The sequence below is a fragment of the Rhodoferax ferrireducens genome (assembly GCF_003347515.1).
Lineage (GTDB): Bacteria > Pseudomonadota > Gammaproteobacteria > Burkholderiales > Burkholderiaceae_C > Rhodoferax.
This window is the reverse complement of record NZ_QEII01000304.1, coordinates 1-56479: the sequence shown is the minus strand read 5'-3', so window position 1 is coordinate 56479 and position 56479 is coordinate 1. Positions and strand designations below refer to the sequence as shown.

The following is a 56479-nucleotide window of genomic DNA, read 5'->3' as shown; positions in this document are numbered from 1 at the left end:
GGCCAAAAAGTAGATGTTGCCGCCCGCCGCAATACAGCGGTTGAGGTCGCGCGCCAGCACCGCCAGCGTCTGCTCTTCCGTCATCGGCCATTCATCCAGGTAGGCCCGCTCGTTGGCCTTGAAGCGCTCGCGGTTGGCCGCCTTCATGAGTGACATGCAGAACTGGTTCAGGTGGTAACCCTTGCGGCTTTGTTCGGCATCAAAAATGGTGGTGCCGGGCACGTCGAGGTATGGTTTGTCGAGTGACATGATCAGGCTCCCCAGTACAGGCGGGTCGGGTTGTCGACCAGCAGTTTTTGCTGCAGTTCGGGCGTGGTCGCGATGTGCGGAATGAAGTCCACCAGAAGGCCGTCGTCAGGCATGTGGTCCTTCAGGTTGGGATGCGGCCAGTCGGTGCCCCACAACACGCGATCCGGGAAGGTTTCCACCAGGCGTTTGGCAAAAGGCACGACATCGGCATAGGCGCCATTTTCCAGGTTGGGTTCGCCGTTCAGGGCTTTCGGGCCGCTTATTGAGAGGCGTTCGGGACAGCTCACCTTGCTCCAGATGTTCGTGTGCTCGCGCATCATCTTCACGAACAGTTCGAACTCGGGGCCATCCACCGGCTTGCTCACGTCGGGGCGACCCATGTGGTCCACCACCACCGTGGTGGGCAAGGCGGTGAAGAAGTCGTACAGCTCGGGCAGGTCTTGTGCTTCGAAATAGACCACCACATGCCAGCCCAAAGGCGCGATGCGGTTGGCGATCTCCAGCAACACCTCGCGCGGCGTGAAGTCGGCCAGGCGTTTGACGAAGTTGAAGCGCGTGCCGCGCACACCGGCGGCATGCATGTCCTGCAGCTCGGCATCGGTCACATCGCGCTTGACGGTGGCGACACCGCGCGCCTTGTTGTTGGACGCTTTCAGCGCATCGACCAGGGCGCGGTTGTCAGAACCATGGCATGTGGCCTGCACGATGACGTTCTTGTCAAAGCCCAGGTGGTCGCGCAGGGCGAACAGCTGCTCTTTGGAGGCATCGCACGGCGTGTACTTGCGCTCGGGCGCGTAGGGAAATAGCGCGCCGGGGCCGAACACGTGGCAGTGCGCATCGACTGCACCTGCAGGCAGCTTGAAGCGCGGTTTGCTCGGGCCGGCGTACCAGTCGAGCCAGCCGGGGGTTTTGGTGAAGCCTTCGGTTTGGGTGGATTCCATGCGATTCCTTTAATTTTGCTAGTAATTAAATAGCTTCTTGCGCACTATCTATAAGGGCTAGAGGTCGATTTGATATAAATATCAGTCAATATAGCGCAGACCGGCTTTTTCCAGCGGTTCGCGCATCTTGTACATGTCCAGACCCAGCACGCCAGCGGCCAGCTTGGCGCGTTTTTCGCCTTCAAAGCTCTCGCGCTTTTCGGCGGCATCGGCCACCTGTTCGGCAATGGCGGCAGGCACCACGACCACGCCGTCCACATCGGCAATCACCACGTCGCCGGGGTTGACGATTGCGCCCGCGCACACGATCTGGATATTGACCGAGCCCAGTGTTGCCTTGATCGTACCCTTGGAGTTGATGGCCTTGCTGTACACGGGAAAGCCCATCTTCTCCAGATCAGCCACGTCGCGCACGCCGCCGTCGATGATGAGGCCCACGGCGCCACGCGCCTGAAAGGAGGTGGCGAGCAGGTCGCCGAAGAAACCGTCTTCGTTGTCCGTGGTGCAAGCCGCTACGGCCACGTCGCCGGGCTGCAACTGCTCGGCAGCAACGTGCATCATCCAGTTGTCGCCGGGCTGCAGCAACACGGTCACGGCCGTGCCGCAGATTTTGGCGCCGTTGTAGATGGGGCGCATGTAGGGCTTCATCAGGCCCACGCGGCCCATCGCTTCGTGGATGGTGGCCACGCCGAGTTTGGACAGGCGCGCAACCGCAGCTTGGTCGGCACGCACGATGTTGCGCTTGACGATACCGAGTTGATTCATGGCTTGAGTCATGAGGGTCTCCTTGAATTAATCGGGTTTACTGGTTTTTGGCCTTGAGGACAGCATCCAGACGCGGGAACACGCGTCGCGCATTGCCTTCATAGATCTGGAAGCGGTCGGCGTCGCTCAGAATTTTGGACGCTTCAATATAGCGCTTGGTGTCATCGTAGTAATGGCCGGTTTCCGGATCGATGCCGCGCACCGCACCGATCATCTCGCTGGCAAACAACACGTTTTTCACGGGGATCACGGTGTTGAGCAAGTCGATGCCGGGCTGGTGGTAGACGCAGGTGTCGAAGAAGATGTTGTTCAGCAAGTGGTCCTGCAAAAGTGGTTTTTTCAGCTCTTGCGCCAGGCCACGGAAACGGCCCCAGTGGTAAGGCACGGCGCCGCCGCCGTGGGGAATCAGGAACTTCAGCGTCGGGAATTCCTTGAACAAATCACTGGTCAGGCACTGCATGAAGGCGGTGGTGTCGGCGTTCAAATAGTGGGCGCCGGTGGTGTGAAAACAGGCGTTGCAGCTGGTGCTGACGTGGATCATGGCCGGGATGTCGTACTCCACCATCTTCTCGTAAATCGGGTACCACGATTTGTCGCTCAAAGGGGGCGAGGTCCAGTGCCCGCCGCTGGGATCGGGGTTCAGGTTGATACCGACATTGCCATATTGCTTGACGCACTTTTCCAGCTCGGGGATGCAGGTGGCCGGGTCCACGCCAGGGCTTTGCGGCAGCATGGCGGCGGGCACAAAGTTGTCGGGAAAGAGCTGACTCACGCGGTAGCACAGCTCGTTGCAGATGGCGGCCCAGGTGCTGGACACATTGAAGTCGCCGATGTGATGCGCCATGAAACTGGCACGGGGCGAGAAGATGGTGAGGTCGCTGCCACGCTCTTTCATCAGGCGCAGCTGGTTCTGCTCGATGGTCTCGATCAACTCGTCGTCGCTGATCTTGAGGTCCGCCACTTTGGGCATGACGGACGCGTCCTTGATGCCGGCAATTTGCTGGTTGCGCCAGTTTTCCAGCGCCTTGGGCGCCGTGGTGTAGTGGCCGTGGCAATCGATGATCATGGGGTTCTCCTGGTATTGTTGAAATCTGTACGGGTGTCTGCAGAATCACGCTGGCACGCTCAGGCCGGCTGCATGCCCTGGCGCCGCTTGGCATCGGCCGTTGGCACCGAGGCCATGAATGCAAGCAAGTCATGTGCGGCAGACACTTGCGTCGAGCCGGTGCAGATGCCGGCAGAAAAGGTAGTCGTGATTTGGATCTCTGGCGGCAAGGGCCCCACCACGGTGATGCCTTGAACGTGGATCAATTCGCTGAGTTGCTGAAAGCCCAATTCGACCTCACCCCGGGCAACCAGCGTGCCCACCGGTACACCGGGCGGCGCCTGGACAATGCGCTCGCGGAGGGTGTCGGCAATGCCCCAGCGCTCGAACAGCTTGACCAGGGCCACGCCGCTGGGCCCAGTGGAATAACTGATGCTGCGCGCCGCCAGCACGGCTTGGCGTACGGCGTCTTCTGAACCGATATCGGGCAGCTTCGCGCCGGCGCGCACCGCCACCGCGACGCCGGAGTGGACCAAATCGACCTTGCTGCGCGCGTCGATGTGACCCGACGCAATCAGCTTGTCGATCGCCTCGGAGGCCACCACCACCACATCAAACGGCTCACCGGCTTGTACCCGTTTGGCCGCATCCACGCCGCCCACCGACTCGATAGTTATCGCGCAATCCGAGCGCTGTGCATACGCCGCCACCAGATCGGCCAGCAACTGGCGGGTGGCCATGGACGAGATACCCCGCAGGGCGGGTTGTGGCGTAGAGATAGAGCTTTGCATAGGCCGTATTTTGGCGGGGAAGGCCATGCTTGTTAAGCCAGTGGTGCTACTAACAGTTATTGCAAATCGGCATAATCAAAGATCAGCTATTCACCAAAGAGATTTAATGGACCTCAAGCAACTTGAATATTTTGTGCGCGTCGCCGAGCTGGGCAGCTTCACCCGCGCGGCCATTGCGCTGGACGTGGCACAGCCCGCGCTCAGTCGTCAGGTGCGCCTGCTGGAGGTGGAATTGCACCAAAACCTGTTGACGCGCAACGGACGCGGCGCCCTGCCCACCGAGGCCGGCAAACTGCTGCTGGCGCATGGCCGCGGCATTTTGCACCAGGTGGAGCGGGCAAAGGAAGAGCTGGGCCGGGTGCGTGGTTCGCTGGCCGGTCGCGTGGCGGTGGGCTTGCCCACCAGCTTGGCACGGGTGCTGACGGTGCCGCTGACACGCGCTTTTCGTCAGCAAATGCCGGACGCCACCATTTCCATCAGCGAAGGCCTGTCGGTGGCGATGCAAGAATCGCTGGTGAACGGACGGCTGGACATTGCCGTGCTCTACAACGCACAGCCAGGCGCTGAGATTGAAATCACCCCCTTACTGGAAGAGGACCTGTTGCTGGTGCAACCCCGCCCGCCGGGCCTGCAGGAAGACCCCGCGCCCGGCCCCATCACACTGAAGGCAGTGTCGCAATTGCCCTTGGTGATTCCGAGTCGGCCCAACGCGATCCGCATGCACGTGGAATCGGAAATGGCCAACATTGGTTGCCGGCTGAAAATTGCCCTCGAAATTGACGGTGTCTCGGCCATCCTCGATTTGGTGGCGGACGGTGCGGGGTACGCCGTACTGTCGCGCAACGCGGTTGCCAACTCCGTCAGGCCCTCGGCGTTTTCAGTGCGCACCATTCACGAGCCGGTGCTGCGCACCAAGGTGTCACTGGCCACCAGTTCGCTGCGCCCGACCACGCTGACCCAACAGGCGACACTGGCACTGATACGTCAGACCGTGGAGCAGATCATCAAACCCGACTAAGGGGTGCTCACTGCCGCCCCCACCACCGCCTCCAGCTCGGCGCGCAGCCAGCGGTGGGCCGGATCGTGCTGGTGGCGCATGTGCCAGATCATGTACATGGGCATGGTCGGACACGGCACGGGCACCTTGGCACTGGCCAGGTCGCGCAGCAGATGCGACTGCAACAGCCCGGGCGCGGTGGCCAGCAGTTGGCTGCCACGGATGAACGGCGGCAGACCGGCAAAACCCGGCACCATCACCGAGAAGCGCCGCTGCACGCCCCGTGTGGCCAGCCATTGGTCCAGATCCAAGGCGCGGCGTGGCTCATAGACCACGGTGATGTGCTCGGCCGCCAGGTACGCGGCCTTGGTCTGCGGGGCCTCGCGTTGGGCGGGGTCATAAAACACACGGTAGTCGTCTTCAAACAGCCGCTTTTGCAGGATGTCCGCCCCATCCGGCGGGCGCGGGCTGATGACGAGCTGGCAGTGTTCGTGGCGCAGCATCTCCAGGCTGGGAATGCCGGAGGAGATGACGCGCAACACCAGGCCCGGCGCCTGGCTGCGCAGCCGCGCCATGAGCGGGGGCAGCAGCAAGTCGCGCTGAAAGTCGTTGGCCGCCACGGTGAAGGTGGTCTGCCAGCGCGCCGGATCGAACTCGCCTGACAGGCAGAAGCGCTCCATCGTGGCCAGCAACTCACGCGCCTGCAGCGCCAGGCTTTCAGCCCGCGCCGTGGCGACGATGCCGCGGCCGGACTTGACGAACAGCGGGTCGCCGGTGATGCCGCGCAGCTTGTCCAGCAGATGGCTGACCGCCGACTGCGTCACGCCCAGGCGCTGCGCCGCGCCGGTGACGGAGCCGGCCTCCACCACCGCCACCAGCAGTTGCAGCAGGCGGCCATCCAAGTCTGAATAATCGAATTTTCTCATGCGTTCCATCATGATTCATGTGTTTATCTTTGGCAATGGATGCGAAATACTTCCACCTGACGACGATCAATAACAGGAGATAAATCGTGGCTACATCCCATCCCTTACCAAAAATTCCGGGCACAACACCGTTTGACGGCGAGCAGGCGCAAAAAGGCTATGCGCTCAACAAGATGTGCTTTTCGTTTAATTCGGCCGAGAACCGGGCCGCGTTCAAACAAGACGAAGAGGCCTACATGCGCCAGTACGGCCTGAACGAACAACAGGCTGCTGCCATTCGCGCCCGCAACGTGCTGCAACTCATCGCTGCGGGCGGCAATGCTTACTACCTGGCCAAATTCGCCGGCATCTTTGGCCTGGACATGCAGGACATCGGCGCCCAGCAGACCGGCCTGAGCAAAGACGAATTCAAAGCCAAGCTGCGCGCGGCCAACAACCAATAATTTAGAGGACAGACATCATGGCAAAACTCATCGGCTGCATCGGCACCTCCCACATTCCCGCCATCGGCGGCGCGATTCACAAGGGTCTGCAGCAAGACCCGTACTGGAAGCCCTTCTTTGACGGCTTTCCGCCCATCCGCGATTGGCTCGGCCAGGTCAAGCCTGACGTGGTAGTGATGTTCTACAACGACCACGGCCTGAACTTCTTCCTCGACAAAATGCCGACTTTCGCCGTTGGCGCCGCGGCGCAATACAACAACGCCGACGAAGGCTGGGGCATTCCCACCCTGCCCCCCTTCAAGGGCGAGCTGGGCCTGTCATGGCAAATCATCAACACGCTGGTGGAGAAAGAGTTCGACATCGTCACCTGCCAGGAAATGCTGGTCGACCATGCCTGCACCCTGCCCCTGAAGCTGCTGTGGCCGCAGGGCGATTGCCCGGTGACGGTCGTGCCGATCTGCATCAACACGGTGCAGTTCCCCCTGCCCAAAGCCAGTCGCGTTTATGCCATGGGCAAGGCGGTGGGCGAAGCGATCGCGGCCTGGGACAGCGATAAGAAGGTGGCGGTGATTGGGTCCGGTGGCCTGAGCCATCAGCTCGACGGCGAACGTGCCGGCCACATCAACAAGGCCTTTGACCTGCAATTCATGGAAAGCCTGCTGAGCAACCCCGAGTGGGCCACGCAATTCAGCATCCACGAACTGGTGGAGAAAACCGGCACCCAAGGGGTGGAACTGCTGATGTGGCTGGCGATGCGCGCCGCCCTGACCACGGGTACCGGTTCTGGCGTGCGCAAGGTGCACAGCAATTACCACATTCCGATCTCCAACACGGCTACTGGCCTGCTGGCACTGGAAAAAGTGGATTAAGAAAAGTACGTCAAACCAGTCGAAAATGAAAAAACCCCAAGTGATAAATCACTTGGGGTTTTTATTTGGCGGAATCGGAGAGATTCGAACTCTCGATGAGGCTCTACACCCCATACTCCCTTAGCAGGGGAGCACCTTCGGCCACTCGGTCACGATTCCTGAAAACAGAAGCTGGATTATGTCACGACTTGGAGTCGATTTCAGGCCGGAGGCTGGTCCAGATCAAAAGCTTTGTGCAATGCACGCACCGCCAGCTCCATGTACTTCTCGTCAATAACCACGGAAGTCTTGATTTCGGAGGTGGAAATCATCTGGATATTGATGCCTTCTTCGCTCAACACCCGGAACATTTTGCTGGCCACACCGACATGGCTGCGCATGCCGATACCGACGATGGACACCTTGCAGATCTTGGTGTCGCCCACCACCTCTTGCGCGCCCAGACTGGGCAAAACTTTTTCCCGCAACAAGTCCACCGCTTTGGCGTAATCGCCACGGTTGACGGTGAAGCTGAAATCGGTCTTGCCGTCTTTGCTGATGTTCTGGATGATCACATCGACTTCGATGTTGGCATCGGCCACGGCGCCCAGAATCTGGTAGGCAATACCGGGCTTGTCGGGCACGCCCAACACGGAGATTTTGGCTTCATCGCGGTTGAATGCAATGCCGGAAACAATGGCTTGCTCCATGTGTTCGTCTTCCTCAAAAGTAATCAGGGTGCCGGAAGCGGCCTCCTCGTTGATGTCAATGTCCCAAGGGGTGAAACTGCTCAAAACGCGCAGTTTCACCTTGTATTTGCCGGCAAATTCGACCGAGCGAATCTGCAGGACTTTAGAGCCCATGGAGGCCATCTCCAGCATCTCTTCAAAACTCACCGTTTTCAGGCGGCGGGCCTCGGGCACGACGCGCGGGTCGGTGGTGTAGACGCCATCCACATCGGTAAAGATCAGGCATTCTTCGGCCTTCATGGCCGCAGCTACCGCGACCGCCGAGGTATCCGAGCCACCGCGCCCCAAGGTGGTGATATTGCCCAGATCGTCGAGTCCCTGAAAGCCGGTGACGATGACCACTTTGCCCGCCTCCAGATCGATGCGCACCTTGGTGTCGTCAATCGACTCGATACGGGCCTTGGTATGGGCGCTGTTGGTGCGAATCGGCACTTGCCAACCTGCGTAACTAACCGACTCCACGCCTTCAGCCTGCAGCGCAATCGCCAGCAACGCGCTGGAGGCCTGCTCGCCGGTGGAAGCCAGCATGTCGAGCTCACGGCTGTAGGCGTCAGTGGCTTTGTTGGGGGCCAGTTCTTTGGCCAGACCCAGCAGACGGTTGGTTTCACCGCTCATGGCGGAGGGCACGACCACCATCTGGTGGCCGGCGCGCGCCCATTTGGCGACGCGTTTAGCGACATTGCGGATGCGTTCGGTAGAACCCATCGACGTGCCGCCGTATTTGTGAACAATCAAGGCCATTGGAAGAATTTTTTAGAGCAAATTCTAGGGATTGTACCAATGCAGCACAACGCCTCTGCGCTCGCAGAAACCGACGCCGACCTTGATGCGGATCTGATGTCCGCGCGTGGTGCAGGCGGCAATCTGGTCCAGCAGCTCTGCCAGCTGCGCTGCGCTGGGCACGGCATTGAACGTGGTGTGAAGCCAATGGCGCAGCACATTGGCCTGGCGCGGCCGGCTCAGGCGCTGGAGGTGCTTGATAACCGGCGGCGAGCCAATCAGCGCGAGATCTTGCACGGCAAGCTCCTGCAACAGGATCTGGGCCTGGGCGGCATGGGCCGCACTGCGGGCGAAAGTATCGCGAAAGTGCGGAAAGGTAGCCTCCAGCGCTGGCAACAGCCGGGCACGGATGCGGTTGCGGGTAAAGCGCTCATCGATATTGGTAGGGTCTTCAACAAAGCCCACGCCACGGCTGACGAGCCAGGCCCGGATATCGGAGGCACGCACTTGCAACAAGGGACGGTGGTAGCTGATGCCGGCGCGCACCCAGCTTGCTGGCATGGCGCTCAAACCCGGCAGACCGCTGCCCCGGCTCAGGGCCAGCAACAAGGTCTCGATCTGGTCATCGGCATGCTGTGCAATCGCTATATTTTTAGTAGCTATCTGCGCATATTCCGAGAGGGCTACAGCCTCAAAAGCCATATAACGAGCACGACGCGCCGCGTCTTCCGGGCTTTGGCCTGGGGCGTGGCGGCCATCCACCCGCTTGACCACCAAGGGCACGTCCAACTGCGCGCAAAACGCCCGGCAATGCTGCTCGAAATCGTCGGCTGCGGCTTGCACCCCATGGTGAATGTGGATGGCATGGACCTGCCCTGGCCATTTCTCGGCACACGCGAGCAGCAAGGCGGTGGAATCAGCCCCGCCGCTGAACCCCACGGCCAGCGGCAAGGCAGGCGAGAAGTTGGAAACTGCGTCCGCCAGCGTCGTTGTCACGCGCTACCTGCCAACGCGTCAATCAAGCACACGCTACTTGGATGCTGCCTTGGTGTCGGTGAAACGGCCATAGCTTTGCAAACGATCGTAGCGGCGATCCAGCAGCTCTTTGACCTTGAGATCGCTGACCTGCCGGAAAGCGTCGTTCAGGGCCCGCTTGAGGAAAGCGGCCATCTGCTTGTAATCACGGTGCGCGCCGCCGACCGGCTCATTGACAATCTTGTCGATCACGCCCAATGCTTTGAGCCGGTGCGCGGTAATGCCCAGCGCATCCGCGGCTTCCTGGGCCTTTTCCGATGTCTTCCAGAGGATGGAGGCGCAGCCTTCCGGGCTGATCACCGAATAAATCGAATACTGCAGCATCAGCACCTGGTCGCCAATGGAAATCGCCAGCGCGCCGCCGGAGCCGCCCTCACCGATGATGGTGGTGATGATGGGGACTTCGAGCTGCGCCATCTCGAAGATATTGCGGCCGATGGCCTCGGACTGACCGCGTTCTTCGGCATCAATGCCGGGGTAAGCGCCGGGCGTGTCGACAAAGGTGAAGACGGGGAGCTTGAATTTCTCGGCCGTTTTCATGAGGCGCAAGGCCTTGCGGTAACCCTCGGGTTTGCTCATGCCGAAGTTGCGCAGACCCCGCTCTTTGGTATCGCGCCCTTTTTGCTGGCCCAGCACCATGCAAGGTGTGCCATTGAAGCGCGCCAACCCACCCACAATGCTCAGGTCGTCGGCAAAATGCCGGTCACCATGCAACTCCACGAAATGGGTGAAGATTTCCTTGATGTAGTCCAGCGTGTAGGGACGCTCGGCATGGCGGGCAATCTTGGTGATTTGCCAGGGCGTCAAATCGCTGTAGATGTCTTTGGTGAGCTGCTGGCTTTTCTTCGCCAGCTGGTCGATCTCGGAAGAAATATCAACAGCCGACTCTGTCTGCACGTAGCGCAGCTCTTCAATCTTGTTTTCGAGATCGGCAATGGGTTGCTCGAAATCGAGGAATGTTTTCTTGGCCACAGAATGTCCTATAAGGTTTAAGACAGAACTTGCGCCATTGGCGCTGCGGTCTGTCCCGCAAAGTTTCAGTACGCCACCGGCAGCGGATCCAGCGAGCGCCAAATATACCAAGTCGCCACGCTGCAATATGGCGCCCAAGCGGCGGCAACTTCGCGGGCATCACTGCGGCTGACCACGTCGCCCGAAAAATAACTCTTGCTGATGCCACTGATCAGGCCTACATCGTCCAAGGGCAGGATGTTGGGACGCATCAGGTGAAAAATCAAGAACATCTCGGCGGTCCAGCGGCCAATGCCCCGAATGGCCGTCAACTCGGCAATGATAGTCTCATCGTCCATCGCCTCCCAGCCCTTGACGTGCACCTGGCCATTGTCAAAGTGCAAAGCCAGATCCACCAGGTATTCGACCTTGCGCACGCTCAAACCGGCGGCGCGCATATCGTCCACCTTGAGCTTGAGCACGTTGCCGGCCGTGACTTTCTTCGGCAGCAGCGCAAAGCGGTCCCACACGGTCTGGGCCGCCTTGACCGAAATTTGTTGCCCCACAATGCTGCGCGCCAGCGTGACGAAGGCATCCCCGCGGGTTTGCAGGCAAGCGTCACCAAACTGGGGAATGAGCCGCTTCATCACCCGGTCTTTTTTCATCAGGTGCTTGCAGGCGTCTTCCCAGTAGACAGGGGTTGCGACCAGAGGTACTATTATTTTTGTAGCTGCCATCGCTTTACCTTCGGGGGCTGGAGGCCAAAATGACTGTTAACAAGATCACTGGGCGGACTCCCAGGTGGTGCCGCTGGGGGAATCCTTGAGGACGATGCCTTGGGCCAGCAGCTCCTGGCGAATCCGGTCAGCCTCGGCAAAGTTTTTGCCCGCCTTGGCCGCCGCACGTTGTGCGATCAAGGCGCTGATGGCCGCCTCGTCCAGCGTGGCGCCCGCCTGCAAATACGCTTTGGGATCACTCTGCAACAGGCCCAGGCAAGCACCCAGCGCCTTTAGCAGCCCCGCCAATTCGGCAGATCGGGTCTTGTTGACTTCGGTGGCCAGGTCAAACAGCACGGCCACCGCCTCCGGCGTACCAAAGTCTTCATCCATCGCCGCCTTGAAGCGTGCGGCGAAGGGCTCGTTCCAGTCGATATTGACCGGCGCCGGCGTCACCAATTCGAGTGCCGTGTACAAACGCTTGAGCGCGTTGCGGGCATCGTCAAGATGCACATCGCTGTAATTCAGGGCGGTTCGATAGTGGGTACGAACCAGGAAAAATCGCACGGTCTCGGCGTCGTATTTGGCCAGTACCTCGCGGATGGTGAAGAAATTGCCCAGGCTCTTGGACATTTTTTCGTTGTCCACGCGCACAAACCCGTTGTGAATCCAGATGCTGGCCAAAGGCTTGCCCGAGGCGCCCTCGCTTTGCGCAATCTCGTTTTCGTGATGCGGAAACTGCAGGTCGGCGCCCCCGCCATGAATGTCAAAACTGTCGCCCAGGGTCTGGCAACTCATGGCTGAGCACTCAATGTGCCAGCCGGGACGGCCTTGACCGTAGTCGTGCCCCAAAGCAGCGCTATCCCATTTGGCGTCGTCCGGCTCGGTTGCCTTGGAGGACTTCCACAACACAAAATCCAGCGGATCGTCTTTGCCATCGAGCACCGCGACGCGTTCACCCGCACGCAACTCGTCCAAGGACTTGCCTGACAACTTGCCGTAACCGGGGAATTTGCGCACCGCAAAGTTCACGTCACCACTGGAGGCCTTGTAGGCCAGCCCCTTGGCTTCAAGCTGACTGATCAAACTCAACATCTGAGGCACATATTCCGTGGCACGCGGCTCCAGGGTGGGTGGCTCGATGCCCAGCTTGGCAACATCGAGATGCATGGCCTCAATCATCTCGTCCGTCAAGGCGCGAATGGTGATGCCGCGCTCCACGGCCCGCTTGATGATCTTGTCATCGATATCGGTGATGTTGCGCACATAGGTCACCCGGTAACCACTGCTTTTCAGCCAGCGCTGGACCACATCAAAAGCCATCATCATGCGGGCGTGGCCGATGTGACAGAGGTCATAAATCGTCATGCCGCAGACGTACATCCGTACGTGACCGGGCTCCAGGGGTGACAGGGATTCCATTGCACGCGACAGCGTGCTGTAAATACGTAAACTCATGGTCGTTTAAACGGCGTCGTCGGGGTATTCAACCGGGTGATGGCCTCGGCAATAAGGGCTGGTGGGTGGGTAAGTGTGGAAGCGCTGAAAAGCACCCCCTGGGCTACAATTCAGCCCAGTATATAGCCCTGCCAGCCAGCCATCTACGGCAGGCGCTCACCCGGTATAAATCAAAAGGCTTCATGAAGCACACCCGTTCTACCCTTTTCGCCACCCTTCGCCTGTTGACTCTGGCAGCCGCCTGCGCAACGCTTACGGCCCACGCCGACGAGTATGGCGACGTCAGCCAACTGCTGCGCTCCGGCAAGCTGAGCGAGGCCATGGCCAAGGCCGACGCTCACCTTGGCACGAAGCCAAACGACCCGCAAATGCGTTTTCTCAAGGGCGTGATCCAGCGCAACTCGGGCAAGCAAGCGGAGGCCATCGCGACCTTCACCAAGCTGACCGAAGACTACCCCGAGCTGCCCGAGCCCTACAACAACCTGGCCGTGCTCTATGCCGGGCAGAACCAGTTTGACAAGGCGCGCGCGGCGCTGGAAATGGCCATCCGCACCAACCCCAGCTACGCCACGGCGCATGAAAACCTGGGCGACGTGTATGCCAGGCTCGCCAGCCAGGCCTATAACAAGGCGCTGCAACTCGATGGCGCCAATGCGGCCGTGCCGCCCAAGCTGGCAATCATTCGCGAAGTGTTCAAACCCAACCTCAAGGGTCAGCCGTCTGCCCTGGCACTGCCGGTAGCGGCACCGGCAGCTTCATCGACCCCAGCAAGCGTCGCCACCAAACCCCCAGTTCCTGCGCCAGCGCCTGCCACGGTGCCTGCAGCACCCGCTATCACACCGGCGGTACCTGCTGCGCCGGCCGCTGCCAAGCCCGCCAGTGCAGCCCGCCCCAGCGTGGCAGCCGCGAAACCAGCGGTCAGCGACAGCCCTGCCAAAGAGAGCAAAGACGTTGAAGGGGCCGTGCAAGCCTGGGCCAAAGCCTGGGCCACCAAAGACATGTCGGCCTATCTGGGTGCCTACGGCAAAGAATTTGACCCACCCGGCAAACTGTCACGCAGCGCGTGGGAACAAGAACGGCGCAATCGCATTGTTGGCAAGTCCAACATCAGCGTGAAGCTGGAAAACCTGGGCGTTACGGTCAACGGCAACAAGGCTGTCGCCAAATTCCGGCAAGACTACCGGGCAGACTCGCTGGCGGTATCCAGTCGCAAAACGCTCGACCTCCACAAAATCGGCAATCAATGGCTGATCGTCAGGGAATCCACTGGAAACTGATGGCCGCGTGGCGGAAACAGCGGGCGATGGCGCTTTCAGCCTTGCCTAGTGGCTATATGAAGCGGCATTTTTTCATGCTGACTATGGCGGCCCTTGTCGGTGTAACGATGGCTGGCCATGCGCTTGCTGGCAACAAAGGCAGTGCCAAGACCGCCCGTGTCACCCCGGTCAAGCCCAGGAACGTAATCCAAGCCGGCTTGGCGGAGGCCCGCCTGATTGAGGTCTACCAACTCGTGGCCAGCGCGCAGGGTCGTGACGCCCTGTCGAAAGCTGAAAGCCTGGTGCGTGACTACCCTCACTTTCAACTGGCCCAGCTGGTCTATGGCGACCTGCTGGCAGCGCGCACGCGACCGGTTCGCATCGTGGGTGATGTGCCTGAATCCATGCTCAAAGATGGGGCACCGATCCTGGCCGAACTCCGTGATGAGTCCCAGATGCGCTTGAAGGCGCTACGTGAACGCCCGCCGCCGGGTGCTATCCCCTCGCAATTCCTGGCACTGTCACCGCGCAACAAGCACGCCATTGCCGTCGACGCCTCCCGCTCGCGCCTCTACCTTTTTGAAAACCGGCCGACCGGACTGGCGCTGGTTGCCGACTATTACATCTCGATCGGGAAATCCGGCATGGAGAAGAACATCGAAGGTGATTTGCGCACCCCGATGGGCGTGTATTTCATCACCAGCAATCTCGACCCCAAGTCGCTGAAGGACTTTTACGGCTCGGGCGCCCTGCCCATCAACTACCCCAACGTGCTCGACAGCAAGCGCGGCAAAACAGGCAGCGGCATCTGGCTGCACGGCACGCCGCCCGGTCAGTTTTCGCGTCCGCCGCAGGCGACTGACGGCTGCGTCGTGCTGGCCAATCCCGACCTGGATCGGATCATCCGGACCGTCGAGGTCAGAACCACGCCAGTGGTGATCTCGCAGCGCCTGAACTGGGTGACGCCAAACAGTGCCCGCTCCGCCAACAAACCCTTCGAGGACGCTTTGACAGCCTGGCAAAGCGCCAAATCCAGCGGCAATATGGACCGGGTGCTGAGTTTTTACAGTCTGGATTTCAATAGCAATGGCAAGACGCTGACGGAGTGGACGCCGGCCTTGCGCACGGAGCTGAACAAGGGACGGGGGCGTGCCATCCAGCTCAAGGACCTGTCCCTGCTGCGCTGGACGGATGCCACCGACACCATGGTCGTCACATTTGGCGAGGTGACGGATGGCACACGCACCGGCCCGACCAAACGCCAGTACTGGGCGCGGCAGGGTAATCAATGGAAAATATTTTTTGAAGGAGTCATTGGATGATTTTTAGACGTTTTAGGGCTCTAGCCCCCGCAGCTATTGCGGTAGCAGCTATGTTCTCAGTAGCGCAAGGTGCTTGGGCACAGGAGTCGGCCCGGGTCAAGTTTGCCACCACCGCCGGTGATTTCGTGGTCGAGGTTTATCCTGACAAGACACCCAAGACCGTTGAAAATTTCTTGCAATACGTCAAGGACAAGCACTACGACGGCACCATCTTCCACCGCGTCATCGAAAACTTCATGGTGCAGGGCGGCGGTTTTGACACCCAATACAGCCAGAAGAAAACCCGTGCGCCGGTCGTCCACGAAGGGCGCGAGGCGCTGGCCAAAGGCGGCCTGAGGAATGTTGTCGGTACACTGGCCATGGCCCGCACCAACGACCCCCAGTCAGCGACCGCGCAGTTTTTCATCAACGTCAAGGACAATGCGTTTCTGGACCCCAGCGCCCAGTCGTTTGGCTACACGGTATTTGGCAAAGTCGTCAGCGGCATGGAGGTGATCGAGAAAATCAAGACCACACCGACTGGCGCCGGCGGCCCCTTCCCGTCCGATGTTCCCAAGACCCCCATTCTTATCAACTCAGCAACCCTGGTGAAATAAATCATGAGCAACCCCCAAGTCGAACTCCACATTGCCAACTACGGCGTCATCACCCTCGAACTCGATCAGGACAAGGCGCCTAAAACAGTCGCCAATTTCCTGAGCTACGTGAACAAGGGCCATTACAACAACACCATTTTTCACCGCGTCATTCCCGGGTTCATGGTGCAGGGCGGCGGCATGGAGCCGGGCATGAAAGAAAAACGCGGCGACAAAGCCATCGACAACGAAGCCAACAACGGCCTGAAAAACCTGAACTACACCGTGGCCATGGCCCGCACTGGCGACCCGCATTCGGCCACCGCCCAGTTTTTCATCAACGTGGCCGACAACGGCTTCCTGAACCACACCGCGATTTCAGCCTCCGGCTGGGGCTATGCGGTGTTTGGCAAAGTGGTGTCGGGTACCGACGTGGTCGACAAGATCAAGGCCGTCAAGACCGCTCGCAAAGGTCACCATGATGATGTGCCCGTTGTCGACGTGATCATCGAAAAGGCCGTGGCCCTCTGATATGAATCCGGCAGTACCCCGGATCACGGCGCCCACCGCGGCGTCGCCCTGGCCGGTACTGCAGGCGCCCTCCTCTTGGCGCCAGGTTGATTTCATCTCCGATTTGCATCTGCAGGCCAGCGAGGCCGCCACCGTCCGGGCGTGGCGGGACTATATGCAGAGCACACGCGCCGACGCCGTGTTCATCCTGGGTGACCTGTTTGAAGTCTGGGTCGGTGATGACGTGATCGACGCTGCACCGGGTCCTGAGCAAGCATCGGGCTTTGAAGCCGATTGCGCCCAGGTTCTCAAAGCCGCATCCCGGCGTCTCGCTATCTTCTTCATGCACGGCAACCGCGACTTTCTATTGGGTCCGGCGTTCGCCAAGACCAGCGGCATGACCCTGCTGGACGATCCTACCGTGCTGAACTTTGCGGGACAGCGCTGGCTGCTCTCGCATGGCGACGCCCTGTGCCTGGCCGATACGGACTACCTGCAGTTTCGCTCGAAAGTACGCAGCGCAGCATGGCAGCAAGAGTTTCTGGCCAAACCGCTGGCCGAACGTCAGGCCATCGCACGCGAACTGCGCGCGCAAAGTGAAACACGCAAACGCAATACGGTGATCTATGCCGATGTCGACACCGAGGCGAGCTGCGACTGGCTACAGACGGCACACGCCAATACCTTGATTCACGGCCACACGCATAAACCTGCCGACCATGTTCTGGTCAAGGGGTTGCGCCGTGTCGTGCTAAGCGACTGGGACGCCGCCGCCACACCCCCACGCGCCGAAGTCCTGCGCCTGAGTGTGGCCTCGCCCCCCTGCCGAATCAAGGTTTAAGCAACACCTTCAGCACGTTTTGCAGCCGACGTGCCACGCCGGCCTCAAAGGCGCTGGCCAACACGGTGGCGGCATCCTGCCCCCAGGTCTGTGCCGGTGCCGGATCATTGCGTTTGGTCAGCAACTGCAACTGCAACATGCGCCGTGCACTCAAGTGCTCCGCCGGTGTCGGCATCTCGGACGCCATCTCCAAACGCAGCAATGCCACGCTGGCATCGCCTGCAGGCGCTTGCGCCAGGGCTTTGGTCCAGGCGCTGCGGGTGGCGGCCGTGACGCGGTTACCCAGATCCTGCGCCGACGGCACCTGGGCTGCATCGCGCTGCTCCCACGCGCCCAGCAATTGGGTCAATGCCTCGCCATGCGCCTGCGCCGCCAGCTTGCGCAAGGCAAACTGGGCGTGTTCCAAGGCGTCACGTTGAGCGCGAAACGCGGTGTCGCCCAAACGGGGCGCTTCTTGCCAGACGCCTGATCCGCCATCGCGGCCATCGCGACGCGGTCCCCGATCATCCGGGCGACCGGAAAAACTGGCGTCACGCGGGCCTCGGCTGCCGTCTCTTGAACCGTCCCTGCCACCTTCCTTACGGTCACCAAACTTGCCACCACGCCCCATGGGCGCGGGTTCGGTCTTCTTCATGCCTGGACGGTCATCACCGCGCACGGCCACCACTGGCTTGGGCGCGGGCTTGGGTGGCGCCACGGGTTCGGCTAGTGCCGCCGCTTCTGTCGCATCTACCGACGCGCCCTCTTCCACTGACTCGGCTGTTTCGGATTTTGCTACAGTTTCAATAGCTTCTTGCGCTGATTCAACGGGGGCTGCAGCCTCGTTTACCTCCAAAGCAGCGACCTGGACTGCCGCCTTGGCCTGCGCCTGTCCACGCAAAGCCGCTTCCAGCGCATTCATGGCGTTGCGAATACCTTGGGCATCACCCGTCGCATTGGCCGCTTCCAGCGCCTTAGCGGCATCCAGCACGGTGCGGTCACGCTCACCCAAAGCGGCATCGGCTTTCTCGCGTTCCGCCGTCTTGCGGTTAAAGGCTTCATCAATCGGCTTGCGAAACGCGTCCCACAACTTTTGTTCCTGACGTCGATCCATCGGCACCACATGCGTCTCGGCCTGCCAGCGTTGCTGCAGGGCCTTGACCGCATCAATGCGCAACTCAGGCTGCGCGCCCAGCACTTTCGCTTCCTCAATCATGGCCTGGCGCGTGGCGAGGCTGCGCTTTTGCAGCGCCTCCAGCGGTGCGGCGGCGGCATTGATGGCCGCCTTCCACAAGGGTTGCAGCTCGGCAAACGCCTTTTCACCGACATGGCCGCCATCACGCCACCGGTCACCAAACTGGTGCAGGATCCGGTTGAAGCCCTTCCAGTCGTCGTCCAGCGCCACGGGGTTGGCGGCGGCCCAGGCATTGACTTCTTCAATCAATGCCAGACGCTGCGCCCGATGCTCCGCCGACTCGGTCTTGACTTTTTCGAGCCAGGCTTCGACCACTTTGTGCGCTTCGTTACAGGCATCGTCAAAGCGCTTCCACAAACCGTGATTGGGCACACCGCCCTGGTCGGTCTGCTTCCACTGATCGCGCAAGGTGCGCAGGCTTTCCTGCATCTTGCGTCCGCCGATGGCCTGGCCTTCGGGCCGCTTGAGCAGGCCCTCTGCCTTGGCGACCAACTCTTCGCGCAGCTGGTCGGCACGCCAGCGCTGCCAGCCCTCCAGCTCACCCGCCGCAGCCAGCGCCGCGTGGGCTTGATTCTCCAGCTTGTCGTCGATAACCTTGCCAAATTCTTTGAGTGCATTGCGCAGGGCGCTGGCGGCACCGGCACTGGCTTTACCATGTCCTTCGGCGACCTCTTGCTCCAATTTCAATAGCGACTCTCGCACTATCGATGTGGCCTGGGCCCTGATTTCAGGGTCAATCTTGGGTTTTTGCGGCTTGTTGATCACTTCTGCCGGCACGCCCCGCGCCAGACGCAGTTCATCAGCCCACACGGGCACCGGCGGCAGAGCGGCAGCGGGGTCATCGGCGGCAACCACGGCCTGCGCCAATGCGCCCTTGAAAGCATCCCACACGACCAGCAGCTGAGCGCGCGAGGCGTCGAGCAGTGGCGGATACTTGGCGTCGACGCTGGCCCAATTGGCATCATCCAACAGGGACGTCGCCTGCGCCTGCCAGTGATCGACGTCGGCGTGCAAAGCCTCCACAACCGCCTGCGCATCGCGCCACGACTTGGTGGACAGCACTTCAATGCGCTGGGCCAGCAAGACAGCCGCTTCGCGCTGCACTTGCACCCGGTGCTGCAAGTCTTCAATCACCTTGACGCGGTCGCTGAGCTGGCCCTTAAGCGTGGCCAGAGGCTCCTTGCTTAACGGTGCACCTGCTTTGGCGGCATCCCGCTGCCAAGCCATGGCATCGGCAATATTGAGCTTGGCCACGGCCAGCAAGGCCTGCGCCTTGTCAGCCCACTCTTGCGCGATGGACTCCTGGCCCTTGCTGCGCTTGATTTCATCGAGCTTTTCGCGCAGCAGTTTGGCTGCGCCTTTGTCTTTGCCACTGATGTCCTTGAACACCGCCTGCATTTGTTCTGCGCTTGGCGCGCCAGCCAGCCAGTCACGGATTCGCGCGGTGCGCTCAGTCGAGGTATGGGCAGAAAATGCCCCGCCCGTCAGTGCGTCCAAGGGATGGGGTTCGTTCGTTTTGGCTGGAATTTGTATCACTTCAGGGGCTACAGCAGTTTTATTGAGGACAGAAAAAGGGAACATGAGGCGCGCAAACAAAGAGAAGGACCCCCGCCGTATTGCGGACAGGGCAGAACCGCTATTTTCGCCGTTATTTAGTGATCCGGCAAAAAGTATATGGAACGGTCTCTGAATGGGGCGAATTCGACGTCGCGCGGGAATTCCAACTTGCCTTGTCCGAACTGCATCGGTGGCGAATCACATATAGATACATAAAAAAGAAAGCCCGGTCGAATGGCTCCTAGCCAGTTCGCCGGGCTTGACGGCTGACACAAGGTCCATGCCGTCAGGACTCGCACAACGGGAGGGTAAAGTCCCAAAGTGCTGGGAGGCAAAAGATTGCCCCCACAGTTTGCCGGGGCCGCTTCATCTCAGCTACCCGAAGGTAGGGACTGGCTACTGCCGACTTGATGCTTGTCATAAGACATGCAGGCTCAGTCTAGGCCAACGGCAACGTAAATTCAAATTTGATTTTCAATCACAGACTGTGCACTGATTGCGAGAATTCACGCAAAAAACGAAGCAGTTTTGTTGACAAAAGATCCAACAAGGCGCTTGTTGGCGTCGCAATTGAATAATTCATTGAATTAAATTCGACATAACAAATAATTTCCATATTGTTGACTTGATATATAAAGTGCACCTAGAATCCGCCCATCCCAGCCAAGTCTAGGGATAACCCGAACCGCTGCCGATCCCGGCATATTCAAATCTCTGCACCACATACGATTGACAACGCAGGATATTGATAGCGTACCAACCTAACGAGGTGCCACCCGTGTTACCCCTGCATGCAGTGCAACACAGTAGCCCGCGCGAACGAAGGAAGAGCTATGAACGCGTCAGAAAAAATCACCCGGGGCCTGCGAACCTTCGCATCCGATATTGCCCAGGGCTTCTTTGAAATCACCCACAACAGTTTTGCCCTCATCGGGCTGGCTGTCATATTTGCCGTCATCACATTAACGGCCCGCCCAGAACTGCGTCAGGTCGGAGAACTCCAGCTCTTCAGCTGGCTTCAAACCCGCCAGCTTCCGGTGATAACCGAACCTGCCGGCGAAATAGGCGCCATTGATCGCGCCACCGCCAGTAACCCGCAGGACTTGCCCAAGCAACAGGCCGCCGTCGCCTATTGGCTGAGCAAAAAATACAAGGTTGCGCCCGAGCCGCTCAGCGCCTTGGTGGCGGAAGCCTATGAGATTGGCATCCGCACCAAGCTGGACCCCACGCTTATTTTGGCGGTCATGGCTATCGAATCCGGATTTAACCCATTTGCCCAAAGCCCGGTCGGCGCACAAGGCCTGATGCAGGTCATGACCAAGGTCCACAGCGACAAATATGAGAACTTCGGTGGCAAGCTGGCGGCCTTTGATCCGCTGACCAACCTGCGGGTGGGCGTCAAGGTGTTGCAGGAATGCATCTCCCGCGCCGGCTCCATGGAGGGCGGCCTGCGCTATTACGTAGGTGCGGCGAATATTGAAGATGATGGCGGCTATGCGGGCAAGGTGATGGCCGAACATGCCCGCCTGCAATCGGTCGCCAAAGGCCGCTCTATGCAGCTCACGGCCCCCCAAACAGTGACTGCGCCTGCGCCTATCAAGGGCAACGAAGACTCTGGCAAAGTAGCCATGCTGTCCAACTCCTGATTTCCTGGGCTTGGCAGCGGGCTTGCCTCGTCAGTTAAACTCAAGAGGTACGCGACTGGCGATAGGCGATCACCCCTTGAGGGCGTGAAGCGCTGAAGTGGGAATACCACGGGGGAGCGTACCGCATGGCCAGCATGGCTCATGTGTTTAGCCGTTCGCCTGGGCAGCCCTGGGGTCAAGCACATGACCCCCAGGCCCAATGTCTTCAAGGACTGCCATGTACGACCGCAACATTCTCATTGAGCAAACAGATCCCGAGATCTTTGCCGCCATCCAGGCTGAAAACGCCCGCCAGGAACAGCACATCGAGCTGATCGCCAGCGAAAACTACGCCTCGCCCGCCGTCATGGCCGCGCAGGGTACGCAGCTCACCAATAAATACGCCGAAGGCTACCCCGGCCGCCGCTACTACGGCGGCTGTGAATACGTGGACATTGCCGAACAACTGGCAATCGACCGCGTCAAGCAGATCTTCGGCGCCGAAGCCGCCAACGTGCAGCCGCATTGCGGCGCGTCCGCCAACGAGGCTGTATTTCTGGCCTTTCTAAAACCAGGCGACACCATCATGGGCATGAGCTTGGCCGAAGGCGGTCACCTGACCCACGGCATGGCGCTGAACATGAGCGGCAAGTGGTTCAACGTCGTCAGCTACGGCCTGAACGACAAGGAAGAGATCGACTACGACGCCATGGAGCGCAAAGCCCATGAGTCCAAGCCCAAACTGATCATTGCTGGTGCCTCGGCCTACAGCCTGCGCATCGACTTTGAGCGCTTTGCCAAAGTGGCAAAAGACGTAGGCGCCATCTTCATGGTGGACATGGCCCACTATGCCGGCCTGATTGCCGCCGGCATCTACCCCAACCCCGTGCCACACGCCGACGTGGTGACCTCTACCACCCACAAGAGCCTGCGCGGCCCACGGGGCGGCATTATTCTGATGAAAGCGCAGCACGAAAAAGCTCTTAACAGCGCCATCTTCCCCGGTCTGCAAGGCGGCCCTCTGATGCATGTGATTGCGGCCAAGGCAGTTGCTTTCAAAGAAGCACTGGCGCCTGAGTTCAAGATTTATCAGCAACAGGTGCTGAAAAACGCCCAGATCGTGGCCGAGACTCTTACCAGTCGCGGTCTGCGCATTGTCAGCGGCCGCACCGAAAGTCACGTCATGCTGGTTGACTTGCGTGCCAAGGGCATCACCGGCAAAGAAGCTGAGGCAGTGCTGGGCTCCGCCCACATGACCATCAACAAAAACGCCATCCCCAACGACCCCGAAAAGCCCATGGTCACCAGTGGCGTGCGCATTGGCACCCCGGCTCTGACCACCCGTGGCTTCAAGGACGAGGAAGCCCGCATGACGGCCAATTTAATAGCAGACGTGCTGGACAATCCAAGGGATGCAGCCAACATTGATGCTGTACGCGCCAAGGTCAACGCGCTGACCGCACGCTTCCCGGTTTACAAATAGGCAATGTGCGATGAAGTGCCCCTTCTGCAGTCATTCCGAAACCCAGGTGGTGGAAACCCGGATTTCTGAAGACGGGGACTCCATCCGCCGCAGGCGCCAGTGCGCGTCCTGCGAAAAACGTTTTACCACCTACGAACGCCCAGACGTCACCTTCCCGGCCATCGTCAAAAAAGATGGCCGGCGCATTGAGTACGAGCGAGCCAAGTTGTTGGCCTCCATGAAACTGGCGCTACGCAAGCGGCCAGTGAGCACCGAGCAGGTGGACAGCGCGGTTGAGCGGATTGAAGAAAAATTGCTGACCTTGGGGGTGCGCGAGCTGCCGTCAGCCCGCATTGGTGAACTGGTCATGCGCGAGCTTAAGAAGCTCGACAAAGTGGCGTATGTGCGCTTTGCCAGTGTGTATCGGAGCTTTGAAGATATTGACGAGTTCAAGACGTTGGTGGATGAGGTGAGGCGGTAAAAATACCGAATGGGTTCGTTCAAAATGCATTTCACTTGTGCGAACTGCTTGCATTTCTCAACTTTTTGCTCAATGTGTCAATCGGCAGTACAAGTTTCCCGCTGCGGGTCACAGATTCTGGCCCGACCCGAGTTGCTGACAACAATTTGCTTCTCTCGACTGGTTTCAGTCGCCTGGAACACCATGCGCCCATTCATGGCACCACTGTAGTAAGGACTGGCACACGATGTCACCGGAAATCCAACGGGTGAATAAGTAAAAGATGGGTTGGTTGAAACGAATGATTTGTTGGTTACGCCGGTCGACACAGCATTGGTGGTTGCCTTTATGGTGATCATAGAATTCAGTGCTTCGCGATTTCCAAAAGCCGTGCCGGTTGGTGCACAACTGTTGTTGGCCACGGATAAATACCACCCACTATCCCAACTGGTACCATTCGTGGGCAAGATCGACACCGGCAAACCCCGTCGCATCGCTTCAGACCTGGCTTGCAGCATGGATGCCAGGAAATCACTGCTGGCGGATGTGAGTTGCTGGTTGACCATGAAAGATCGGTAGGACGGGGTCGCCAGACTCGCAAGAATCGCCACCAAAGCCAGCACAACCATCAACTCAATGAGGGTAAAGCCTCGACCCCGAGTGAGAATTGAAGTTTGTGACATCAATTCTTCCAACATTTAGCCTGGTCTGACCCGGAGCAACCCTTGGTACCGTCGCTTTGCATCGTGATATTTGCAACGACCGTGTCGGTATAACGAGGTGTTCCTGTGGCCACCACACAGGCACTTACTGTGGATCCCGAACATGCAGCAGATGCTATCGTGCAAGCACTGTTAGCAAGACTATCACCGGAAAACTGGAGCATGGGAATACTGGTCGCGCTGCTGGTGTAGGCCAAATATGAGTTTTGCTGAGTGAAATAACGCTCTTGCTGCTGCATGACCTGCATGATGGCCGCACGGCACTCGGTGCGCTTGCTGCGGATCACATAACTGGAGTAAGACGGCAAGGCAACCGCGGCAAGAATTCCCAAAACCGCCACAACAATCATCAATTCAATCAGCGTGAACCCCTTGTTTTTCATAAATATCCTGTTGGTTTTGCGAATGTATTCCAAGATGGCATGGTGACACTACTGAAAGTTAGTGATCTCGCGCCAGTTGATCCGCCCAGCGATTGTGGTCACTGTGCTTTCCTGCGTATTCAGCCCGCCACCCACACCGGGGCTGATGGAGTTGATCTTGCGCGTCACCACATATCGTCCCGCTGCATTTCGCGTTGACCAGGCAGTGTCACCGACTTCCAGCAAGGACGCACTCCCCAGATAACCCGTTGTTGTGTTGGGGGAACCCGTTGTCACAAAAGTAATTCCAGTGGACGGGTTATAGCGATATTGATTCGACGACCCCGTCGACACACAAGGGTCACCCCCCGGAATGGTTGAATTGATCGCCATCAGCCCACTGTCAACCGTGGGGTCAACCACCACTCGTTCCATGGTTGTCGATAAATCGGCAACCCAGCCCCGGTATTGACCAGACCCGGTGGTTGTAGACGTGCCGTAAACAAATGCTGGCCCGGTGATGGAAACGGTCGATGTCCCGATGGTCGTCACTGTAAGGGTCCGGGTAATAAGGCCGTTAACGGAGGTTGATCCGCTGCCGGTAGCAATTCGTTCAAACTTCTTGTCGTCCTGCGCATCCCAGATGCCATAGATGGACTGTTGTAGGGTAGAAGCCGTCAGGGCATCCGGCGGCTCGATGAACTTGCCAGTGCCAAAGCCTATCTGGTAACCGCCCACAACGCTCAGTGTCACGGCAGGAACCACCGTAATGGGTTGGGTTGCGGTGCCGGACGGCGTGCGCGCTGTGAATAAAACAGAGGCTTTGGACGAGCCAGTCCAGGTTGTTGAAGCACCCGACAAGTCGAACTTCCACAGATTGCCCTGTAAATCGCCGGCGTACGCATAGACCGTGTTCCCTGCAATGCCTGTGGCGACCCCCGGCATTCCCATTCCAGTTGCCGCGCTGGTATCAGCAGCAGCGAATGTTCCGTTGTCAGCATAGATCTTGAAGTAGTTTGTACCCAGAGCCCATGCGGCACCGGGTGCCTTTTCAAGCGACAACAAAAATAAAGCTTGTTTGTCGGCTGAACCACCCGTGGTGTAGTTGTTGTAACCACTGGTCACCATGGCAAACCATTTGTAATTGGGCGTTGCCGCGCTGTTGCCCGCCATCGCGAGCTTGACAATTTTGGGTTCACTCAGCAAATGCCCCATGTCAGCGTCGTCTGCGTTCGTGAACTCCCACAGCACATTGCCCGGACCAAAACCCGCCGGTGTTGTCACATCAAGTGCAAACAGACCTTTGGCACCGCCGCCCATGCCGGACACCAGCACCGTTGCCCAGTTGACAGAACTGCTGGCCGCCTTGTAGGCGCGCGCTTCACTCACAGTAATGGCCCCATCGACATAAGCCTCCTTGACGTATCCCGGGCTGGTTAGCGCGTTGAGCTTGGTGGAAATTGCCCTGGGCACATAGGCAAACTGCTCCTTGCCGTTGCCAGTGTTCGTGGCAGATTCCGCCGCATAAAAGGCGTGCAACATGCCATCATTGCTGCCAATATAAACCGTCGGCGTTCGTGCCGCATGCGTTGAGTAAAACGACTGGTAGCTGGCGTCAACAATGGCGGTGCTTGGCTTGCCCTTAAGAACCGGTGCCGAATTGATGCTGTCGCCCATTATGCCGTTGCGCGCCCTGTAATTCAGGTTGGCGTCCGACTCGGCGCCGCGCACACCGCGAATGTAATCGAGCCGGGACTGTCCGTCTGCATCAGTCTCCACGATGGAGGTGGCGGGGTCCGTCTTCAGCGAAGTTTGCACTGCGGTATCAATATTGGCCCAAGTAAAGGTAACCCCTGACAAGGAGGTATTGTTGTAACTAAATATCTTCCGGTCAGCCGGCAAGGGGAAGGGGCTCAAGGTGGTGGTACCTGCCTGAACACCGGTCAGAATGTTGCCAGCGTCCCAGACCGGGGTGGCGCTGGCCTCCAGAGCTAGCGTCGTGGTGTTGTAGGTAATTTCTGTGCGCACAACCGTGCCAGACCAGTCAGAAGAATCCAGTTGTGCCTGATAAAACGCCCCGGTTTGCTGCGCCCGGCTTAGTCGACTGACGCTCAAGGAACCACCCGCCAGATTACCTGAAGGTTTGCTGGCCTGCGCAAAAATCTGCCTGATGGCCAAAATCAGACGATCGGGTTGACTGGCCAGGAAATACCCAGAAGGAAGCGTAGAGCCATCGGCGGCGAGCCATTCCTTGGTGCTGGTTGTCAGGGTACCGCCGACATAAGTCTTGAATGGATTGCCTTCCCCTGTTGCAGGGCTGCCATCTGGCCCAACATCGGCAAAGCCTCCGTACTTGCCTGCCAAATACAAAGCACGCTGTCGCAATGGGTCCAAGCTGGTTTCGGCACCTTCATTCACATCAATCACATAGCTTCTAATCCGTGCCAAAGGCTTGTCAGACCGGATTGGCTGGGTATTGGCCCAGTAAGCCACACCGGCCCAGGCATAGCCGACGTTGTTCCCGTTTGAGGCTTGACCAGCCTGCGTCTTCGTCGCAAGACCACTGTTTCCGGCGATTACACCGGTTACACCAGAGGTCGCGTTGCCATTGGCAGTAGCGGTGACGACAGTACCATCGGGCTTGACATAGGTATAGGTGACTGACCCATTGGTCTCAAAACTCGCCACCACGTTTTCCCAGGTAGTTGCATTCAAAGCACCCACACCCGTGCCATCGGCGGCACGAGTTTCACCTCCAACACTGGAAACACCGGGGATGTAGTTGTCTTTGGCTGACTGATGGTCACCAATGGTCAAAGAATAGTTTCTCTGACAGGTTGTCTGCATGGGGTCCGACCACGTCGTGTAGATCGGGAAGTTGTCCAGCATCGCCGCAGTGTAGGCACCCTTTGTCGTATCGGTGGTCGCGTTCGCGGTAGGTTGTTTGCCTTGAAAGTAGCGAACTGACTCGTAATACAACTCACCTACAGGGTCATGCCGCTTGTATTGGCCAGAGCGTCCAAATCGGTTCAAATAGTTGATGACACCACTGTAGGTAAAACTGGCCTCCGACAAAGGATTGGCAACATACACGCCGGTCGTGTCATCCCACTCCGTCTGAGGATTGTCAGAAACAATACCGGTCGAACTCTTCTGCTCTGGCCCGGCAAATTTCATGGGTGCCCGCAAAACGCCGCCATACCAGTTGTCCCAATCCTGAAAACCGGAGGCAGGGCTGTTCAACAGATAACCAAAAGCCGCCACGCGCACCTTGCTCGCATTCTTCTGAATTTCTCCAACGGGTTTGTAGTTGCTATCAGGATACTGCTTGCACAACTCAGTGCGAACCGGACCCTCGGTGGCATCACATACCTTGATACGCGCCTTCAGGTCACTGTTGATTGAAGTGCCAGCACTGTTGTTGAAAGCCTTTAGATTCCCCGGACTCGTGCAAGAGCCGCCATTGACGGTTTGAAAAATCACACGGTCTTCACAAGATTGGACATACATGACCGTGCTACCAAAGGGCGTCAGTGCCGCAGATTGCGCCGTTGTCAGTGACCGAGTCGGCATATTTGACGAATTTCGGTAAAAACTTGTATTCGAGCCGCCATTGTCACCAATCAAAACTGCCCTCTGCAGGATCGTGTTGCCGGCCGTATCGACATAGCGATCGCCCCCAGTCAAGGCGTAGCGCAATATGTCGGTTGAAGATGTCGCGGCAAAATTCAGGAAGTTACCGCTGAAACCACTTCCTGCACCGCCGGAATTGCAGTTGTAGTTGGTGGTTGATATCGTTGAACCATTGGGCTGAAAGTAGCCGTCTGATGTCGTCCCGTTATAAGCATAACAAGTGGTCGAATTCCAGTAGCCCAGGTATTTCTTGGTACTGTCATAGGCAGTTGCAGTGTTGGGTGTCTTGTAAGCGGCGCCGGTGGTTGGAAACTCCACCGACAGCACCAGCGCCAAGTTGGATGCATCCCCCGAGTTGATGATCGGCCCGGTCCTCAAATCCAATCGAGTTCGGGTCGATTGGGCAAACGACCACCCAATCAAAACAACGCTCACTACCGCAATAATTAATCCAAATAACTTTCTCATATCAGCACCCCGCACCTGGTTTATTGGCTGGCTTGTAGATCAAGGCTTGAAGCAAAACCTGTGTTTCGACCCGGGTGCCAAAACCCATGGCTGTCACAAGAAATGCATACTCTGGTGAACTGGATGAACCTACGTTGTCGGTGGCGTTTCCGGTGCCAGCATAGGGAACGGCTTCGATCACATAGCGGGGCAGCCGAACGGTCAGGCCACTACTGCCATTTGGCAGAGTTTGCCCGGTGAACTGACCCAACTGCACGGTCTTGTTGCCAGCGTTGTCCGTGGAGTTTCCGGTTTCACTCGTGTAAAGTGCTTTGATGGTTTGCCACGCTTCCCCGGGGTTTGTCGAACTCAGGCACATGCCAGTTTTCGTCAGTGTTCCGCAATCCACCACAAATTCTGCAGGTTGCTTGGAATCAAAGGTGCACACCCTGCGGCCAGTCGCTGTGTTGGGTCCCATGATGTCAAGTTCGCCATCCAGCAACGCAGCCTCGGCCGCCTGGAAGGCAATTTGGCGATCACGGTCATTTCGGGCCGATTGTTCGCTGAACAAAGCCAGTTTGGTTGAAATCAGCCCGATCACCATGATGACACTCAGCATGATCAGCACCACCACCAGGCTTGAACCGACCTGTTTTGGTAATACATTTTGAACATTACGAACCTGGAATTTCATAGCGTATTCCTCACGTTCACAGTGAAGGTCACGACTTTTCTCAAACGACCATCAGCGTTGTTGACCGTGAGTGTGTCGGGCGCAGACAAGCCTTGCGAAAAATACACACCCAGCGGTGACAGGGTGCTGGTGCCTGTGGCTGATGACACCGCCACCGCTGTGGGTGAACGCAGCACCATGCCCACCCGAACGGAACGGACCTGTTGCCAGTTGGTGATACAAGCAGCGCCGCTACACCCGTTGTCCACCTGCTCAGCGTTTCGCCAAGTGTCGGCCACTGAGTCAGCGTTCGTATCGACGCCATACATCAGTTGCAACGACTCTACCCCTCTCACGATAGGTTCAGCCGAAAACGCCAAGGCGCCACTGCTGTTAATGGACGCGTACTTGCAACGCAGCTCGGGTTCAACAGAACCAGTTGGTTGCCTGACCTCGAAAATACTGTAATAGCGGGTGACCAGGACATCCGGTGCGGGCAACGGACGTCCCATGCAATCGATCATGCTCCCATCGGCCCCGCTGGCATTGCTGGAACCCTGGAAACGCGCCACAAGTGTGTCGCTGTTATTGATGCGATTGGTTGAGGTGTCGTGGTCTCCGTTGTCAGTGCTCGTGCCAGCAGCACTATTGTTGTACCCCCGGATGTCAGGCTCTTCGTCGCTGGGCGGAGCTACCTCCCTGCGAGACGCAGCGCCAGCTGTGCTCCATATGTAATTTTGATAACCGGCTTGCTGAATGCTTCGGGTGATCACTTCCGTTGCGAAGCGCGCATTGTCTTGCAGCAGGCTTGCCGCGTCCTGCGTGTCACGCGAACGGGTGCTGCCCAAAAAGAAGGTCGACGCTGCGATCACAATGACCAATGAAATAGCCAGGGCAACCAGCAACTCCACTAAAGTCAAACCTTGTTGCCAACCAAAATCAGCGCGCGCCTTCATTCTGCGTACCCCGTCATGCCAGACATCACCAATTGCGGATTGAGCGGCGTTGCACTCACGGTCGTGGTGCCGCGCTCGATACTTTCACGCTTATCGATCCATCCGATCTTGATCGATACCGTGGCGCTGTCGTTGGCGCCACAACTCCAACGATAACTTCCATCGGCATTGCGCGGCGCAGGGTCCCTACAAACAACGGCACGTGCCGACGGCAATTGGCAACTGACCCTTTGCGCCCAGTCGGCGACATGCAAGGCTGCCATCGTGCTTGTCGTTCCCATCGTTGTGCAATAGGTAGATGTCTTTGTGATGTCATTCGAGTCAAACAGATAGGGGTTAACGCCAGCCACCGTGGAGGTGTTGTTTGACACCGTCCAATTCGACCGCATCATTTCCGTGTAGTCCTTGGCCAAGGTCGCTGCCATGGATGAGTTTCCGGCGATCTGGTTGCTCTTGAGCGTTGCAAGTTGGAGCCCACCCATGGCCAGAACACCAAATGACAGAATCAAAATGGAAATCAGGACCTCAATCAATGAGAATCCCCTTACATGAACTTTGAAGGAATGGCGTGACATAGTTTGACTTTAGTGTGCTGCAATGGACCTTGATAAGCTGCTGCGAAGAACGGTCATTTTGAGCAGACAAATGGTGAGAATCCGCTGTTTTTATTCACAAACTAGGCTAATTTTCTATGGAAATATCATTCAGACATTGGATCTTGCGTTACTTTTCTTGAAATTTGAAACACAGTTCTTTGCAGTGCTGCAGAGCTAAAAGACTAAAAGAGTGACGCTGTTGAACACCAAATTACCATGAATACCAAGGCCAAGAATTCAAGGAAAACCACACTTCCAGCAGCAGCAACTGCGCTGGAGGTGACGATGATGGAAGATCAAACCGGCCGGTGGGTCGGCCTGTTGCTTGGCCTGATGATGGTCATGGCGCCTGCAATGGGTGTGCCCAGCGAGGAAATGCTGCAGGACACGCTCAAGTCGGCGATTGTGTCGCTGTTCAGTCTGAGCGCTGGTTTGTTGTTTTTCTGGCGGCACCTCGGCAAACCGACAATGCTGGTCTGGCATGGACTTCTTTGGCTGCCGCTGGCACTAGCTGGCTACGCTGTAGGCAGCATGGTTTGGTCGCACGCCTATCTGGCAGGCGTTGAAGCCATCCGCTGGTTCCTCTTCGGCCTGATCCTGTGGTTGTGCATGAACACCCGGCTATCAGATCTGGAAAGGCGCCTGCCTTGGGGCATTCATCTGGGCGTCACGCTGGCATCGGTGTGGACTGTTATGCAGTTTCTGAATGATTTCAACCTGTTTCCCCAGGGCCCCAATCCTGCCTCGACGTTTGTTAACAGGAATTTTTTCGCTGAATTTTCCATCAGTGCAATGCCCTACTCCGTTTACTTGCTCCTTAAATCCCGAAGCAACCAACAGGCGTTCGCACTTGCGGCCAGCATTGGAATGAATCTGGCCGCGCTGATGATGACGGGTACCCGTTCAGCACTGATTGCTTTGCTTGTTCTGGCGCCGCTATTGCTTCTGCTCTACTTCAGGAGCAGAAAACAACTGGAAGCATTTGCCTGGAATCGGCGCAAAGCGGTCGTGGCTGGGGCCATCTTGCTAGGGACCACCCTGGTGCTCGGCTTAATCCCCACCGGGAATCCAAAACTCATCAGCGAGTTCGGGCCGGTCAACGCGCTCGTGCGGGCAACCGGTCGAGCGATGTCGATGATGCAGACCGATGAATACACCACTGGCTCTTTTTCAATTCGCTCCGTAATGTGGTTCGCCACAGGACGAATGATTGCGGCGAACCCGGTCACAGGCGTTGGCGCTGGCGCGTGGGAGGTACAGGCACCACTTTATCAACGGGCTGGCACCCAATTGGAGACTGATTTTTACGCCCACAACGAGTTCTTGCAGTTGCTGGCTGAATATGGTGTGTTGGGTTGGCTGTTTTTGGGACTGCTGTTTGCGTATCTTGCCTACTCGGCTAGAACAACATGGACTGCGACCAAAGATCCCAACCAACAGCAGATACTGCTTCGAGCAACAGCACTGGCAAGCATTCTGATGCTGTTGATTGTCAGTAATGCCGGATTCCCCTGGCGCATGGCAAGCACCGGTGCCCTGTTTGCCGTGAGCCTTGGCCTGTTGGCTGGTTCTGATGCCAGTCTTGGTTTACGGGGGAGGCTGCTCTCCAGCCAAACCATGTACAAAGCAAACGCCTTGAAATTGGCATTGGCCGTTAGCGTGGCCTGCATGATGTTGGCCATCTATATCACCCAGCGCGCTGCTTACTGTGAACGCACCCTGGTTAGAGGCATCAAATTGGCCCTCACCATTTCCAAGTCAGGTCAGCCGAATAACCCCTACTGGAATGCTACCAAGGAAGAAGTCCTTGCGCTGATGCGCAGTGGCATCGACTTGAACAGACACTATCGCAAACTCACCCCCATGGCTGCCGACGAGATGGCCAGCTGGGGCGACTGGAAAAATGCGCTATGGATATGGGAATCAGTTTTGGAGTCACGTCCGAATGTTGTAGCCATCATTGCAAACATTTCAAGAGCGTATCTTGTGGGAGGTAACCTGCAGCAAGCACAGAAATACCTGGAACGCGCCAAGCGGCTGCAACCTACTGCCCCAGCAGTTCGTACCCTCAACGTGATGTTTCTGGAGCGTACCGGCCAGGAGCACCAGGCCGCACAGGAAATCAAGATGCTTTTCAAAGATGGTGTCATCGACTACGACTTGGTGTACGCGGCGTATTTATTTGGCGCTCGAACCCACGACTGGTCACTGATGATCCAGGCGCTGGAACTTCGCATTGACCGATGGCCAGGAGAGGCTACGGATGGGTGGCTAAAACTGGGTGAGATTTACAGCGAAAAAATGGAAGTCAAGGACCACGACAAAGCCCTGAAAGCATACCGTGCAGCCCTTAGCGCCACACCTGAACCGGCGAAAGAATCCATCCTGAAAAAGATTCCGCCGAGTTACCGTTTTGAATTGTCCGCCGTTGAACTATAGGCGGGCACGCCCACGTTTTTGATCAAACTGCTGCAACAACGCCAGCAGTTCACGCCCGACCTGACGCGCATCGTGGCCACTGAGGCACTGCTCTCAACCGTTGATGTGGACAACATTCCGGTAGAAGCACTGATGTTTCAGGCGGGCTATCTGACCATTGCCAGCCACCGCAGTATTTTGGGGCGTCTGGAGTTGAGGCTGAAATACCCGAACCTTGAGGTGCAAGCCGCGCTCAATGACAGCCTGCTGCAAAGTAGGACAGCAATGCCCTGTAGCAAATCAAGTCCCAAGGCTATCCCGACAAATTCAAAGCCCGTGGCGAGCCGATCCACCTGATCGGGGTTGAGTTCAGCAAAGCCACCCGAAACATCGTCGGTTTTGAGGTTGAGACGCTACAGATTAAATAGCTACTTGCGCATATATAGCATGGGCTAGATGGCTATTTTCCATATAAAATTCGATGCATAGATACCGGATCAAGTCCGGTATGACGAGCAGATCATGGATTTGCGCCAGATTACTTTGAATAGCCAACCCATACGCCAAACCCTTCATGCCTGATACCACCGTTTTCCTTGCACAAGCCTTGGCGCTGGCCACCCAAAGCCTGCTGCTCACCTCCCCAAACCCCCGCGTAGGCTGCATCCTCGCCAGCCCCGACGGGCAAGTGCTCGGCCAAGGTCACACCCAACATGCCGGTGGCCCACATGCGGAAATCATAGCGTTGCGAGATGCTAGTGCTCGCGGCCACTCGGTCGTGGGCGCTACCGCTTATGTCACTTTGGAGCCCTGCTCCCACCACGGCCGCACCGGTCCCTGCTGCGATGCTCTGATCGCCGCCGGTATCAAAAAAGTTGTCGCATCCATCGCCGATCCCAACCCACTCGTCTCCGGCCAAGGCTTTGACCGTCTTCGCGCTGCAGGCATCGAAGTGGTGGTCGGCCCCGGTGCAGCAGAATCCCGCGAACTCAACATCGGCTTCTTCAGCCGCATGATCCGGAAAACCCCTTGGGTGCGCATGAAAATCGCCGCCTCGCTGGATGGCAAGACTGCGTTAAACAACGGCGCCAGCCAATGGATCACCTCAGATGCCGCCCGCACCGATGGCCACGCCTGGCGCGCCCGCGCCTGCGCTGTGCTCACGGGCATTGGCACCGTGCTGGCAGACAACCCGCGATTGGACGTGCGCTTGGTGGATACACCCCGCCAGCCGCATCTGGTCGTCGTGGACAGTCGCCTTGAGATGCCACTGGATGCTCATCTTTTCATAGCTGGTCGCGCTCTGTATATCTACGCTGCAGTGCCAAACCATGCCAAAAAAACAGCGTTGGAAGCGTTGGGTGCCACCGTCATCTACCTGCCGGGCCAGCAAGCCGGCACGCAAGGCAAGGTCGACTTGGCCGCCATGCTGCGCGATCTCGCTGCACGCGAGATCAATGAACTGCATGTAGAAGCCGGCCACAAGCTCAATGGCTCCCTGATTCGCGAAGGGCTGGTGGACGAATTTGTGGTTTACCTGGCCCCCAAACTCATAGGCCAGGGCCGCGACATGGCCAGTTTTGGACCTTTATCCGAGCTGTCCCAGGCCATTCCGCTGGCGTTCAAGTCCACCGACATGCTGGGGCCCGACCTGCGCATCGTGGCCCGAATTCCGGGTCGTGACCAGTTTTAGGCGACAAGTTTTGGCGCCCAGCCCGGCCAAGGGCGCTTTCCCTGCGAAAATAGCCGGATGTTTACTGGAATCATCACCGGCATGGGGTGCATCGTCGCCGCCAACGCCCTCGGCAGCTCTTCAACCCACGGCAAACGCCTCACCATTGAGTGCCCGGCTGCCTATCTCGACGACGTCGGCCTAGGCGACAGCATCGCGCTGAATGGGGCCTGCATGACCGTGACCGAGTTTGACGCAGCACACCGTCAGTTCAAGGTCGACATCTCCGCCGAATCGCTGGCCAAGACTGCCGGGCTGGGCCAGACTGGCGCCATCAACCTTGAAAAAGCCCTGCGCGCCAATGACCGGCTGGGCGGCCACATGGTGTCCGGCCATGTCGATGGCATTGGCGAAGTGACGCATTTTGCGCAGGTTGGCGAAAGCTGGGATCTGCGTGTGCTGGCGCCCAAAGCACTGGCCAAATACCTCGCCTACAAAGGGTCAATTACAGTTAATGGCGTCAGCCTGACCGTGAACCGCATCCAGGATCTGGAGACCGGCTGCGAAGCCAGTATCAACTTGATCCCGCACACGGTTAAAAATACAGCCCTTGGAACGCTGAAGCCTGGATCACAGGTTAATTTAGAGATTGATTTAATCGCGCGCTATGTCGAGCGGATGCTCAGCGCAGACCCGCAGCAGCCTAGCCCGGTCGCGCCTTGATGCGCTGCCGCTCTGGCACCTTCCTTACCCAAACACCTCCTGAAAGATACTCGCATGACCGCCCCCTCCCCCGTGGCAATTTCTCCGGTTGAAGACATCGTGGCTGATATGCGCGCCGGACGCATGGTGATTCTGGTTGACGAAGAAGACCGTGAGAACGAAGGCGATCTGGTGCTCGCCGCCGACCATGTGACGGCTGACGCGATTAACTTCATGGCGCGTTTTGGCCGCGGCCTGATTTGCCTGACCCTCACGCGCGAACGTTGCGAACGTTTGCAATTGCCGCCCATGGCGCTGCGCAATGGCGACAAAAAGGGGACGGCGTTCACGGTCTCCATTGAGGCCGCTGAAGGCGTGACTACTGGTATCTCTGCCGCAGACCGCGCCCGCACCGTGCAAGCCGCTGTCGCCAAGAACGCCACTGCTGACGACCTGGTTCAACCCGGCCATATCTTCCCCTTGCAGGCGGTCGAAGGCGGCGTGCTGATGCGCGCCGGCCACACCGAAGCCGGTTGCGACCTGGCGGCCATGGCCGGCTGCTCGCCGGCATCGGTGATCTGCGAAATCATGAATGACGACGGCACCATGGCGCGTTTGCCTGACCTGCAACTGTTTGCGGCCCAGCACGGGCTCAAGATTGGCACGATTGCCGATCTGATCGCGCATCGCAGCCGGGTCGAGTCCCTGGTTGAGAAGGTGGCCACGCGCGCCCTCAACACAGCCTTTGGCGAATTCACGCTTCACGCCTTCAAGGACAAGACCGCCCACGGCGTTCATCTGGCGCTGGTCAAGGGCCAGTGGACGTCGGATGATACGGTATTGGCCCGCGTACACGAACCGCTGTCGGTGCTGGACGCGCTGGAAGTGGGCCGTGCCATGCACTCCTGGAGTCTGGATGCCAGCCTGGCACGCATCGCCTCGGAGGGTCAAGGCGTGGTGGTCTTGCTCAACTGTGGCGAGAGTGCCGAGCAATTGCTGGCGCAAATCGACGGCACCGCCCGTGCCAGCCATGGCCCGGAACGCGGTCGCATGGACTTGCGCAGCTATGGCATTGGCGCGCAAATCCTGCGCGAATGCGGCGTGCACAAAATGAACCTCATGGGCAATCCCCGCCGCATGCCCAGCATGACAGGCTATGGCCTGGAAATTGCCGGCTACGTCACGAAGTAAAGGAAGAATCATGTTTGGCGCAGACAAAGGAACACTGGATTCCACGGACAACCGCTTGAATGGCAAAAAACTGACCATTGGCATCGTGCAGGCCCGTTTTAACGAGCCCATTACCAACGCACTGGCCGAGGCTTGCAAGAGTGAACTGATCGCGCTGGGCGTGCTGGAAAAAAACATAGACCTGGTGCTGGTGCCCGGCGCGCTGGAAGTCCCGGTCGCCCTGATGGCCATGGCCGAAAAACTGAAATACGACGCGCTGGTGGCCATTGGCTGCATTATTCGGGGCGAAACCTACCATTTTGAGTTGGTCGCAAATGAATCCGGCGCCGGCGTGAGCCGGGTCGCACTCGACTACCAGTTGCCCATCGCCAACGCGATTCTCACGACCGAGAATCTGGAGCAGGCGATAGCCAGAAAAACCGAAAAAGGGCGCGATGCCGCCCATGTCGCCGTAGAAATGGCCAACCTGCTGGAAGAAATTTGATGAATGAACTAAGCCCCAAACCTGCGGGCAACCGCCCGCCCCGCCAGCCCCGTACCGGCCTCACAAGCACCGGTGCGCGCAAGGCTGGCAGCAAATCGGAGCGTTCACGCGCCCGCGAATTTGCGTTGCAGGCGTTGTACCAAACCCTGGTTGGCAAGAACGCCGTGGACGACATTGATGCGTTCACGCGGGATCTAGCGGGATTTTCAAAATCGGATTCCGTGCACTTTGATGCTTTGCTGCATGGCTGCACCGAAGAAGCGGCTGAATTAGACGTCCTGCTTCTGCCCCTGCTGGACCGCAAGCTCGCAGAAATTTCACCGGTTGAGCACGCCGTCATGTGGATAGGCGCTTATGAGTTCAAGCATTGCCTGGATGTGCCGTGGCGCGTGGTACTGAATGAATGCGTGGAGCTGGCCAAAGAGTTTGGCGGCACCGACGGCCACAAATACGTCAACGCGGTGTTGAACGGACTGGCGCCGACTCTGCGTGCTGCTGAGATGGCCGCAGACCGGGGTAAATCCCGCTCATGAAAATTTCCGGGCGTGCGCAGCGCATTGAGCCGTTTTATGTGATGGAGGTGGCCAAGGCGGCCTCTGCCATGGCCCAGGAGGTCGCGCACACGGCCTCGCCCATGATCTTTCTGAACATTGGCGAGCCAGACTTTACCGCCCCACCGCTGGTCCAGGAAGCTGCCTGCAAAGCCGTGCGCGACGGCTTGACGCACTACACGCAGGCAACGGGCATGCCGGCACTGCGTGAGCGTATCAGCGACTGGTACATGCAGCGTTTTAACGTCACAGTGCCCGCCGGCCGCATTGTGATCACGGCCGGCGCCTCCGCCGCCCTGCAACTGGCCTGCCTGGCCCTGATCGAATCGGGTGACGAGATTCTCATGCCCGACCCCAGCTACCCGTGCAACCGGCATTTTGTGAGCGCAGCGGATGGTACGGCGGTGCTGATCCCAACCACGGCGGCCGAGCGCTTTCAACTCAGCGCCGACAAGGTGCAGGCCGCCTGGAGCGAGAAGACCCGGGGCGTGTTGCTGGCCTCACCCTCCAATCCCACCGGTACATCCATTCACCCAGCCGAGCTGCGCCGCATTCATGAGGTGGTCAGCGACAAGGGCGGCATCACGCTGGTGGACGAGATCTACCTCGGCCTGAGCTATGACGCGCAATATGGCCAGACCGCGCTAGCGCTGGATGAGAATCTCATCAGCATCAACAGTTTCAGCAAATACTTCAACATGACCGGCTGGCGGCTGGGCTGGATGGTGGTGCCCGAACGCGTCGTGCCCGTCATCGAGCGCCTGGCCCAAAACCTGTTTATCTGCCCCAGCACGATTTCGCAGTACGCCGCCCTGGCCTGCTTTGAGGCAGAAAGCATTGCCGAATACGAACGGCGACGCGCCGAATTCAAGGCCCGGCGCGACTACTTCATCCCCGCACTCAATGCCTTGGACCTGAACGTGCCAGTGATGCCCGACGGCGCTTTTTACGCCTGGGCCGACTGCTCCGCCGCCTGCAAGAGATTGGATATCAAGGACAGCTGGAACCTTTCGTTTGAGCTGATGAAACGAGCCCACGTCGCCGTCACGCCCGGACGCGACTTTGGTACCGCCGAAACACACAACTTCATCCGTTTTTCCACCGCCAGCGCCATGCCGCAGTTGCAGCAGGCCATTGAACGATTGAAGGCCTTGCTTTCATGACAAGCTCCGTTCCAGCAGGACGGACGTTTTCGTGGCCCGTGCGGGTGTATTGGGAGGACACGGATGCCGGCGGCATCGTGTTCTATGCCAATTACCTGAAGTTCTTCGAGCGGGCGCGCACCGAATGGCTGCGCTCTCTGGGCATTGAACAACGTGCGTTGCGTGACCGCACCGGTGGCATGTTTGTGGTGAGCGACACCTCGATCCGTTATCACAGGCCAGCCCGCCTGGACGATGAACTTTTTGTTACAGCCATGCCGCTGGAGGTCGGGCGAGTATCCATGACAATACGACAACAGGCATTCCTGAAGACACAGGCAGAAAATACGCTGCTCTGTGAAGCTACCATCCGCATCGGCTGGGTGGATGCAAGCAGCTACAAGCTCGCAAGAATCCCGCCAAACCTATTGGAAATCCTGAAATGAATCAAGACCTGTCGATCCTCCATCTGGTCCTCAACGCCAGTGCGGTCGTGCAATTGGTGATGCTGTTGCTGGTGGTCATCTCCGTGTCCAGCTGGGCCGCCATTTTCCGCAAGCTGTTTGCACTGAAGCGGGTGAAGTCGCTCAACGACGGTTTTGAGCGCGAGTTCTGGTCCGGCACCAGCCTGAATGACCTGTTTGGCGCCGCTGCCAAAAACGCCCGCCACTCCGGGCCGATGGAGCGCATTTTTGCCAGTGGCATGCGTGAATACCAGAAGTTGCACGAGAGAAAAATCATCGATGCCAGCACCCTGATGGACGGCGCGCGCCGGGCCATGCGGGCCAGTTTTCAGCGCGAGATGGATGTGGTGGAAACCAATCTGTCGTTCCTGGCCTCGGTCGGCTCGGTCTCGCCCTATGTGGGGCTGTTCGGCACCGTGTGGGGCATCATGCACGCTTTCACCGGGCTGGCGTCATTGCAAACCGTCACGCTCTCCACGGTCGCCCCCGGCATTGCCGAAGCGCTGGTGGCCACCGCCATTGGCCTGTTTGCGGCCATCCCGGCCGTGGTGGCGTACAACCGATTTGCCCGGGACATTGACCGCATCGCGATCCGCCTGGAAACCTTCATCGAGGAGTTCTCCAATATTCTGCAGCGCAATGTGGGCGCGCAGTCGGCCTCCGGGCATTAACGTAAAAGTTAGACAAGGAGTTTGACCATGGCATCCCTAGTGAGCCGCGGACGCGGACGCCGCACCATCAACGAAATCAACATGGTGCCCTTCATCGACGTGATGCTGGTGCTGCTGATCATCTTCATGGTGACGGCGCCGCTCATCACACCCAGCGTGATCGATTTGCCCAGTGTCGGCAAGGCCGCCAAGCAGCCGGACCAGGTGATTCAACTCGTCATTGGCAAAGACGAATCAATCGAGATGAAAATCCAGGAAAAGTCCACCTCTCTCGGGCTCAAGGACATCGCCAGTGCGGTCAAAAAAGCCCAAAGTGGTGTGAATAATTCGGCCGTGGTCATCAGCGCGGACAAAAACATCAAGTACGAGTCCGTCGTCAAGGTCATGGACAAGCTGCAACGCGAGGGCGTGCAGCGCGTGGGTTTGTCGGTGCAACTGGCCAACTAGAGGCGGAGCATGCACGCCGCGACCGACCGCCTTGAATTCGCGCCACCGCCCACGCCGGGCCTAACGCGGGCGCTGGGGCTGGCCGTGCTGGCCCATGTTTTCTTGCTAGCAGCCCTGACTTGGGGGGTGCACTGGAAGCGCGAGGCCGTGACCGTCACCGCCGAGGCAGAATTGTGGTCGGCCACGCCGCAACAAGCTGCGCCCAAGCTGGTCGAAGTTCCGCCCGAGCCACCTGAAACACCGAAACCACCGGTCATCAAGCCAGCGCCCAAGCCCACCCCGCCCCCGCCACAAGCCCAACCCAAGCAGCCCGATGCCGACATTGCGCTGGAGCGGGAAAAACTGCGTTTGAAGAAGGAAAAGCAGGACGACCTGGAGAAGCAGCGGCTGGCCAAACTCAAACAAGAAAAGCTCAAGCAAGAGAAGGTCAAGGAAGAGAAACTTGAACAGGAAAAATTGAAGCAGGAAAAACTGCTGGCCAAGCGCGAGCTGGACAAGAAAGCGGCCGAGAATAAGAAGAAAACCGAGCAGGAGACCCAACGCAAAGAAGCAGTCCAGGCCCAACTCGATGCCAAAAAACTGGAAGCACAGCGCCAGGAAAATATCAAGCGCATGACCGGGCTCGCAGGCGCCACAGGCTCACCTGGGGCCACCGGCACGGCTCTGCACGCGTCCGGCCCGTCAGCGAGCTACGCAGGCCGCATTCGCGCCAGCATCAAGCCCAACATTGTGTTTGTCGACGAGGTTGTCGGCAACCCCATGGCCGAAGTTGAAGTCAAAACGGCCCCCGACGGCACCATCATCAGCCGCAAGCTGCTCAAGCCCAGCGCCGACAAATCGTGGGACGATGCGGTCTTGAGGGCTATCGATAAGACTGAGAAACTGCCGCGTGATGTGGATGGACGGGTGCCCAACTCGCTGGTTATCAGTTTCCGCCCCAAAGACTAGATTTTGCTATATTTTTAGTAGCTACTTCCGCTTATTCAACAAGGGCTAGAGCCCTATTTCACTCATAAATTATGGCCGCTTTACCCTGATCGGCCTGCACCCGCCAGCCGGCCAGGGCCTCATTGGTGGGGAAAAACTTGAACGCTTCGCCCAGCAGCAGTTCTGTCGAGGCGGCGCCGGTCTCGCCCTGGCACGCCACCGCCAGGCGCACACTCATGCCCCGCAGCACCTCGCCCTGCTCCGTCACTTCACGCTGAGCCGGGTATTCCTTGATCATGCGGGCCACATCAGGGGCCTTGCCGCCTTCGTTCGAACTCACCGCCACGCGCAGGTATTTGCCGAAACGGCAACGCGCCTGGTCCAGGTCCCAGATCTGCGTCACGGTCAGCTGCATGCCGCCGGAAAAACGGTCCACCTGCTGCTTGCCCATGACGATCACCAGTTCATCGTCTTTGAGCAGATTGCGGTGGGCGTTGATCAGCGCCTCATCGGCACGGGCTTCAATCACCCCGGTTTTGTCATCCAGCTTGAACAAGGCCAGTTTGCCGCGCTGACCATTGATGACCCGGAAATCGGTGACGATGCCGGCCAGCAGTTGCGGCTCGCGCGTGTCAATCAGGTCGTCAATCTGGCGCTTGGCAAAGCGGCGCACCTCCAGCACCACCTCGTCAAACAAATGACCTGACAGGTAGAAGCCGACCGCGGTTTTTTCATAGACCAAGCGCTCCTTGATGCCCCAGGGCATGGCATCCACCAGATCGGGCTCCTGCGTGCTGGAGCCATGGTCATCGTCGCCGCCCATGTCGAACAGGCCGCCCTGGTTGGCATTGGCGACCGCTGCCGCACCAAATTCGAAGGCCCGGTCCACCGAGGCCAACAAGCTGGCCCGATTGAGATGAATCGAGTCAAAGGCACCGGCCTTGATCAAGGCCTCCACCGTACGTTTGTTGATGCGGCCGCGGTCCACCCGCACGCAAAAGTCGAACAGGCTCTTGAACGGGCCAACCACATCGCCCGAGGGGCCGGCGCCCCGACCCTCACGCGCCGCCACAATGGCCTCAATGGCTTGCTGGCCCGAGCCTTTGATGGCGCTCAGGCCATAGCGAATCATCTTGTCGGAAATGGGCTCAAAGCGGGGCACGCCCCGGTTCACGTCGGGCTGCTCGAAGGTCAGGCCCATCTTCAGCGCATCTTCATACAGGACCTTGAGCTTGTCGGTGTCGCCCATTTCCACGGTCATGTTGGCGCAGAAGAACTCGGCCGTGTAATGCACCTTGAGCCAGGCCGTGTGGTAGGCCAGCAGTGAATAAGCAGCGGCGTGCGACTTGTTGAAGCCGTAGCCGGCAAACTTCTCCATCAAGTCAAACACCTCGTCGGCCTTGGCCTCGTTGATGTCGTTCTTCAGGGCGCCATCACGGAAGATCTGACGGTGCTTGGCCATCTCGTCCGCGTCTTTTTTACCCATGGCGCGGCGCAGCATGTCGGCACCACCGAGCGAGTAGCCGCCCAGAATCTGTGCGGTCTGCATCACCTGCTCCTGGTAGACCATGATGCCGTAGGTCTCCGAGAGCATATTGGCCACCAGCGGGTGCGGGTACTCCACCACCTCGCGGCCATGCTTGCGCGCCACAAAGCTCGGAATCAGGTCCATCGGGCCGGGCCGGTACAAGGCGTTGAGCGCGATCAGGTCTTCCAGCCGGGTTGGCTTGGCGTCTTTCAGCATGCCCTGCATGCCGCGCGACTCGAACTGGAATACCGCTTCGGTCTTGCCATCGGAAAACAGCTTGTAGACCCGCGCATCGTCCAGCGGCAGGTTCTCAAATGCAAAATTCTCCTGCCCTTTGTGGCGCTTGATGATGAATTCGCGCGCGATTTCCAGAATGGTGAGTGTGGCCAGGCCCAAAAAGTCGAACTTCACCAGGCCAATGGCTTCGACGTCGTTCTTGTCGTATTGGCTCACTGCCGACTCGCTGCCAGGCTGCTGGTACAGCGGGCAAAAATCGGTCAGCTTGCCCGGCGCGATCAACACACCGCCGGCGTGCATGCCGACGTTGCGGGTCATGCCCTCCAGCTTACGGGCCAGCTCCAGCAGAATCTTGACGTCTTCCTCTTTGCTCTCGCGCTCGGCCAGAATCGGCTCGTCGGTGGCGTACACGGTTTTGTCGTCTTTTTTGCGGTCGGGTGGCGGCAACTGCAGGCTGACGCTGACGCCCGGTTTGTTCGGGATGAGCTTGCTGATGCCGTCGCAAAAGGTGTAGCTCATGTCCAGCACGCGGCCCACGTCGCGCACCGCGGCACGGGCCGCCATGGTGCCGAAGGTCACAATCTGGCTGACGGCATTTTTGCCATATTTATCCTTGACGTAATCGATCACCAGGTTGCGGTTGGTCTGGCAAAAGTCGATGTCAAAGTCGGGCATGGAGACCCGCTCGGGGTTCAAAAAGCGCTCGAACAGCAGGTTGTATTGCAGCGGGTCCAGGTCGGTAATCTTCAGTGAATACGCCACCAGCGAGCCCGCACCGGAGCCGCGTCCCGGCCCCACCGGGCAACCATTGTTCTTGGCCCAGTTGATGAAGTCGCCCACGATCAAAAAGTAACCCGGAAAGCCCATGTTCAAGATGGTGGTGATCTCGAACTCGAGTCGGTCGACGTAGCGCTGCCGCTCGGCCTCACGCTTGGCCGAATCCGGGTACAAATGCAGCAGCCGTTCTTTCAATCCCTCGTGCGAGGTGTAGCGAAAGTACTCTTCCGGCGTCATGTGCTGGCCATTGACCAGGGGCGTCGGGAATTCGGGCAACTGCGGTTTGCCCAGAACGAGCGTCAGGTTGCAACGCTTGGCGATTTCCAGCGTATTGGCCAGGGCGGACGGCACATCGGCAAACAGGGCCGCCATTTGTTCGGAAGACTTGAAGTACTGCTCGCGTGTGAAGCGACGCACACGGCGCTGGTTGCCCAGGATCTCGCCCTCGGCAATGCACACCCGCGCTTCATGCGCCTCGAAGTCGTCGGGTAGGCTGAATTGCACCGGATGCGTCGCCACCACCGGCAAGCCCATGCGCGCGGCCAGCTGCACGGTCGCGATGACATGCGCTTCATCATCAGCACGTCCGGCGCGTTGCAGCTCCAGGTAAAAGCGATGCGGAAAAATGGCGCCCAGCTGCAAAGCGGCGTCAAAGGCGCGTGCGTCATCACCCTGCATCAGGGCCTGCCCCACCGGCCCGGCCTGCGCACCCGACAAGGCGATCAAACCCTCGTTCAGCTCCGTGAGCCAGTCTAATTTGACCGAGGCCTGCGCCTTACCCGCGTTCTGCGTCCAGGCCCGCGCCAGCATTTCAGACAAATTCAGGTAACCCTGCTTGTTCTGCACCAGCAGCACCAGGCGCGACAGGGTGGCATCGTCCTTGCCCAGACCCTCCAGCCAGATCTCCGTGCCAATCAAGGGCTTGACACCCCGTTTGCGGGCCTCTTTGTAAAACTTGATGGCACCAAACAGGTTGCTTAAGTCCGTGATGGCCAGCGCAGGCTGCCGGTCGGCAGCGGCAGACTTGACGATATCATCGATACGGTTGGTACCGTCAACGACGGAAAATTCGGTGTGGAGACGCAGGTGAACAAACATAGCTTGTATTGTAAGAAAGCGCCAGGTAGAAGATTTTGAAGATTCTTGTTGTCGACGATCACGCGCTGGTGCGCGAAGGCCTGCGCCAGGTTCTCAAAGGGCTGGACGAGCAGGTCGAGGTGCTGGAGGCCCCCCACTGTGCCCGCGCGTTCGAGCTGGCGGCCTTACACCCCGATCTCGATCTGGTGCTGCTTGACTACCATTTGCCCGACATGAACGGGCTGGAGGCGCTTGGCATATTCGGCAAGAAGCATCCCGAGCTGCCCATCGTCATGCTCTCCGGCTCGGTCAACCCCCAGATCATGCGACAGGTGCTGGCCAGGGGTGCCGCCGGCTTCGTCACGAAAGCCGGCATGAGCGACGATTTGCTGTCCGTCTTGCAACGGGTTCTGGCAGGTGAAGTGTATGTGCCGGCCGAGGTGCTGGCGGCGCCAGGAACGCCTGCACTGGAGGGGTCACATGGGCGTGCGCCCCCCCAACTCACGCCGCGCCAGGAAGAGGTGCTGTATCTGTTGCTGGATGGCCGCTCCAACAAGGACATCAGTGAAATCCTGCAGCTCGCGGATGAAACCACCAAGAGTCATGTCAGCGGAATTCTGCGCGCCTTTCGCGTCCAAACCCGTGTCCAGGCCGTCCTCGCGGCGAGCCATTATGGCTACACCAAGTCAGCACCGTCGATCTGAATATCAGCGGCAAAACGACGAATCAGGCTGCGCAGTTTGGCAGGGCGAACCGGCTTGGGCAGCAGGGTCAACCCGGCTTCCCGGGCCGCCTGTATCAGGATCGGGTCCGTATCGCCACTCATCAGGCAGGCGGTGATCGGCCTCCCTGCCGTCAAGCGCAGCTGATCTATCACCTCAATGCCATTTTCGCCGTCACGCAAACGATAGTCGCTCACGATCACGTCAGGGACCAGCCCACTTTCAAGCTGCTGCAGTGCCGTTGACAGACCTTCAGCCGACCCCACGACACAGCCCCAGGATTCGAGCAAACTCACCAGACCCTCACGGGCCAGGACATCGTCCTCAATGACCAACACGACCAGACCCGCAAGATCGCCAATGGCCTTGACCTCATGGGCCCCTGGTATCTCCAGACTGACGCCGACCGGTGCCAGCGGCACTTCAATGCTGAAGCGCGTGCCAAGTCCCAGGCTGGAACGCAGGGTCAGGCGGTGCCCCAGCAGACGGGCTGTGCGTTCGACGATATTGAGTCCCAGCCCCAAGCCCTTGCTGCGGTCCCGCTCCGTGTTGGCCACCTGGTAGAACTCCTTGAAGATGGACTGGTGATGCTCCGGCGCAATGCCGATGCCGCTGTCCCACACCTCAATGCGGGCCTTCTGGCCGTCGCCCGCCACCCGGCAAGCCACCAGCACGCTGCCCTGACGCGTGTAACGCAAGGCATTGCTGACCAGATTCAGCAAAATGCGATGCAGCAGCGTGGGATCGCTCATCAACCAGACCGTGGTCGGCCGGACACGCAGGCGAAGGCCCTTCTCCACGGCCGTCAAGGTCAATCCCCCATGCAACTGGTCAAAAATATCGGCAAGCGCGAAGGGCCGAAGCTGCACTTGCACGGCCTGGGCATCCAGCCGCGAAATATCCAGCAGGCCATCCAGCAAATCCTGCATGGCCAGCACCGAGGCCTCCAGGCTTCCGATCAATTGCCGGGTCTCCGCATCGTGCGGCAATTGCGCCAGCCGTGCCACGAACATGCCCAGCGCATGGGTGGGCTGCCGCAGATCGTGACTGGCGGCCGCGAGAAAGCGCGACTTGGCCAGCGTCGCGGTCTCGGCCTCTTCCTTTTTCTCCCGCAACTCCAGTGTTGCCAGCGCAATGCGCTGCTCCAGTTCGTCACGACCGGATTCGAGACGTTCCGCCATCTGGTTCACGCCCAGCTGCAAATCGCGCAGCGGGTCGTCGGGGAATACCGTTGCACGGGCAGACAATTCGCCGCGACCGATGCGCTCAATCAGGCTGGATACCCGCAATATGGGATGAACAACCCCCCGGCCAAGACGCACGGCCAGGAAACCGCCAAACAGCCAACCACCGAAGGTGAGCGCCAGGCCCACCAGCAGAATGTCGCGTTCGCGCTGAAGCAGCGACTCCCGTGAAAACTCGATCAGCACATGACCCAGTAAGGGCGAAGGCACAACCGCGCCAGTCGCCTTGGCTTCAAACAGATCATCAAGTTTGACCTCCATGGCAGCTATCGGTTGCACCAGTAAATCCGTGCGCGCCTCCGGATAGGGTATTTCGCTTTCCAGCCGCGTCAGAATCGGCGGTGTGGTGTAGCCCGGCTTACCCGCATGCACGAGAATTTGACCTTGGGCATTCACGATGGCAACTGAACGCACGTCGGACTCACGCAAGGCGCCGCTGGCAATGGTTTGCAAATGGGTGATATTGGCGGAGAACAGGCCATATTCGCTGGCCGTCGCCAGTTGGCGGGCCAGGGACCTGGCACGCTGGCTGTGCGCCTCGTCGATGTCATCGAACCGGGAGACCAGAAACACGCCCGCCAGCAACAGGGCGATCAGGGTCATTGGCAACAGGGCTGCCAGCAGCATGCGGCTTCGGATATCAACTATTTTCATGGTGGGCCCTCCCGGCTTCGCAAGCGGGTGCGCAAGGCATCCGCTTCCAATGTCAAGCCCAGCGAACGGGCAACGTGCTCGTTCACCGCAACGCTGAAATCCTGTGAATAGACCGGACTTGCCGGCAGCGCCTTGCCCTGAAGCACACCCCGGGCCATCGTCGCCGCTTGCCGGCCAATTTGTGTCGGCGTCACGTACAGGGCGAACAAAGCGCCGGCCCGTACATAGGCGGGAGAAAAAGCTACCAGCGGAACCTTCGCCCGAAAGGAAGCCAGCAGAATATTCTGGATACTGCTGCTGTTGTACAACTGCGGATCCGCCACCGCCAACAACAAGTCAGCGCGTTCCAATACTTTTTTGAGGCTCGAAAACAGCGGCTCATCACGCCCGACGGTGGCCTCTTCCAGTTCCAGTCCGCTAGCCTGTGCAAGGTCCTTGAGCGCCGATGCATGGATATGAGATTCAGGCCCCCACAGCACGCCAAGCCGACGTGCGGCCGGCAAGGCCAGGCGGATCAATTCCAATTGACGGTTTAAGGGCTGGTCGAGATAAAGAGCCGAAAACTGCGACGAGGACTTGCGCCCGCTGAGTTGCAAGGCGCGCTCAAAACTGCTGCGTGGTAACAAGGTGCACAGCACGGGGGCGCCTGGGGCGGATTGGGCCAGCACATTCGCGGCTTCGGTACCCAACGCTACGAACAACTTGGGACTCAAAGGAGCCGCGGTTGACCACTCCAGTGCGGTGAGCTGAAGCACCTCTGCGCGCGGCAAGCCGCCGCGCTCCAGTTCGCCGACCAAGGCCTCCGCGGCTTCCACATAGGCGGGGCTGCGCTCGCTGCTCACAATCACCACCGTCGCTGCCGCGTAAACACCGGTCGCGGCGCCAACGCACAGCCAGAGGCAGAGAATCAGGGAACGCAAGCGCACCAACATGGAAGACGGATCAGTTTTCTACCCGCAGAGTCACGAAGGCGCGGCGCTGAAACTGGAAGTTGGGAGAAAAATCCGCGTAGGGCGCACCCAGGTTCTGTACCACGAGGGCCAACTCGCCCCGGTTCGCGCCAAAGCGCAAGGGCAGGCCCAGGCGCAGGTCAGTCCGGGTCATCGCCATCTGCCCATCCTTGCCGGCACCCTGCAGCGTCACGGTCCCGCTGTCCTGATGTGACAGGCTCAGGTCCAGACCACCAGGCAGTTTTTGGAAGTACGTGATTGAACTGGCCAGCTTGGGCGCTGCCAGAGCACTGGCGGAGTCGACCGCAAGACCTGGAATGTAAGATTGAATATCCACATAAGCCTGATTGAATATCAGCTGGGCACCCTGCCAGGGCCGCCATTTCAACTGGTACTCAAGACCCCGAATGGGAATATCTTCGCTGTTGCCATAGTCTTTCGGGAACGCGGGATTGTCATTTTTTTGCCGAATGAAACCGCTGATCTGCTCATGAAAAGCACGTACATCCAGATTGAGCCCCAGCCTTGGAAAATCCCCTATATAGCCCAGTTCACGCACCAGCACACTCTCCGGCTGGACATTGCCGCTGGCCAGTACACGCACCGCAAGCAGTCGACCATTCCACGAAAAACGAACGTTGCTGGACTTTTCAAACGTGCTAGGCGGGCGATAAGCATTGGAGACACCCGCACGCAGGGTTTGGCCTTCCGCAACGTGCCAGTTCAGCATCAGCCGTGGCGCAAAACTGTCGCCATTCACACTGCTTTTTTCCGCCATCGCCCCGGCATTGAGAATCAGGTCCGGGGCAAAGCGCCATTCAGCATTGCCGAAAAGTCGGGTGAAGTCAGTGACAAAGGCCGCATCGGTGTTGTAAAGCGGCCTGGACGTGACCTGTTCGCGCCGGAACTCCCCACCCCATACCACCCGCAGCGTCGAACCCTGGCGGAAGGTATGCTGCAAGGACGCGGAATCGTTGCGCGAACGACCGCTGCTATCGATGTCAATGCTGCCATCAACACCCAGTGGAATCAGGGAAAACGGGAAGGCATCGCGGTACGTTTCTTCAGTGTGCGAAAGACTGAGCGCCACATCTTCGTCCTCGCCGAGACTGCGGCGCCAGTCAAGCTGCGCATAAGCGGAACCGAAAAAGCTCTCGCGCAGGGGATTGTCAGCGTTGCCGGATTTCCCTTTGCCGGCCTCAATTTCAAGCCCCCCGGCACGCAGCTGTATTTCATCCCTGGCATTGGCACGCAAATCAGCGCGGAAGTTGACGCGGCTGACCTGGTTGTGACCATTGGCCCCCGTCAATCCATCATCCGCCCGACGGTCCACGGTCAGTCGGTAGCTGGCATCCTCCATGCCCCAGCCGATGCGCGCCTGCGAATCGCGAACGCCGTTTTCGCCACCGGCCAGGCCGGCCTGCACGCCCAGGGTATCCACCGTGTGGCGGGTCACGATGTTGATGACCCCCAGCATGGCACGGGCGCCATAGGCGGCCGAGTTGGAGCCACGCAGCACCTCAACGCGCTCAATATCCGCCAAAGCCACGGTCTGCAAACCGGGCCCGATGCTGCCGATAAAGTAAGGGGAGTAAACCGATCGGCCATCAATCAGCACCTGTATGCGATTGGAGTAGCTGTCAAAACCACCGTGGTAGCTGGCCAAGGGTGCGGTTGTCTCAAACGAGGTGCTGGTCTGGAAGCCCGGCACCAGGCGCAACAGGTCAGCCACGTCGCGCGCACCGGACAGGCGAATCATGTCGCGGTCCAGAATGGTGACAGCGCCCGGTGTCTCGTCGAGTCGCTGCGGCAGCCGTGAGACCGACAGGACAATCGGCATTTCCGTCAAGAAGTCCTTCTCGGAAACCGCATCGGGCAGTTGCGCTGCGGCCTGGCTGCCCCAACCCAGCACGGCAATCAGCCCGACACAATGTTTAAGCAGTGGTTTTGTAACTTTTTGTGCGCACATGCTCCGATTCTGCCTTGTCAACAAGCCGCACCTCCTCACACTCTGGCCTGGCCTCCTAAAATCAGGGCGTGAAGAACACCCTCAATATTTCCGCATATAAATTCGTTGCCCTGCCTGACGCTGCAGAGATTCGCACCACCTTGCTCGATCGTGCATTGGGACTGCAGCTCAAAGGCACCATCCTGCTGGCCTCCGAGGGCATCAATCTGTTTCTGGCAGGCCCTGCCGAGGCGGTTCGCGCGTTTGTGGCCCAGTTGCAGGCCGATGCACGATTTGCCGACCTCGTGCCGAAAGAGAGCTGGTCAGCCCATCAGCCGTTCAAGAAAATGCTGGTCAAGGTGAAGACCGAGATCATCCGCATGAACCACCCCGCCATTGTTCCTGCTGCGGGCCGCGCACCGGCTGTGGATGCGCAGACCGTCAAACGGTGGCTGGACCAGGGGACGGACGACAAGGGCAGGCCTGTCGTCACACTGGACACACGCAACGCCTTTGAAGTGGATCACGGCACCTTTGAAGGTGCGATTGACTGGCGTATCGACAAATTCACCGAGTTTCCGCAAGCCTTGCTTGAGCACAAGGCAGAGTTACAAGACAAAACCGTGGTGAGCTTTTGCACCGGCGGTATCCGCTGTGAGAAGGCGGCTATTCTGATGCGCGAGGCCGGGCTGGAGCATGTCTACCAACTGGAAGGCGGCATTCTGAAGTATTTCGAGGAGACCGACGGTGCCCATTACCACGGCAGCTGCTTTGTGTTTGACGAGCGGCGAACGCTGGGCGCGGACCTGTCAGTCACCCAAGACTGAGCGTCCGCGCCGGCTCATTTCAAGCCTGGAACCTGGCAGTCACCTCTGCCACGCGCTTGCCAAACAGTTTGGCGGTGTCGAGGTCGCCCTGCGGCATTTCTGCCGGGCTTGAGTCCGAGGGAGACGTGGCCATGGCACCGGCATAAGAGCCCACGTAGTTGAGGTCATTGCGCTGAGCCGCCTTGGCGTTGCTGGCCTTCATGCCGGTCCCGACCCAGATGCCACCGTGCTGCATGGCCAGGGTGAACAGGTAGTGCAATGTGGAGTGCTTGTCACCATTCATGGTGGCGCTGTTGGTGAAGCCGGCAAACACCTTGTCTTTCCAGACATCGCCGAACCACTGCTTGCTGGAGGCGTCGGCAAATTTCTTGAACTGCCAACTCACATTGCCCATGTAGGTGGGCGAACCCATGATGATGGCGTCGGCGGCCTTGAGTGTGTTCCAGTGCGCTTCGGACAAATTGCCTTCGGCGTCGATGGTGACCAGTTCCGCGTTGGCGCCTTGCGCCACGGCTTGCGCCATGCGCAGGGTGTGGCCATAACCCGAGTGGAAAACTACTGCTACTTTTGCCATGTCAAATCTCCTTGATGAGGCGGGGAAAAAGAAGGCCTGAACACAGCCCCCCCGTGAATGAAACAAGAATCTGCGGGACGACGACATGCGTCGTCCGCCCCAACTCACTCAAGCATGACGTCTGGCGTCCACGCTCCAGGCACCGGCGCCGTGTGCAACCAGCACCAGCAGGCCGCCAACCACGGCAATGTTCTTGTAGAACATCAGTTGTTGCATCATGGCCTGGTCCGCCGGCACGCCCCAGAAGTTGTGGAACACAAAGGTGGCCACCAGCGTGAACGCCGCCAATGCCAGGGCCGCGAACCGGGTGCCGAAACCAGCGATCAACGCCAGGGCTCCGCCCACCTCCACCACGATGGCGAGCGCGGCGCCCAGCTCCGGCATGGGCAGACCTTTGGAGCCAATATAGCCGGCGGCACCCGCGAAACCGGTTATTTTGCCGATGCCCGCGGGCAAAAACAGCAGCGCCAGCAACAGACGGCCGACCAGGGTCAGGGGGTTTTGAAGAGATGCGAACATGGTGAAGTCCTTTGTGATTGAAAAAGTTCGACGGGAAAGAAAAATATAAAAACGATCAAGCGATGAGGTCAAACACCAGCACTTCGGCCGCCTGGCCATTCTCCAGTTTGAGCTGGTGCTCGTCCTCGATCAAGGCGGCGTCGCCCGTGGTCAGCGCAACGCCATTGACGCTAAGCGCGCCGCGCACCAAGTGCACGTAACACTTGCGATTGGATGCCAGCGTCAGTTCGGCGGTCTGTGCGCCGTCCAACAGACCGGCATACAGACGCGCATCGGCATGAATCGTGACCGAGCCGTCAGCACCATCGGGGGAGGCCACCAAACGCAGCTTTCCCTGCTTGTCCGCGGCGGCAAACGTCTTTTGCTCGTAACTCGGCTCAATGCCCTTCACATTGGGCTCAATCCAGATTTGCAGCAAATGCGTAGTTTCATTGGGTGCGTGGTTGAACTCGCTGTGTTGCACGCCGGTGCCCGCACTCATGCGCTGCACATCACCCGGTGGAATGGCCTTGACATTGCCCATGCTGTCCTTGTGCGCCAAAGACCCGCTGAGCACATAGGTGACGATCTCCATGTCGCGATGGCCGTGGGTGCCAAAGCCCTTGCCGGCGGCAATCCAGTCCTCGTTGATGACGCGCAGATTGCCCCAGCCCATGTGCTGCGGGTCGTAATACCCGGCAAATGAAAAACTGTGAAATGACTTGAGCCAACCGTGGTCGGCATAACCGCGCTCTTTTGATTTCCTGACAGTCAACATGACAAATACTCCAAGGTTTGTTTGAACTCCTGCCCTGAACTTTAGGCCTGTCCGGGGCGCTGGCAATCCACCCTGTTTGATGGCATCATTCAAATAATTCGAATCAAAAGGAGTGACAAGTGCAAACTGCCCGCGATGTTTTGACGCCAGACGCCCTGGCCATGCTGCAGACCATTGCGCGTACAGGCAGCTTTGCGGCGGCCGCCCGCTCCCTGGGCGTGGTACCCAGTGCCCTGACCTACCGCGTGCGCCAGATCGAGGACGCACTGGACGTGTTGCTGTACGACCGCAGTTCACGCCAGGCCCGCCTGACCGAAGCCGGTGCCGAATTGCTGCGAGAGGGGGCGCGTCTGCTGGAAGAAATCGACGCCGTCGCCAACCGGGTCAGGCGCGTGGCCACCGGCTGGGAGCCGCAACTGACCATCGCCGTGGACAGCATCATCTCCAAGGCCACCGTGATGGAGCTGTGCGAGAGCTTTTATGCCCTCAACCCGCCCACCCGCATCAAGCTGCGCGACGAAACGCTGTCCGGCACGCTGGAAGCCCTGACCTCCGGCCAGGCGGATCTGGCGCTGGGCGTAGCCGAATCAACCACCTACGCCGGCATTCATGGCAAACCCCTGGGCGATGTGAGCTTTGTTTACGCCGTGGCGCCGCATCATCCGCTGGCCAGCGCGCCCGAGCCGCTGAAAGACGACGTGGTCCGGCAACACCGGGCCGTGGCAGTCGCCGATACCATCGCCCGCGGCCGCGGCATGACCTTTGGCTTGCTGGGCGGGCAGGACGTATTCACCGTGGCCACCATGAAGGACAAACTCGATGCCCAGTTACGCGGCCTGGGCAGCGGCTTTGTGCCCGAATGCATGGCCCGCGCCTACATTGAAACCGGTCGCCTGGTGGTCAAAAAATTGGTGCGCCCCCAACGCGTTGTGCGACTCAACTATGCCTGGCGCAGTGTCGCCAAGCTGGGCCATGGCCGCGCGCTGACCTGGTGGTTGCAACAGCTGGAAAGTGCCGCGACACGCGCCGCTTTGCTGGAGCGGCACCGAGGCGTGTAAAGTGCAAGCCATACAACAACCCTGGAGACACCGTTCATGACCAAATCCAAATCCAAACCCGAACAAAAACATTTCGCCGTCGTCGGGGCGGGCATGGCGGGGGTTGCCTGCGCCCGCACCTTGGTGCAGGCGGGCCACAGGGTTACGGTGTTCGAGAAAAGCGGTGGCATTGGCGGGCGCATGGCGACACGCAACAGCGCTTTTGGTACGTTTGACCACGGAACACAGTATTTCACCGTGCGCGACCCGCGCTTTAGGCAGGCGCTGGACACTGTGCCAGACCTGTGCAAACGCTGGAGTGCCAACACCGTGCAGGTGCTGGACGAACGTGGCCGCGTGGCCAGTGCCACCCTGCCCCCGCAGGAAGCTCACTGGGTGCCCGCCCCGGGCATGAACGCGCTGACCAGTCGCTGGGCTCTGCCGCTGATGGAGCAGCACAACGTCGAGCTGGAAACCCGGGTTACGCACCTGGAGCGCGATGCCCTGCAACCCCAGCGCTGGCAGCTGCGCACCGAGGGGCCGGCCGACGCGCAGCATGTGTTTTCAGGTTTCGATTCCGTGCTGCTGGCCATGCCGGCGGAGCAGACGCGCGTGCTGCTGCAAACAGCACAGAAATTCGACCGGATGGTGAAGCAAATCGACAAGGTAAAAGTTTCCCCCTGCTGGACCTTGATGCTGGCGTTTCCCCAAGCCGTGCAGCCGGGCCTGACCACGCTGGGGCCGCAGTGGAATGCCGCCCGCAGCACGCACCACCGCATTGCCTGGCTGGCGCGCGAATCAAGCAAGCCGGGGCGCAGCATCGTGGAACGCTGGACCGTGCAGGCCAGTGCCGCCTGGTCGCAAGAGCATCTGGAAGACGATGCCACGCGCGTACAGGCCAAGCTGCTGAAAGCCTTTTCTGAAGTCACCGGCATCCGGGCCGAGCCCGCCCACGTGGACACCCAGCGCTGGCTGTATGCCCAGACGGTCAAACCGCTGGGCAAATCCCATTTGTGGGATGCCAAAGCCGGCATCGGCGTCTGCGGCGACTGGTGCCTGGGCCAACGGGTCGAAAACGCGTTTGTCTCGGGTCTGGAGCTGGCGCTGGCTGTCGTCTAAAGGAGTGGCAAGGTGGGGGGCACGTACACAGGTAGATTCGCCCCTTCCCCAACCGGGCCCTTGCACGCAGGCTCGATGGTCGCGGCCCTGGCCAGCTGGCTGGACGCCCGCGCCCACGGCGGTCAATGGCTGGTTCGAATCGAGGACGTGGACACCTCGCGCTGCGTGCCGGGCATGGATCAGGTCATCTTGCAACAACTCAGTGCCTGCGGACTGCACCCCGACGCACCGCCGGTATGGCAGTCCCAACGCAGTGGCCTCTACCAGCAGACGCTGGACCAACTGGTAGCACGCGGGCTTGCCTACCCCTGTGCCTGTTCGCGAAAGGACATTGAAACCGCCCTGAGCAGCCTGGGCCAAGGGCGCGCACGCCACGGCGAGCTGATTTATCCGGGCACCTGCCGCACCGGTTTGCACGGCAAGGCAAGCCGGGCCTGGCGGCTGCGCACGGATGTTTATGCATCAAATCAGCCTCTAGCCCTCGTCCTTCCTGCGCAAGTAGCTACTCAATCAATAGCAAATATCATCATCCACTGGACCGACCGTCGCCTGGGTGCCCAGCAGCAGGACGTGGCGGCCGAGGTCGGCGACTTCGTCCTCAAGCGCGCCGACGGCTGTTTTGCCTATCAGCTCGCGGTGGTGGTGGATGATGCGGCCCAAGGCGTGACCGATGTGGTGCGTGGGGAGGATCTGGCGGACAACACGGCGCGGCAGATTCTGTTGCAGCAATGTTTGGGTTTACCCACGCCGCGCTATCTGCATACGCCGCTGGTGCGGGGGGTAGATGGTGAAAAGCTGTCCAAGCAGAACGGGGCGGAGGCAATGGGTACGTCTGATCCTCTGGCTGCTTTGAATAACGCGGCTGGTTTTTTGGGGTTGCCGGTGTGTGCTGGCAGTGTGGCGAAGGCGCTGGGGGTTTGGGTTTCTGTTTGGCGGGGGTCTATGGTTTTTTGAGGGGTTGACTGGGTTGAGTTTTTTGGGTTTGTTTTCTCTTGATTTCCTCACCTCCCCCACTCACTCCCCCAACCCCTCTAT

The 56479-nt window shown here is 59.1% G+C and carries 53 protein-coding genes, 1 tRNA gene and 1 riboswitch (1 of these 55 cut by a window edge); of the genes, 28 read left to right on the top strand and 26 right to left on the bottom strand.

Annotation, left to right across the window (positions count from 1 at the left end; genetic code table 11):
• The 5 genes from ligA to C5P05_RS24285 form a co-directional block, all read right to left on the bottom strand.
• Window positions 1-249, bottom strand: partial view of a protocatechuate 4,5-dioxygenase subunit alpha gene (ligA, locus tag C5P05_RS24305; RefSeq protein WP_114972444.1) — the 5' portion only. It extends 207 nt beyond the left edge of the window; 249 of the gene's 456 nt are visible here — the first part of the coding sequence; its start codon is at window positions 247-249; its stop codon lies beyond the left edge, outside the window.
• A gap of 2 nt (window positions 250-251) precedes the next feature.
• Window positions 252-1190: an amidohydrolase family protein gene (locus C5P05_RS24300; protein ID WP_114972443.1), complete on the bottom strand. Its 939-nt coding sequence runs from the start codon at window positions 1188-1190 to the stop codon at window positions 252-254.
• An 81-nt stretch (window positions 1191-1271) separates the two neighbouring features.
• Complete coding sequence (ligK, locus tag C5P05_RS24295; RefSeq protein WP_114972442.1) at window positions 1272-1967, bottom strand: 4-carboxy-4-hydroxy-2-oxoadipate aldolase/oxaloacetate decarboxylase; 696 nt, start codon at window positions 1965-1967, stop codon at window positions 1272-1274.
• Window positions 1968-1992: 25 nt separating this feature from the next.
• Window positions 1993-3021: an amidohydrolase family protein gene (locus C5P05_RS24290; RefSeq protein ID WP_114972441.1), complete on the bottom strand. Its 1029-nt coding sequence runs from the start codon at window positions 3019-3021 to the stop codon at window positions 1993-1995.
• Between the two features lie 59 nt (window positions 3022-3080).
• Window positions 3081-3791, bottom strand: coding sequence for a substrate-binding domain-containing protein (locus C5P05_RS24285; protein WP_232834650.1), 711 nt, complete (start codon window positions 3789-3791; stop codon window positions 3081-3083).
• Window positions 3792-3897: 106 nt separating this feature from the next.
• On the opposite strand from C5P05_RS24285, the gene C5P05_RS24280 reads away from it, so the two are divergent.
• Window positions 3898-4809, top strand: a complete 912-nt coding sequence (locus tag C5P05_RS24280; protein WP_114972439.1) for a LysR substrate-binding domain-containing protein — start codon at window positions 3898-3900, stop codon at window positions 4807-4809.
• Here the strand turns inward: C5P05_RS24280 and C5P05_RS24275 are convergent.
• Window positions 4806-5723 carry a LysR family transcriptional regulator gene (locus C5P05_RS24275; RefSeq protein ID WP_198674852.1) on the bottom strand — a complete coding sequence of 306 codons (918 nt, stop codon included), beginning with the start codon at window positions 5721-5723 and terminating at the stop codon, window positions 4806-4808. The two genes, C5P05_RS24280 and C5P05_RS24275, sit on opposite strands and share 4 nt — an antisense overlap.
• A gap of 77 nt (window positions 5724-5800) precedes the next feature.
• Here C5P05_RS24275 and C5P05_RS24270 point away from each other — a divergent pair, with 77 nt between their 5' ends.
• Together C5P05_RS24270 and C5P05_RS24265 are read left to right on the top strand one after the other, a co-directional pair.
• Window positions 5801-6157: a protocatechuate 4,5-dioxygenase subunit alpha gene (locus tag C5P05_RS24270; protein ID WP_198674846.1), complete on the top strand. Its 357-nt coding sequence runs from the start codon at window positions 5801-5803 to the stop codon at window positions 6155-6157.
• Between the two features lie 17 nt (window positions 6158-6174).
• Complete coding sequence (locus C5P05_RS24265) at window positions 6175-7026, top strand: class III extradiol dioxygenase family protein (RefSeq protein ID WP_114972437.1); 852 nt, start codon at window positions 6175-6177, stop codon at window positions 7024-7026.
• Window positions 7027-7092: 66 nt separating this feature from the next.
• On the opposite strand, the gene C5P05_RS24260 is transcribed toward C5P05_RS24265, so the two are convergent.
• The 6 genes from C5P05_RS24260 to cysS form a co-directional block, all read right to left on the bottom strand.
• Window positions 7093-7185 (bottom strand) — tRNA-Ser (locus C5P05_RS24260).
• 41 nt (window positions 7186-7226) lie between these two features.
• Window positions 7227-8495, bottom strand: a complete 1269-nt coding sequence (locus tag C5P05_RS24255) for an aspartate kinase (protein WP_114972436.1) — start codon at window positions 8493-8495, stop codon at window positions 7227-7229.
• Between the two features lie 24 nt (window positions 8496-8519).
• Complete coding sequence (gene tilS / locus C5P05_RS24250) at window positions 8520-9470, bottom strand: tRNA lysidine(34) synthetase TilS (protein WP_114972435.1); 951 nt, start codon at window positions 9468-9470, stop codon at window positions 8520-8522.
• Between the two features lie 33 nt (window positions 9471-9503).
• On the bottom strand, window positions 9504-10481 hold the full coding sequence (locus C5P05_RS24245) for an acetyl-CoA carboxylase carboxyltransferase subunit alpha (RefSeq protein WP_114972434.1): 978 nt from the start codon (window positions 10479-10481) through the stop codon (window positions 9504-9506).
• Window positions 10482-10546: 65 nt separating this feature from the next.
• Entirely contained in the window at window positions 10547-11197 is a 651-nt protein-coding gene (locus tag C5P05_RS24240) for a DNA-3-methyladenine glycosylase family protein (RefSeq protein ID WP_114972433.1), read from the bottom strand.
• Between the two features lie 45 nt (window positions 11198-11242).
• Window positions 11243-12634 carry a cysteine--tRNA ligase gene (cysS, locus tag C5P05_RS24235; RefSeq protein WP_114972432.1) on the bottom strand — a complete coding sequence of 464 codons (1392 nt, stop codon included), beginning with the start codon at window positions 12632-12634 and terminating at the stop codon, window positions 11243-11245.
• A 182-nt stretch (window positions 12635-12816) separates the two neighbouring features.
• Between cysS and C5P05_RS24230 the strand changes: the two genes are divergently transcribed.
• The 5 genes from C5P05_RS24230 to C5P05_RS24210 all read left to right on the top strand — a co-directional run bounded on the left by C5P05_RS24230 (window position 12817) and on the right by C5P05_RS24210 (window position 17138).
• Window positions 12817-13911 carry a YybH family protein gene (locus tag C5P05_RS24230; RefSeq protein WP_114972431.1) on the top strand — a complete coding sequence of 365 codons (1095 nt, stop codon included), beginning with the start codon at window positions 12817-12819 and terminating at the stop codon, window positions 13909-13911.
• Window positions 13912-13985: 74 nt separating this feature from the next.
• The gene (locus C5P05_RS24225) at window positions 13986-15212 is read left to right on the top strand and encodes a L,D-transpeptidase family protein (protein WP_232834649.1); all 1227 of its coding nucleotides are present in this window, start codon (window positions 13986-13988) and stop codon (window positions 15210-15212) included.
• Complete coding sequence (locus C5P05_RS24220) at window positions 15209-15808, top strand: peptidylprolyl isomerase (RefSeq protein ID WP_114972430.1); 600 nt, start codon at window positions 15209-15211, stop codon at window positions 15806-15808. Before C5P05_RS24225 ends, C5P05_RS24220 begins: the two co-directional genes overlap by 4 nt.
• Window positions 15809-15811: 3 nt before the next feature.
• Window positions 15812-16318: a peptidylprolyl isomerase gene (locus C5P05_RS24215; protein ID WP_114972429.1), complete on the top strand. Its 507-nt coding sequence runs from the start codon at window positions 15812-15814 to the stop codon at window positions 16316-16318.
• 1 nt (window position 16319) lies between these two features.
• Window positions 16320-17138 carry a UDP-2,3-diacylglucosamine diphosphatase gene (locus tag C5P05_RS24210; protein ID WP_114972428.1) on the top strand — a complete coding sequence of 273 codons (819 nt, stop codon included), beginning with the start codon at window positions 16320-16322 and terminating at the stop codon, window positions 17136-17138.
• Here the strand turns inward: C5P05_RS24210 and C5P05_RS24205 are convergent.
• Window positions 17128-19893: a DUF349 domain-containing protein gene (locus tag C5P05_RS24205; protein WP_114972427.1), complete on the bottom strand. Its 2766-nt coding sequence runs from the start codon at window positions 19891-19893 to the stop codon at window positions 17128-17130. The two genes, C5P05_RS24210 and C5P05_RS24205, sit on opposite strands and share 11 nt — an antisense overlap.
• A gap of 809 nt (window positions 19894-20702) precedes the next feature.
• Between C5P05_RS24205 and C5P05_RS24200 the strand changes: the two genes are divergently transcribed.
• The 3 genes from C5P05_RS24200 (at window position 20703) to nrdR (ending at window position 23437) form a co-directional block, all read left to right on the top strand.
• A complete protein-coding gene (locus C5P05_RS24200) occupies window positions 20703-21515 on the top strand; it encodes a lytic transglycosylase domain-containing protein (protein ID WP_114972426.1) in 813 nt (270 codons plus the stop codon).
• Between the two features lie 41 nt (window positions 21516-21556).
• A riboswitch (ZMP/ZTP riboswitch) is annotated at window positions 21557-21687 on the top strand.
• A 45-nt stretch (window positions 21688-21732) separates the two neighbouring features.
• On the top strand, window positions 21733-22977 hold the full coding sequence (glyA, locus tag C5P05_RS24195; RefSeq protein WP_114972425.1) for a serine hydroxymethyltransferase: 1245 nt from the start codon (window positions 21733-21735) through the stop codon (window positions 22975-22977).
• A 10-nt stretch (window positions 22978-22987) separates the two neighbouring features.
• Complete coding sequence (gene nrdR, locus C5P05_RS24190; protein ID WP_114972424.1) at window positions 22988-23437, top strand: transcriptional regulator NrdR; 450 nt, start codon at window positions 22988-22990, stop codon at window positions 23435-23437.
• A 77-nt stretch (window positions 23438-23514) separates the two neighbouring features.
• Here nrdR and C5P05_RS24185 read toward each other — a convergent pair whose 3' ends face one another.
• The 6 genes from C5P05_RS24185 to pilV are packed head-to-tail and all read right to left on the bottom strand — an operon-like array spanning window position 23515 to window position 30784.
• Entirely contained in the window at window positions 23515-24114 is a 600-nt protein-coding gene (locus tag C5P05_RS24185) for a GspH/FimT family pseudopilin (RefSeq protein WP_114972423.1), read from the bottom strand.
• Window positions 24099-24521 carry a type IV pilin protein gene (locus C5P05_RS24180; RefSeq protein ID WP_114972422.1) on the bottom strand — a complete coding sequence of 141 codons (423 nt, stop codon included), beginning with the start codon at window positions 24519-24521 and terminating at the stop codon, window positions 24099-24101. The genes C5P05_RS24185 and C5P05_RS24180 overlap by 16 nt, the downstream gene beginning before the upstream one ends.
• 48 nt (window positions 24522-24569) lie before the next feature.
• Window positions 24570-28601, bottom strand: coding sequence for a pilus assembly protein (locus C5P05_RS24175; RefSeq protein ID WP_114972421.1), 4032 nt, complete (start codon window positions 28599-28601; stop codon window positions 24570-24572).
• A gap of 1 nt (window position 28602) precedes the next feature.
• The gene (locus C5P05_RS24170; RefSeq protein WP_114972420.1) at window positions 28603-29274 is read right to left on the bottom strand and encodes a pilus assembly PilX family protein; all 672 of its coding nucleotides are present in this window, start codon (window positions 29272-29274) and stop codon (window positions 28603-28605) included.
• Complete coding sequence (locus tag C5P05_RS24165) at window positions 29271-30209, bottom strand: PilW family protein (protein WP_114972499.1); 939 nt, start codon at window positions 30207-30209, stop codon at window positions 29271-29273. The genes C5P05_RS24170 and C5P05_RS24165 overlap by 4 nt, the downstream gene beginning before the upstream one ends.
• On the bottom strand, window positions 30206-30784 hold the full coding sequence (gene pilV, locus C5P05_RS24160; RefSeq protein WP_114972419.1) for a type IV pilus modification protein PilV: 579 nt from the start codon (window positions 30782-30784) through the stop codon (window positions 30206-30208). Before pilV ends, C5P05_RS24165 begins: the two co-directional genes overlap by 4 nt.
• Before the next feature lie 237 nt (window positions 30785-31021).
• On the opposite strand from pilV, the gene C5P05_RS24155 reads away from it, so the two are divergent.
• From C5P05_RS24155 to tolA, 12 genes are all read left to right on the top strand, one after another.
• Window positions 31022-33244, top strand: a complete 2223-nt coding sequence (locus tag C5P05_RS24155; RefSeq protein WP_114972418.1) for an O-antigen ligase family protein — start codon at window positions 31022-31024, stop codon at window positions 33242-33244.
• Between the two features lie 18 nt (window positions 33245-33262).
• Window positions 33263-33580 (top strand): hypothetical protein, encoded by a 318-nt coding sequence (locus C5P05_RS24150; protein WP_114972417.1) that lies wholly within the window; start codon window positions 33263-33265, stop codon window positions 33578-33580.
• A gap of 217 nt (window positions 33581-33797) precedes the next feature.
• The gene (gene ribD / locus C5P05_RS24145; protein ID WP_114972416.1) at window positions 33798-34916 is read left to right on the top strand and encodes a bifunctional diaminohydroxyphosphoribosylaminopyrimidine deaminase/5-amino-6-(5-phosphoribosylamino)uracil reductase RibD; all 1119 of its coding nucleotides are present in this window, start codon (window positions 33798-33800) and stop codon (window positions 34914-34916) included.
• Between the two features lie 57 nt (window positions 34917-34973).
• Window positions 34974-35618 (top strand): riboflavin synthase, encoded by a 645-nt coding sequence (locus C5P05_RS24140; RefSeq protein ID WP_114972415.1) that lies wholly within the window; start codon window positions 34974-34976, stop codon window positions 35616-35618.
• Between the two features lie 54 nt (window positions 35619-35672).
• Entirely contained in the window at window positions 35673-36788 is a 1116-nt protein-coding gene (gene ribBA / locus C5P05_RS24135) for a bifunctional 3,4-dihydroxy-2-butanone-4-phosphate synthase/GTP cyclohydrolase II (protein ID WP_114972414.1), read from the top strand.
• Between the two features lie 10 nt (window positions 36789-36798).
• Window positions 36799-37272 carry a 6,7-dimethyl-8-ribityllumazine synthase gene (ribH, locus tag C5P05_RS24130; RefSeq protein ID WP_114972413.1) on the top strand — a complete coding sequence of 158 codons (474 nt, stop codon included), beginning with the start codon at window positions 36799-36801 and terminating at the stop codon, window positions 37270-37272.
• Window positions 37272-37805, top strand: a complete 534-nt coding sequence (gene nusB / locus C5P05_RS24125; protein ID WP_114972412.1) for a transcription antitermination factor NusB — start codon at window positions 37272-37274, stop codon at window positions 37803-37805. Before ribH ends, nusB begins: the two co-directional genes overlap by 1 nt.
• Entirely contained in the window at window positions 37802-38986 is a 1185-nt protein-coding gene (locus C5P05_RS24120) for a pyridoxal phosphate-dependent aminotransferase (protein WP_114972411.1), read from the top strand. Before nusB ends, C5P05_RS24120 begins: the two co-directional genes overlap by 4 nt.
• Window positions 38983-39411 (top strand): tol-pal system-associated acyl-CoA thioesterase, encoded by a 429-nt coding sequence (gene ybgC, locus C5P05_RS24115; protein ID WP_114972410.1) that lies wholly within the window; start codon window positions 38983-38985, stop codon window positions 39409-39411. Before C5P05_RS24120 ends, ybgC begins: the two co-directional genes overlap by 4 nt.
• Window positions 39408-40100 (top strand): protein TolQ, encoded by a 693-nt coding sequence (gene tolQ / locus C5P05_RS24110; protein WP_114972409.1) that lies wholly within the window; start codon window positions 39408-39410, stop codon window positions 40098-40100. The genes ybgC and tolQ overlap by 4 nt, the downstream gene beginning before the upstream one ends.
• A 27-nt stretch (window positions 40101-40127) precedes the next feature.
• Window positions 40128-40547, top strand: coding sequence for a biopolymer transporter ExbD (locus tag C5P05_RS24105; RefSeq protein ID WP_114972408.1), 420 nt, complete (start codon window positions 40128-40130; stop codon window positions 40545-40547).
• A gap of 9 nt (window positions 40548-40556) precedes the next feature.
• Window positions 40557-41495, top strand: coding sequence for a cell envelope integrity protein TolA (gene tolA, locus C5P05_RS24100; RefSeq protein WP_114972407.1), 939 nt, complete (start codon window positions 40557-40559; stop codon window positions 41493-41495).
• A gap of 58 nt (window positions 41496-41553) precedes the next feature.
• Here tolA and dnaE read toward each other — a convergent pair whose 3' ends face one another.
• A complete protein-coding gene (gene dnaE, locus C5P05_RS24095) occupies window positions 41554-45114 on the bottom strand; it encodes a DNA polymerase III subunit alpha (protein ID WP_114972406.1) in 3561 nt (1186 codons plus the stop codon).
• 35 nt (window positions 45115-45149) lie between these two features.
• Between dnaE and C5P05_RS24090 the strand changes: the two genes are divergently transcribed.
• Window positions 45150-45797 carry a response regulator gene (locus C5P05_RS24090; RefSeq protein ID WP_232834648.1) on the top strand — a complete coding sequence of 216 codons (648 nt, stop codon included), beginning with the start codon at window positions 45150-45152 and terminating at the stop codon, window positions 45795-45797.
• Here the strand turns inward: C5P05_RS24090 and C5P05_RS24085 are convergent.
• Genes C5P05_RS24085 through C5P05_RS24075 form a run of 3 tightly spaced genes read right to left on the bottom strand, consistent with a single transcriptional unit; the run spans window position 45770 to window position 50632 of the window.
• The gene (locus tag C5P05_RS24085) at window positions 45770-47713 is read right to left on the bottom strand and encodes an ATP-binding protein (protein WP_114972404.1); all 1944 of its coding nucleotides are present in this window, start codon (window positions 47711-47713) and stop codon (window positions 45770-45772) included. The genes C5P05_RS24090 and C5P05_RS24085 overlap by 28 nt on opposite strands.
• On the bottom strand, window positions 47710-48645 hold the full coding sequence (locus C5P05_RS24080; RefSeq protein ID WP_114972403.1) for an ABC transporter substrate-binding protein: 936 nt from the start codon (window positions 48643-48645) through the stop codon (window positions 47710-47712). The genes C5P05_RS24085 and C5P05_RS24080 overlap by 4 nt, the downstream gene beginning before the upstream one ends.
• A 10-nt stretch (window positions 48646-48655) precedes the next feature.
• A complete protein-coding gene (locus C5P05_RS24075) occupies window positions 48656-50632 on the bottom strand; it encodes a TonB-dependent receptor plug domain-containing protein (RefSeq protein WP_114972402.1) in 1977 nt (658 codons plus the stop codon).
• A 68-nt stretch (window positions 50633-50700) separates the two neighbouring features.
• Between C5P05_RS24075 and C5P05_RS24070 the strand changes: the two genes are divergently transcribed.
• Entirely contained in the window at window positions 50701-51438 is a 738-nt protein-coding gene (locus C5P05_RS24070; protein WP_114972401.1) for a sulfurtransferase, read from the top strand.
• A 19-nt stretch (window positions 51439-51457) separates the two neighbouring features.
• On the opposite strand, the gene C5P05_RS24065 is transcribed toward C5P05_RS24070, so the two are convergent.
• The 3 genes from C5P05_RS24065 to C5P05_RS24055 all read right to left on the bottom strand — a co-directional run bounded on the left by C5P05_RS24065 (window position 51458) and on the right by C5P05_RS24055 (window position 53288).
• Complete coding sequence (locus tag C5P05_RS24065; protein ID WP_114972400.1) at window positions 51458-52012, bottom strand: flavodoxin family protein; 555 nt, start codon at window positions 52010-52012, stop codon at window positions 51458-51460.
• Between the two features lie 108 nt (window positions 52013-52120).
• Window positions 52121-52531, bottom strand: coding sequence for a DoxX family protein (locus C5P05_RS24060; RefSeq protein ID WP_114972399.1), 411 nt, complete (start codon window positions 52529-52531; stop codon window positions 52121-52123).
• Between the two features lie 55 nt (window positions 52532-52586).
• Complete coding sequence (locus C5P05_RS24055; protein ID WP_114972398.1) at window positions 52587-53288, bottom strand: pirin family protein; 702 nt, start codon at window positions 53286-53288, stop codon at window positions 52587-52589.
• A gap of 119 nt (window positions 53289-53407) precedes the next feature.
• On the opposite strand from C5P05_RS24055, the gene C5P05_RS24050 reads away from it, so the two are divergent.
• The 3 genes from C5P05_RS24050 to gluQRS all read left to right on the top strand — a co-directional run bounded on the left by C5P05_RS24050 (window position 53408) and on the right by gluQRS (window position 56398).
• Window positions 53408-54346 carry a LysR family transcriptional regulator gene (locus C5P05_RS24050; protein ID WP_114972397.1) on the top strand — a complete coding sequence of 313 codons (939 nt, stop codon included), beginning with the start codon at window positions 53408-53410 and terminating at the stop codon, window positions 54344-54346.
• A gap of 36 nt (window positions 54347-54382) precedes the next feature.
• Window positions 54383-55444 carry an NAD(P)/FAD-dependent oxidoreductase gene (locus C5P05_RS24045; RefSeq protein WP_114972396.1) on the top strand — a complete coding sequence of 354 codons (1062 nt, stop codon included), beginning with the start codon at window positions 54383-54385 and terminating at the stop codon, window positions 55442-55444.
• Between the two features lie 75 nt (window positions 55445-55519).
• Window positions 55520-56398, top strand: a complete 879-nt coding sequence (gene gluQRS / locus C5P05_RS24040) for a tRNA glutamyl-Q(34) synthetase GluQRS (protein WP_232834647.1) — start codon at window positions 55520-55522, stop codon at window positions 56396-56398.
• The last annotated feature ends 81 nt before the right edge of the window (window positions 56399-56479 follow it).

Bases quoted from the DNA above. Each gene is read 5' to 3' on its own strand.
- C5P05_RS24165 (WP_114972499.1), bottom strand. From the start codon at position 30,209: ATGAAGGCGCGCGCTGATTTTGGTTGGCAACAAGGTTTGACTTTAGTG.
- ribH (WP_114972413.1), top strand. From the start codon at position 36,799: ATGTTTGGCGCAGACAAAGGAACACTGGATTCCACGGACAACCGCTTG.
- C5P05_RS24290 (WP_114972441.1), bottom strand. From the start codon at position 3,021: ATGATCATCGATTGCCACGGCCACTACACCACGGCGCCCAAGGCGCTG.
- C5P05_RS24120 (WP_114972411.1), top strand. From the start codon at position 37,802: ATGAAAATTTCCGGGCGTGCGCAGCGCATTGAGCCGTTTTATGTGATG.
- C5P05_RS24275 (WP_198674852.1), bottom strand. From the start codon at position 5,723: ATGGAACGCATGAGAAAATTCGATTATTCAGACTTGGATGGCCGCCTG.
- C5P05_RS24105 (WP_114972408.1), top strand. From the start codon at position 40,128: ATGGCATCCCTAGTGAGCCGCGGACGCGGACGCCGCACCATCAACGAA.
- C5P05_RS24155 (WP_114972418.1), top strand. From the start codon at position 31,022: ATGAATACCAAGGCCAAGAATTCAAGGAAAACCACACTTCCAGCAGCA.
- pilV (WP_114972419.1), bottom strand. From the start codon at position 30,784: ATGTCACGCCATTCCTTCAAAGTTCATGTAAGGGGATTCTCATTGATT.
- C5P05_RS24210 (WP_114972428.1), top strand. From the start codon at position 16,320: ATGAATCCGGCAGTACCCCGGATCACGGCGCCCACCGCGGCGTCGCCC.
- C5P05_RS24280 (WP_114972439.1), top strand. From the start codon at position 3,898: ATGGACCTCAAGCAACTTGAATATTTTGTGCGCGTCGCCGAGCTGGGC.
- C5P05_RS24240 (WP_114972433.1), bottom strand. From the start codon at position 11,197: ATGGCAGCTACAAAAATAATAGTACCTCTGGTCGCAACCCCTGTCTAC.
- C5P05_RS24225 (WP_232834649.1), top strand. From the start codon at position 13,986: ATGCTGACTATGGCGGCCCTTGTCGGTGTAACGATGGCTGGCCATGCG.
- nrdR (WP_114972424.1), top strand. From the start codon at position 22,988: ATGAAGTGCCCCTTCTGCAGTCATTCCGAAACCCAGGTGGTGGAAACC.
- nusB (WP_114972412.1), top strand. From the start codon at position 37,272: ATGAATGAACTAAGCCCCAAACCTGCGGGCAACCGCCCGCCCCGCCAG.
- C5P05_RS24060 (WP_114972399.1), bottom strand. From the start codon at position 52,531: ATGTTCGCATCTCTTCAAAACCCCCTGACCCTGGTCGGCCGTCTGTTG.
- C5P05_RS24055 (WP_114972398.1), bottom strand. From the start codon at position 53,288: ATGTTGACTGTCAGGAAATCAAAAGAGCGCGGTTATGCCGACCACGGT.
- gluQRS (WP_232834647.1), top strand. From the start codon at position 55,520: ATGGTCGCGGCCCTGGCCAGCTGGCTGGACGCCCGCGCCCACGGCGGT.
- C5P05_RS24285 (WP_232834650.1), bottom strand. From the start codon at position 3,791: ATGCAAAGCTCTATCTCTACGCCACAACCCGCCCTGCGGGGTATCTCG.
- C5P05_RS24175 (WP_114972421.1), bottom strand. From the start codon at position 28,601: ATGAGAAAGTTATTTGGATTAATTATTGCGGTAGTGAGCGTTGTTTTG.
- cysS (WP_114972432.1), bottom strand. From the start codon at position 12,634: ATGAGTTTACGTATTTACAGCACGCTGTCGCGTGCAATGGAATCCCTG.
- C5P05_RS24085 (WP_114972404.1), bottom strand. From the start codon at position 47,713: ATGAAAATAGTTGATATCCGAAGCCGCATGCTGCTGGCAGCCCTGTTG.
- tolA (WP_114972407.1), top strand. From the start codon at position 40,557: ATGCACGCCGCGACCGACCGCCTTGAATTCGCGCCACCGCCCACGCCG.
- tolQ (WP_114972409.1), top strand. From the start codon at position 39,408: ATGAATCAAGACCTGTCGATCCTCCATCTGGTCCTCAACGCCAGTGCG.
- C5P05_RS24180 (WP_114972422.1), bottom strand. From the start codon at position 24,521: ATGAAAAACAAGGGGTTCACGCTGATTGAATTGATGATTGTTGTGGCG.
- ribBA (WP_114972414.1), top strand. From the start codon at position 35,673: ATGACCGCCCCCTCCCCCGTGGCAATTTCTCCGGTTGAAGACATCGTG.
- glyA (WP_114972425.1), top strand. From the start codon at position 21,733: ATGTACGACCGCAACATTCTCATTGAGCAAACAGATCCCGAGATCTTT.
- C5P05_RS24065 (WP_114972400.1), bottom strand. From the start codon at position 52,012: ATGGCAAAAGTAGCAGTAGTTTTCCACTCGGGTTATGGCCACACCCTG.
- ribD (WP_114972416.1), top strand. From the start codon at position 33,798: ATGCCTGATACCACCGTTTTCCTTGCACAAGCCTTGGCGCTGGCCACC.
- dnaE (WP_114972406.1), bottom strand. From the start codon at position 45,114: ATGTTTGTTCACCTGCGTCTCCACACCGAATTTTCCGTCGTTGACGGT.
- C5P05_RS24230 (WP_114972431.1), top strand. From the start codon at position 12,817: ATGAAGCACACCCGTTCTACCCTTTTCGCCACCCTTCGCCTGTTGACT.
- C5P05_RS24185 (WP_114972423.1), bottom strand. From the start codon at position 24,114: ATGTTGGAAGAATTGATGTCACAAACTTCAATTCTCACTCGGGGTCGA.
- C5P05_RS24265 (WP_114972437.1), top strand. From the start codon at position 6,175: ATGGCAAAACTCATCGGCTGCATCGGCACCTCCCACATTCCCGCCATC.
- C5P05_RS24075 (WP_114972402.1), bottom strand. From the start codon at position 50,632: ATGTGCGCACAAAAAGTTACAAAACCACTGCTTAAACATTGTGTCGGG.
- C5P05_RS24255 (WP_114972436.1), bottom strand. From the start codon at position 8,495: ATGGCCTTGATTGTTCACAAATACGGCGGCACGTCGATGGGTTCTACC.
- C5P05_RS24200 (WP_114972426.1), top strand. From the start codon at position 20,703: ATGAACGCGTCAGAAAAAATCACCCGGGGCCTGCGAACCTTCGCATCC.
- C5P05_RS24140 (WP_114972415.1), top strand. From the start codon at position 34,974: ATGTTTACTGGAATCATCACCGGCATGGGGTGCATCGTCGCCGCCAAC.
- ybgC (WP_114972410.1), top strand. From the start codon at position 38,983: ATGACAAGCTCCGTTCCAGCAGGACGGACGTTTTCGTGGCCCGTGCGG.
- C5P05_RS24220 (WP_114972430.1), top strand. From the start codon at position 15,209: ATGATTTTTAGACGTTTTAGGGCTCTAGCCCCCGCAGCTATTGCGGTA.
- C5P05_RS24045 (WP_114972396.1), top strand. From the start codon at position 54,383: ATGACCAAATCCAAATCCAAACCCGAACAAAAACATTTCGCCGTCGTC.
- C5P05_RS24300 (WP_114972443.1), bottom strand. From the start codon at position 1,190: ATGGAATCCACCCAAACCGAAGGCTTCACCAAAACCCCCGGCTGGCTC.
- ligK (WP_114972442.1), bottom strand. From the start codon at position 1,967: ATGACTCAAGCCATGAATCAACTCGGTATCGTCAAGCGCAACATCGTG.
- C5P05_RS24080 (WP_114972403.1), bottom strand. From the start codon at position 48,645: ATGTTGGTGCGCTTGCGTTCCCTGATTCTCTGCCTCTGGCTGTGCGTT.
- C5P05_RS24215 (WP_114972429.1), top strand. From the start codon at position 15,812: ATGAGCAACCCCCAAGTCGAACTCCACATTGCCAACTACGGCGTCATC.
- C5P05_RS24205 (WP_114972427.1), bottom strand. From the start codon at position 19,893: ATGTTCCCTTTTTCTGTCCTCAATAAAACTGCTGTAGCCCCTGAAGTG.
- C5P05_RS24170 (WP_114972420.1), bottom strand. From the start codon at position 29,274: ATGAAATTCCAGGTTCGTAATGTTCAAAATGTATTACCAAAACAGGTC.